This is a genomic window from Bradyrhizobium cajani (assembly GCF_009759665.1).
GTDB classification, from domain to species: Bacteria; Pseudomonadota; Alphaproteobacteria; order Rhizobiales; family Xanthobacteraceae; genus Bradyrhizobium; species Bradyrhizobium cajani.
Map to the genome: position 1 here is coordinate 1 of NZ_WQNE01000039.1, position 54,446 is coordinate 54,446.

A 54,446-nucleotide genomic window follows, 5' to 3' on the forward strand; every position below is an offset into this window, starting at 1 on the left:
CCCCCGAGCAGATCCGCACCGCAAAACGATTCCTGGCGTCGCAGACCGCCGAGCAGGCGGCCAAGATCACCTCGCTTGAATGGCAGGGCACGCAGAAGAAGGCGGAGCGTTCCACCACCGAAGCCACGATCGGCAAGATCAGCGCACTGATCCCCATCATGCAGCAGCGGGTCGACGTGCGAAAATATCTCGTCGACCGCGAGTTCGGCTCGAAATTGCAGTACCTGACGGAAACGCAGGATCTGGTTGCGCAACAACAGGAATTGCTGGTCCAGAAGAGCCACTTTGCCGAGGCCGATGCCGCCGTCGGAGGCATTGAGGAAACGATGCGGCGCACCGAGGCCGAATACAATCGCGGCCTGTTCGACGAGCTCGCAAAGGCCGAGCAGAAGGCGGCGGGCCTGCGCCAGGACATCGTCAAGGCCGAGCAGCGCACCAGCCTCTTGCGCCTCACTGCGCAGGAGGACGGCATCGTCCAGCAGCTCGCGGTGCATTCGGTCGGCGGCGTCGTGACCCCGGCGCAGACGCTGATGGTGGTGGTGCCGACCAGTGGCGGCCTCGAGATCGAGGCAATGATCTCCAACCGCGACATCGGCTTCGTCACCCCCGGCGAGGAAGCCGCGATCAAGGTCGACACCTTCAGCTTCACCCGCTACGGCCTGCGCCAGGGCAAGGTGCTCAGCGTCTCCCAGGACGCCATCGTCCGCCAGAAGCCGCCGGAAAAGCCCGGCGACACGCCCGCCGGCACCGACACATCATCCAGCGAGCCCAAGGGCCAGGAGCTGGTCTACTCCGCCCGCGTCTCGCTCGACCGCGCCCAGATGGACATCGACGGCCGTACCGTCAACCTCGCCCCCGGCATGGCCGTGACGGTGGAGATCAAGACCGGGACGAGGAAGATCATCAGCTATCTGGTGTCGCCGCTGATCCGGTATGGGCAGGAGAGTTTAAGAGAGAGGTGAGCGGGACAGACCGGCTCGTCGGGCAGAACGCTCGCACAATTGGAGGGAATCGAACCCTCGTATTCAGCTTGGAAGGCTGGATTTTATTGAGCCGGCTCAATTGCTTGGCTGTAAAACCGCCAGAATTGGCCGCCCCAAGCCCCATCAATGACTTAGCGACACGCTGTAAAACCTAATCGAGCCTCGAATTCAGCTCGCGCCGGATCTTGCGCGCCTGCTCCTCGGTCAGCCTCCACCGCTGGAACGTGCCGTCAGCCTCCCCCAGCGTGATATAGCGTTCGCCTGGTGTGTCGCCGGTGATGACGACGACGGCCGCGACGCGATCAGTGCCCGGAGCCACGGAGCGTCACAACGATCGCGCCGATGATGCCGGACACCACAATGCCGATCGCAGTCAACAGGCTCTGCCGCTGCACCGTCTCGACGCTCTTCCGCCATTTGCGGACCTGCTGGAAATCGGCCTGCATCTCCTGCACGGCCTCGGGCTTGCTGACGTCGACGCCCATCAGGAGCAGCGTTTCCATCACGGCCGCCTTGGCCGCCTTGACTGCAACTTCCTTGATCTCTGCCTCCGTCACTTCCAGCACTGCTTTTTGCGACCCACCGCGTTGTGAACGCGGATTTGCCAGATGGTCTCGAACGTGTCGTTTTCGCCATCGTAGGTGATCTTCCGCAGACCGCCGCGGCGGGCCGGGTCGCTTCGAAACAACCGGCGGTCGGTAGTGACAGCGCCAATATCGCGCTCAGCGTCATCGCGGGCCTTTTCGCCCTGGTCACCAGCTCGAGCCAACGCGGCATCCCATTGCGCACGCGTGAAGGCGCCGAGTACGGCCGCAAGGCCTTTGAAGACGCCCACCGCAAGCGAAATTCGGATGGTCCAAAGCCGGTGAAATTCAGACTTCCAATCGTCGATGAGCTTCATGGCCCGAATGGTCGGGCCGTTTCCTTGGGAAAAGGTGCCGGGCCGACTGTTTCAGCACATTGCCCGGTTATTTCTGTGTATTGCGCTATTTGCGGTTGTGGGGCATTGTCCTGGGATGCTGGCGCGTATCCTCCGATTGCTCCCCACATCAACCATCGAGGGTTACGAACATCCCGAGCTTGTCTCGGAGATTTTCGCAAAGACTGTTGCGGCGGAGCCGGCCGGCGAGTGGCCGGAGATTCGCGACACCGCAACCGTCCTGGACTTTGGCGGCGCTTGCGGCATCCACTACAAATTGGCGCGTCGCGAAGCTCCTTTCATCCGCTGGGCGGTGGTCGAAACGCCCGCAATGGTGCGCCAGGCCGCACAGCTCGAGACCGATCATCTCCGCTTCTTTGAGAGCATCGAGGCGGCGGCTACGTGGCTCGGCACGATCGACCTGATGCACTCAAACGGCGCGGTGCAGTACACCCCTAGCCCGATCGAAATGGTGCGGCGACTCGCTGACCTCGGCGCCGAGCGCATGCAATGGAAGCGGCTCTTCTTCTCGGAAGAGCCTATCGCCGAGCGCCAGCGGTCGATGCTGATTGAGAACGGTCCACAATCTGAGCGACGGTTTCGCCTCTCAACGAAGGCCGTCGCCTACGAGCGCAAAAGCTTGTCGCGGTCTGAATTCGAGGCCGCTCACGGCGCCTACCGTGTGGAATCAAGCGGCCCCGATTGGTTCACTTTCGTCAGATGATCCGCATCAGCTTGTTCGCGATGATCGTTGGCGGCACGATCGCGTGAGCACTCCCGCCCGTGTTGTTTGACATGCTGGCGATGCCGGTTGCGGTGCCGTTGAGCACTGTAATGTTCTGCACGCTCTGAATACCATTATAGGCGATGCCCTGTTCAGACGAAGCGCCGGTTTTGATGCCAATCGTGTGCCCCCCCGACAATAGCCGGCAAAGACCCGCTCCCAATTGACACGCTCGCGCTACCGGAGCCGGCTGAAGTAATGCCAGTCGGGATCTCAGCGAGCGTCAGCGTATGATTCTGCGATCCGCCAGCGGCACCGAGCGCCGCCCACCAACGGATTCGGGACGTCCTTCGATGACGCCAAGATAGCGGCCAAGATGAAGGGCGCCGATCTGCATTTTCACGACCTCCGCGCGGCACCGCGGCCACGAAATTCTCCATCGCCGGCATCCCGATTCGGTGGATCGCCGAAATCATGGCATGGGACGAAGAGAGCGTTGAGAAGATCATCCGCCGTTACGTCAACCGGGCCGCGCTGACCAAGGCGCTCATCGAGCAGCTGAACGGGGCGGCCGCCAAGCCAGCCAAGGCGGCAGAGCCCCCGACGATGCACGCCATCGGCGGCGTCTACTTCATTGCCAGCGGCGAATTCGTCAAAATTGGGTGGTCCCTCAGCGTTCCGGAACGCATGAAGGCCCTGCAAACGTCGTCGTCTCGAAAGCTCACTCTGCTGCGCGTCATCCCGGGCGTGAAGGAGGACGAAGCGAAATTTCACCAGGAGTTCGCCGAGCACCGCGCAGAGGGAGAGTGGTTCCGGATTGAAGGCACGTTGGCCCGCCTTCCTTGGAACAGACCGGGAGCAAAAAGTGTAAAACACGCTGTAAAACTCTACGGCCGAGCTAGAAAAAACAGCCATTAAGCAGTTGAATTTGGTTGGAGCGGGTGAAGGGAATCGAACCCTCGTATTCAGCTTGGAAGGGTTTCGATCTTGCAATGACTTCAAGGGTCATTCGGACAAATTGCCCCTGCCAGCCGCATTGAACGCAAATAGTTTTGTCGGCTTGTCCGAACGCCAAAGCCCGAATTGTTACCAGCGGCGACTGCTGTCGTAATCAATGAAAGTGGGCGAACAACTGAAATCATCGAAAATGTGCTGCCCCGGTGGATCGTTTCGTGTCGCGTGAATGTGCTGCCCCGGTGGGTCGTTCCTTGTCGCGAAAACGTGCTGTCCCGGTGGGTCGTTTCGTGTCGGGTGAATATGCTGCCCCGGAGGGCCGTTCCGCGTCGCGGAGATGTGCCGTCCCGGTGGGTCGTTTGTGGTCGGGGTGACTGCCACGCAAGTGTAACGCTGCGGTCGCGTCTCAATGTGTATGGATGAAAACCCTTGTGCGACGGCGGTTTCTATCGCGCCGATACATAGCACGAGCAAAAAAACCGACCGAGCCAGCATTGTCCCGCGCACCAGTCTCTCTATAGCCAAAAAATACCTCGAACCGTGACTTATCCCCAATCTCAAAGGGCAATACCGGACGCAAGCCCTCAGCGGTACTCTCTTGAAGTCGTCACGGAGTTGCCGTCGCCCTTGTTCTGGGTCTCGGAAATAATCGTTGAGAATGGTACCGGTGGAACATCCGGGTCTGCGCGACCGCAGCCAAAGGTGGTGCAGTAATAGCCGGTAAAATCGGCAGATCGCTTTCCGTCAGGGCCACGACCGCCATAAATCTTCACGTAGCCCTCCGTCTGTTCAACTTTAATATTCGAGCGGTGGATGATCTTTCCATCAGGTGCATAGGCCGTCATTAGGGTTCGGCCCGGGGCCATCCCCTTGATGGTGAGGGTGCGATCAGTCTCCGGAGTGACTTGCGCAACGCCATCAGTTGAGAGCGTAACTTTGTTCACTGGCTGGTCGAAAGAAAAGGTGCGCGCCTGTTGAGCCCGAAGCTCAATCGTGTCAGTCGCAATGACTTCTTGCGGTGGCTGCGCGTTTGCCACGCCGGTCAGGAGAGCCAACGCGGCAAACACACGGCAATGCCAAAATCCTGAAAACGACATGAGAAATCCCTCCCTGAAATCAATATAAGCTATCACTCCGTTACTTATCTGCAACCACAACCGGCAGTACGCTGGGCAGTAAAACGCTCGTCAGGTAGGTTATTATTCCTAGGAATAATGCGCCTTTTGTCGCGCGTCGGCGTAACAATAGTAGCGCGCGACAACGCTCAATTGCTCTCTAGCCTAGATACGGCAGCGACACCGAATGTCATCGCATTCCTCCACAGCGAAAAGGTGCTTCGCAAGCATGCATGCGCGCGGCCATCGCTTCGCTGAATGCCGAAATTTCGCAGATCATGGGCACGGCGGCACCGACTATTGCCGTCGTGCGGTCCTCGAAGGGCTATTGACACGAATGAGGGCGACGCGGCCCGTCCAATAACGGAAAGCCGACCTCCCATTTCGTTCCTTCGCGGGACAAGGTCGGCAAGGCCGCAGACACAACGAGCTAGACGGCGTGATGCTATGATCTACGACGCTTTCCGAGGCTACAAGTTTCCAGATCGCGAGCCGTGCGAGACCGAGACGTTTCCGCCGAAGCGGAAGCGTACTCGCGAGCGTCGTATGACGTTGGCGCGTGCCATGACGCAGGCCGTTGAAGCTGGCGTCACGGTCGGCAGCGCGACCATGAACGCGGACGGCAGCATTACACTGACGTTCGGCAAGCCTGTGCAGTCGGTCGAAACTTCCGAAGACGTGAGGAGGCTCCTGTGAATCCGCCCCGCTCCGCCTTGCCCCTGCCCCGCTACGTCGAGCGTAAGCCGCTCAAGGGCGGCGGCTGGGGCTATTTTTTCCATGTGCCGTCATGGGCTCGTAAAGCTGGCTGCACTATTGAGAATGCGCCGCTCGGCAATGATTACGGAGCCGCAGTGGCGCGCGCCGAAACCATTCTGCTTCCCGCATTTGACGCGTGGCGGACTGGCGGTATTGCGCCATCCTCTCCGGCTGCTGTTGCGTTCGGGACGCTCGATTGGATGTTCGCGGAATACCGCGCGGATCGCCGTTATACCAAGCTGGACCCCAAGTCGAAGCGCAACCATGAGAATGGCTTCAAAATGGTCGGCAGCTATGTCTTGAAGGACGGCAAGCGGCTGGGCGAGAAGCGCTTGTCTGTCATCGACACCGCGCTGGCTGATGACCTTTATGAGAAGTTGCTGATCCTGAAAATTACCGACCCCAAGGGCAACATTGTCGAGCGAGAACGCCGCACGACCGTCAATCACGCGATGAAATCGTGCCGCCGTGCTTGGAACGTCGTTGCCCGCCGTCATCCCGGCAAGTTGCCCCTTGTCAATCCATTCGCGCAGATGGGGCTTCGCTCATCTAATCGCGAGACCCCGACCGCAACGTATGAGGAGCTTTTAGCGTTCCGAGCAAAGGCGGTCGAGCTTGGCTTGTCGTCGCTTGCGACCGCCGCCCTGATTGGCTGGGAGTGGTTGCAGCGTGAGACTGATATTTTTGCAACGTTCGATGTGTCGCACTATCGTCCGAAGGAGCGGCCGAACATGGTTCGCGTGGTGGACGAAAAGACGAAGCAGGAAGGCTGGATACCTCTGCTTGACGATGCAGGCGTGCCGATTTACCCGGAGCTGATGGCCGAGCTTGACGCCATCAAGCGCGACCGCATTGGCGGCCTGATGCTGTGCCGCGACTGGGGCAATCGCGGACCTTGGCCTACGTGGCCTAAGCCCGATCAACCCGACTTCACTCATCTCAGTCGAAAGGTGAAGGAAGTCATTCGCGCAGCCGAATTGCGCGACAGCCTGTCGTTCACGTCATTCCGGCACGGCGGCTTTACTGAGGGCGGCGACGCGGAATTGACTGACCGCGAGATGCTGGCGCAGGGCCGGCTACAACCGTCAAGGTGCTGCCGAAGTACACCAAGCGCACCACTCGACAAATCGTTAACGGCGCGAAGAAGCGCCGCGCCGCGCGAACGAAAGACGGCCATTTGTCCGAATGAGATCAGCCCGCTTGTCCGAATGGAAGGCTGATCGCGCCTCAAGTGCCTGAAATCATTGGAGCGGGTGAAGGGAATCGAACCCTCGTATTCAGCTTGGAAGGCTGCTGCTCTACCATTGAGCTACACCCGCACAAAGGGCTCCCTAACACGGCCGGGCGGCGGTCTCAACTGCCCCAAGGGCAGCTTTCGGCGGCTTTCCGCCTCTTGCGCACAGGGCGGGTTCCGTCCGCTCCCGCTTCCCCTTAACAGCGGCAGGCTCGCCGCCTATATTAAAATCTCCCGAAACCAACGAAAGGAGGTGATCCAGTGTCTTATCTCAAGCGCTGTCACCTCGCTGGGATCGCCCGCTAAGCTCTCGCAAGGGCTTGGCATCGGGGCGCTCTCAGCCCTGGACCAGCGAGCAAGAAATCGGGCGCGACGGAGCTCTCTCCGCCGCGCCTTTTCTTTTGGATGTGCGCTGACCGGGGACCGAGTTACCGGCTCAGGTCGCGCGGAGCCGCTCGCGGACTGCAACGGCGGCGATCAGCAGGCCGACGCACCAGGCCATGGCGGCGCGATGCGGCTCATCACCAAGGAGCACGGTGAAGATACTCGCGAGCAGGCATGGGACGATCGCCTTGCGGGTCCGGCTCGCGAGCGAGAGCAGGAACGGCATCGCGGCGATCGATATCTGAAGGACGTTCATTGGCCCGCTTCAGCTCGCTGCCAGGCTTTAGAAGCCGCAGACGTTGAGCGCGCGCGGCTGCTTGCCGCGGCGGCTTTCGACGATTCGCTCGCCGCCATTTTCGGCCGAGCTGCCGTAATATCGGTGGTGGCCGCTCTGGTCGTGCAGATCCGCCGGCTCGGATTTCCCCGCCCGACGCGCGTCGCAGATGATCTTGATGGTCGACATGGCCGCCTCCGAAGTGTTCTTGGTGGCCATCAGTCGCGCAGATTTCGGGCGGCGTTCACCCGCTCGCCCGGCAATCGGGTTTCGGGACGGTTTCGTCGCAGGGGACGCGACACAATATTTTCCGCCTCGCTATTGTCGGCGACAGCGGTGGTGATACGTCCTTTGGACGCGCGCAGCAAAAATCAACGAGGTGACGATGCTTTACGCCATCCTGGCCTATCACGTGGAAGACGAGGTTTTGTCCTGGACGCCGGAGGAGGACGCCGCGGTCGTGTCCAAAGTCATCGAGGTTCAGGCGCCCCTGAGGGCAAGCGGACAGTTTGGGCCGGCCGCCCGTCTGGACGAGACCCGAAAGGCCCGCACCTTGCGTGGCCCCGGCGCGGGCATGGTGCTGGACGGCCCCTTTGCCGAGACCAAGGAGCAGCTTCTGGGCTTCCACCTCATGCAATGCGCCAACGATGATGAGGCGATCGCGGCGGCGCGGAAGCTGCGCGCGGTCAATCCGACTGCGGTCTACGAAATCCGCCCGGTCAAGCTTTACGTGCCGGCCGACGGGTTCGGAGCGACATCCGGGTAAGCCGCCGCCTTACGCGCCCGGCTCGGTCCGCGCGATATAGAAACGCTGGATCACGAGGCCGCCGAAGGCGATGAACCACACGAAGGGTGCGATATGCGGCGCGAAGGCCGCAACGATCGTGCCCGGGATGAACACCAGCAGCGGAAACATCGAGGCCATGATCTCGTGGCGCCAGCCGCCCAGGATGGTCCACCACAGCCAGGCATTGAGGCCCGCGATCGCCGTCAGGTGCAGGCCGTAGAGCACCGCGACCGCGCTGCTCATGCTGTAATTGGTGTAGAGGCCGTTGGTCACCGGCAGCAGCACGATCGAGAGCAGGAAGAACAAATTGAGGATCACGCCGCCGCGGCTGCCCACGGGCTGCCGCGCCAGCCGCCGGTGATGGCTGATCCAGAACACGCCGGCGATGATGAAGCTCAGCGTAAAGCCGGCGAGCTTGCCGGAATAGACATGGGCGAGATCGCTCCAGCCGGGGGCGCTGGTGAACACCGCGGCCTTGGGCAGGTCATAGGCCAGCAGCGTCATGGCAACACCGAAAATGGTGTTGCTGAGCGACTCCAGCCGCCGCATCTCGAACTGGTCGGGCTTGAGCTCGGTCATGTCGGGCATGCGTTGCTGGAACTTTGGGCCATCTTCCCCCTAAATCCTATTTCCGGTTCCGTCCAGCCGCATTGCGATTCGCATCGGGATCGCCGACTCTCACCCTTTCACCGGGGCGATTCGTGGCGACATATCTGGACACGCTCAATGCGGAGCAGCGCCGCGCCGTGGAGCATGGCGTGGCCGACGGTGCGACCGTGGGCGCCCCCCTGCTCGTCATTGCCGGCGCGGGCTCCGGCAAGACCAACACGCTGGCCCACCGCGTCGCGCATCTGATCGTCGCCGGCGCCGATCCCCGCCGCATCCTGTTGATGACGTTCTCGCGCCGCGCCGCGGCCGAGATGGCTGGCCGCGTGGAACGGATCGCCCGAAAGGTGCTCGGCGAGAACGATGCCGCGATCATGCGCGACGCGCTCACCTGGGCCGGCACCTTCCACGGCATCGGCGCGCGCCTCTTGCGCGAATATGCCGAGCGCATCGGCGTCGATCCCGCCTTCACCATCCACGACCGCGAGGATTCCGCGGACCTGATGAATCTGGTCCGGCACGAGCGCGGCCTGTCGAAGACAGAGAGCCGCTTTCCGGCCAAGGGCACCTGCCTGTCGATCTACTCGCGCTGCGTCAACGCCGAGATGGAGATCGAGAAGGTGCTCGGGGTGCACTATCCCTGGTGCGCCGGCTGGGCCGCCGAGCTGAAGGGCCTGTTCGCGGCCTATGTCGAGGCCAAGCAGGCCCAGCACGTGCTCGATTACGACGACCTCCTGCTCTACTGGTCGCAGATGATGAGCGATGCGCTGATCGCCGAGGAGATCGGCGGCCGCTTCGATCACGTGCTGGTCGACGAATACCAAGACACCAACCGCCTGCAATGCTCGATCCTGCTCGCGCTGAAGCCCGACGGCCGCGGCCTCACGGTGGTCGGCGACGACGCGCAGTCGATCTATTCGTTCCGCGCCGCCACTGTGCGCAACATCCTGGACTTTCCGCAGAGCTTCTCGCCCCGCGCCGAGATGATCACGCTCGACCGCAACTACCGCTCGACGCAAGCCGTGCTGGCGGCGGCGAACGGCGTCATCGGCCTCGCCCGCGAGCGCTTCACAAAAAATCTCTGGACCGACCGCACCTCCTCGCAGAAGCCGCAGCTCGTCACCGTGCACAACGAGGCCGACCAGGCGCGCTACATCGTCGAGGAGGTGCTGGCGAACCGTGAGCAGGGCGCGCTGCTCAAGCACCAGGCGGTGCTGTTCCGCACCTCCTCGCATTCCGGCCCGCTGGAGATCGAGCTGACCCGCCGCAACATTCCGTTCGTCAAGTTCGGCGGGCTGAAATTCCTCGACGCCGCGCATGTCAAGGACGTGCTGGCGCTGCTGCGCTTTGCCGAGAACCCGCGCGACCGCGTCGCCGGTTTCCGCATCCTGCATCTGTTGCCGGGCATCGGGCCTGCGACCGCGCAGCGCGTGCTCGACCAGATGGCGGAGAGCGGCGACCCGCTCGCCGCGCTCGGCCAGCTTCCGGTGCCGGCGCGCACCGGCGCGGACTGGACCGATTTCGTCCGCACAACCCAGAATTTGCGCTATTCGGAATGGCCGGCCGATCTCGAACGCGTTCGGCTCTGGTACGAGCCGCATCTCGATCGCATCCACGAGGATTCCGAGACGCGCCGCGCCGATCTGATGCAACTCGAGCAGATCGCGAGCGGGTATGCCTCGCGCGAGAAATTCCTGACCGAGCTCACGCTCGATCCGCCCGATGCGACCAGCGACAAATCCGGGCCGCCCTTGCGCGACGAGGACTATCTGATCCTCTCCACCATCCACTCGGCCAAGGGCCAGGAGTGGAAGTCGGTATTCGTGCTCAACGTCGTCGACGGCTGCATGCCCTCCGATCTCGGTGCCGGGACCAGCGCCGAGCTCGAGGAGGAGCGCCGCCTGCTCTATGTCGCGATGACCCGCGCCAAGGACGACCTCCACCTCGTCGTGCCGCAACGCTTCTTCGTGCACGGCCAGGCCGCCAAGGGCGACCGCCACGTCTACGCCTCACGCACCCGCTTCATCCCGGAATCCCTGGTCTATCTGTTCGAGCGCACCGCGTGGCCGAAGGCCGCGGCAGGTGCGGCGCGCACCGCGGCACAGGGGCCCAAGATCGACATCGGGGCAAGAATGCGCGGGATGTGGCGGTAGGTTGAACAAACGGAAACCGAGCATTTCCGAATGCCGCCTTGTGGCGGGGCGCGTGTCCATTAAGTCTCAGCGATCTTCCCACAGAGACCTGATCGATGACCGCACCGCTTCAATTCGGACTGGACACCTTTGGCGACGTCACCAGGGATGCCTCCGGCGCCATGCTTCCGCACGCGCAGGTGATCCGCAACGTCGTCGACGAGGCCGTGCTGGCCGACGAACTCGGCCTCGACTTCATCGGGCTCGGCGAGCATCACCGCGCCGATTTCGCGATCTCCTCGCCCGAGACCGTGCTTGCGGCGATAGCAGCGCGCACCAGCCGCATCCATCTCGGCTCGGCCGTGACGGTGCTGAGCTCGGACGATCCCATCCGCGTCTTCCAGCGCTTTGCGACGCTCGACGCGCTTTCGCACGGCCGCGCCGAGGTGATCCTCGGCCGCGGCTCCTTCACCGAGTCCTTTCCGCTGTTCGGCTTCGACCTGCGCAAATACGAAGAGCTGTTCGAGGAGAAGCTCGACCTGTTCGCCGCGCTGCTGTCACAGCAGCCGGTGACGTGGGAAGGCAAATTGCGTCCGCCGCTGAAGAACCAGCTGGTCTATCCACCGGTCGAGAACGGCACGCTGAAGACCTGGATCGGCGTCGGCGGCAGCCCGCAATCGGTGGTGCGCGCGGCGCATTACGATCTGCCCCTGATGCTCGCGATCATCGGCGGCGACCCGAAGCGCTTTGCGCCTTATGTCGATCTCTATCACCGCGCCTTCAAGGAGTTCGGCCGCCCGGCACAGCCGATTGGCGTGCATTCGCCCGGCTATGTCGCGGAGACCGACGAGCAGGCGCGCGAAGAGCTGTGGCCCGGCTACAAGGCGATGCGCGACCACATCGGCAAGGAGCGCGGCTGGCCGCCGATGCGCCGCGACGAGTTCGTGAGCGAGGCCGAGCACGGCTCGCTCTATGTCGGCTCGCCGGAGACGGTCGCGCGCAAGATTGCCGCGACCGCCAAGGCGCTCGGCATCTCGCGCTTCCAGCTGAAATATTCTGCGGGACCCTTGCCGCACGAGAAGCTGATGAAGAGCATCGAGCTCTATGGGCGGAAGGTGGCGCCGATGGTGCGGGATTTACTTGCCTGAACCGTCCGCCCCCTGCCGTTTGCTCCACGTCAAGCTGCATAGCCGGGATTCCCGGCCAGATGCGGTTTTACGTGCATCTCAGAGCAGGCAGCAGGCCCATGGCACCCGGCGTTGCACACGGAGATGGCGGCGCTCGACAGAGTGCTCGACGGAAAATTCGCTAGATGAAAAAATCCGACGCCGCGCCGTGCGCCTGCGGGATCAAGGATCCAGGTGCGAGTTGAAGCGTCATCACGTGGTGATCCGCATCGGTCAGCGTCAGAATATTGGTCTGATAGTTGAAGGCCTCGTCCACCTTGGTGTCGAAGCCATCCAGCACCAACGTCGTGCCCGGCGTATAATTTGAGATGACACCGGATGTTTGTTTGGCATCGGGTCCGAAGACAAATGAGTTCGTCCCCGTCAGAACGACATTGCTGCCCAGATTGCCGGTGACCGCTAATGTCCCGTTATTGACGCTGACGGTTCCAGTCCCGCTCAAATTATCGACCTTGAGCACGCCACTATCCAGGACGGTACCGTTGTTGACGAGGTTGCCTAAGACATCCACCTCACTGCCGGCGTGCACATTGACGAAGCCGCCATTGGTCAAGCCATTCTTGAAGTCGATCGTGCCGCCCTGATCGGCGATGATCTTTCCCAATGCATTGAACACGGCGTCGTCGAAATTGAGCGACGCCTGCAAGGCTTCGATAAGGCCGTTGCTGGTGACGGCGTTGCCGGTGTTCACTTCAAGCAGCTGGGACCCGATCGCATCGAGCGCGCCGGAGAAGCCGATATGCAAAGTGAGGCTGTGATCTCCGTTTCCAATCTTGCCGGCACCGTCGATCGTGCCGCCTTCAAGGTCGAGCGTGTGATGCGCACCGCTGTTCAGGATCGAGGCGCCCGGATCGAGTTTGATCTCGCCATTGCCGATAACGGTGGTGTCGCCGATCAAGACAGCTTTCGCGGCATTGAAGAACTCGATCTTGCCGTCGTTGTTCAGCGTGCCGCTGATATCCAGAACGCTTCCCGCACTGTCGTTAAACACGGCGCCAGCCTTGAGTGTCACGTCGTTGAAGGTGTTGGTGCTGCCTGCAACGGATTCGATGAGTCCGCCGGATGTCGCGCAAAGCGACATCCCGTCCAGATGTACATGGTCGAAGGTGATGGAGCCACCATTGGCGACGATCGCACCGAGGGAGCCGCCGGTGATGATATCGTTCGCGAGTACGAGCATCGCCTGGGTTTCGTTCAGTGAACCGAGGTCGTTGATCGTGCTGTTGCTGATGACGCCGGCCCTGTCGATCTCATGCAAATTACCGGTCACGCCGATATTGATCGTTGCCCGATCAATCGACGTGAAGCCGGTGGAGCCGGTGACAGTCAGAACACCGCCGCCGGCGGTGTCATTCACGTCAGTGACCGTGATCGCGACGTTCTTTGTGGTGATTTTTGTCCCGTCGTTCACCGCGACGGTGACGTCGTAGACGTTATCGCGGTTGGCGTCTTTCGGCGCTTCGAAGTCGGGCGCAGACTTGAACGTCACATCCCCTGTAACTGACACGTTGAACAGAGCCGCATCGGCGCCGGACAGCGAATAGGTTAGCGTCGGGCTGTCTACGTCGCTCGCTGCGATGTGGTAGGCGACGCCCGTGCCATTCTCCGCGAAGCTTGCCGTCGTGCCCGAGCCGATTACGGGGGCATCATCGATTCCCGTCAGCGTCACGGTGATGGTCTGCGTCGCAGTTCCGCCGTGGCCGTCGTTGAGGGTCAGGGTGAAGGTGTCGGTGTGGGTCTGCCCGGCCGCAAGCGGAGCGATATTGGCGTGGGAAACGTCATAGCTCCACGTCACCTTGCCATCGTCGATGGTGGCCGTGAGTGTACCGAGGTCGCCGCTTTGCGACGTCACTGATACCGTGTGCGTATCGGCCGTATCGGCGTCGGTAAAAAACACCGCGCCCGATGTCGAAACCTTGGCACTGCCATTGTCCGTCAGATTCGCTTTGGTGACAGACGGCAGACCAATATCCTTGACGAAGATATCCTCATAGCCGTTGGTGTCGCCCGGCACCAGATTGCTGCCTGACGACACGAATACCAACTTGGTGCCATCTGGCGAGAACACAGGAGCCTCGCTGTAGCCGCCCGCCCGCGTCCCGCTTGCGTTGGTCGAGACAACCGTGACGGCGCCGGTGGTCAGGTCCTTCACATAGACCTCAAAGCCATTGACACCAGGCACGAGATTGTCGGCAAAGGAATAGAACGCAACCTTGGTGCCATCAGGCGAGAACACGGGCTTCTGGGCTTCGCCGTTGTTCTGTGGGGCTCCGTCGGCATTGGCCGATACCAGCGTGACCACGCCGGTGGTCAGGTCCTTTATTGCAATGTTGCCGATTCCGATATTGGAACTACCCGGCACGAGATTATCGGCAAAGGTATAGAACGCCACCTTGGTGCCATCAGGCGAGAACACCGGGTCGTAGCTGCCGCCATTGCCATGAACGCCGCTGGCGCTGCCCGAGACCAGTGTGGTGGCCCCGGTGGCGAGGTCCTTGATGTAGATGTCGCTGCCGGCGCCTCCCCCCGTCGTTGACCCGAACACGACTTTGGTGCCATCCGGTGAGAACGAGGGTGCGTAGGTGCTGCCGTTCTGGTCGCCGCCGGTGCCGGCTCCCCCGTTGTAAGGGCTGGCCGCCACGAGCGTGATCGCGCCGGTGGTCAAGTCCTTCACGAAGACGTCGCGCATATTGTCGGTATCGCCCGGCACCAGCTTGTCGGCGTCGGAATAGAACGCAATCTTGGTGCCGTCAGGCGAGAATACCGGGTTGGTGGTCTGGAAGCCGTCCGCCTGCGCCCCGCTGGCACTGGTCGACACACGCGTGATGGCGCCGGTGGTCAGGTCCTTCACGAAGATGTCGTATGTCTGATTGGTGTCGCCCGGCACCAGATTGTCGGAAGCAGATGCGAACGCCACCTTGGTGCCATCAGGCGAAAAGACCGGCTGGTAGCTGAAGCTATCCCCCTGCACCCCGCCGGCACTGGTCGACACGCGCGTAATCGCACCAGAGGTCAGGTCCTTCACGAAGATGTCGTAAGTCTGATTGGTGTCGCCCGGCACCAGATTGTCAGCACCGGAATAGAACGCCACCCTCGTGCCGTCGGGCGAGAACACGGGCGCGAAACTTGCGCCATTCGCCTGCGCGCCGGTTGCGCTGGTCGACACGCGCGTGACGGAACCATCGCTGCCACCACCAGCGGTGAAAACAGGTGCTGAATTTGTCATCACCGCCTCCGTTTGCCTGGCAGAGGCAGGACCACGATGTTCTGCGCAATCATCAGAAACAAAAATGCGGCATCAATTCGGATGCGTCTCCGCCAACCGAAGCAAGCTTAGTGTCGCTCGATGACAAACGTCTGATGTCGCTCAATTCGTCATCGCGACACGACAAAGGCGCTCGGCATCTCACGCTTGCAATTGAAATATTCGGCGGGGCCCGTGCCGCACGAGCAGCCGATGACGAGCATCGAGCTTTACGGGCGGAAGGTTGTGCCGATGGTGCGGAAGCTGATGGGGTACCGGCTCGCCGCCTACTTCATCAGCCCGAGCCGGCTTGCGCCGACATAGAGCGAGAGTACGGCCGCGTTGGAGACGTTGAGGCTCTTGATCTCGCCGGGCATATCGAGCCGCGCCACGACGCTGCAGGTCTCGCGGGTCAATTGCCTGAGGCCCTTGCCTTCGGCCCCGAGCACCAGCGCCAGCGGCGCGCGCAGCGCGACGTCCGAGAGGTCCTCGCTGCCCTCGCTGTCGAGGCCGACGGTCTGGAAGCCCCGCTCGTTCAGCGCTGTGAGCGCACGGGCGAGATTTTGTACCGTGATCATCGGCACGAGCTCGAGCGCCCCGGAGGCGGCTTTCGCGAGCACGCCGGTGGCTTCCGGGCTGTGGCGCGCGGTGGTGACAATCGCCTTCACCGCGAAGGCCGCGGCCGAGCGCAGAATTGCGCCCACATTGTGCGGATCGGTGATCTGGTCGAGCACCAGCACCATGCCTTCCTGCTTCAGGGTTTCGATGTCAGGCGATGGCAGCGGATCGGCTTCCGCGAGCAACCCCTGATGCACGGCGTCGGGCGACAGCAGACGATCAATCTCCTGGGGCCGGACGATCTCGGGCGCAACACGGGTTTCGATGTTTTCGTCCGCCAGCCGCCTTGCGGCGTTCTCGGTCAGCGTCAGCTTGCGGATCCGCCGTTCCGGATTGGCCAGAGCCATGGTGACGGTGTGCCAGCCGTACAGGATGACGGGCCCGTCGGCGTGCGAATCGCGGTCGCGCCAGGCCGGACGGCCGGCTGATTTTCCGGGCCTCTTGAAGGGCTTAGCCCCGCCGCGAGGACCTTTTGGTCCGAATTTTCGATCCTTCATGGGCTCGCTTGTGTCACGGGCGCCGGAATATGGCAATTTGGGTGCCTAAGAGGGCCATTTTAGCTGTTTGCCTCGGTTGACTTTGCCCCTCCGCTTCGCCCATAAACGCGCCCGGTCGCGCCCCGATCCGGGCTGTCGCGGCCTTCACGTTCCATGGCCGTCTTCGGTCCGCCGGCAAGGTCCGGCCCGATTGTGCTGCCGTCGAGCGGGGGAGTGTCCCGAGTGGCAAAGGGAGCTGACTGTAAATCAGCCGCCTCATGGCTTCGCAGGTTCGAGTCCTGCCTCCCCCACCATCCTTTCACCAAGTCGCCGTAAGCTTCCCCCTGTCTCTCCGTGACCACCTCTGTGCGGTCGCAGCTACAGCGCTCACACCAAAAAACAGAACGCCCGCCCGCATCAGCGGACGGGCGTCTCGTCGGCTCAACCGATCAGAGATCAGTAATAGCGGCGCAACACGCGATGGCCGCCGTAATACGGCGCGCGGTGGGCGTAGCCGTAGCGCGGACCGTAGCCGTAGTGCGTGCGCGGCAGATAGCCATAGCGCGGGCCGTAGCCGTAGCGGTACGGACGGTAGTACGGGCGCTGATAGGGATAGGCGGCGCGATAACCGTAGCCAAAATTGGCGGGGGCAACGACCGCGTCCTCACGATAGGTCGGATACGGCGCGAAGGCGCCCGGGCCGGTATAGGTCGGTCCCTGGTTGACGTAATAGTACTGCGTAGCCGGCTCGGCGAGGTGCTCAAAACCCCAACCGCCATAACCCGGGCCATAACCCCAGCTACCGCAACCCGTGTTGCAGCCGCTATAGACCGGCGCAACCGGCGCGCAGCCGGTGAAGCCGCAAGCCGCCGCGGGCCCGGTGGCGACGAACATCACGGCAGCCGCCGCAACCAGTCCCGAAATCATTTGACGCATTACTCTCTCCTGTTGATTTTTGATTTCCGTATTTGACGTTTCTCAACCCGGCGGCCTGCCGGGTCCTTCAGCGTTCGGCCGCGGCCGACGATGCCGCGGCGTATCGTTGATCTCAGGCGCAAGGATCACCGGCGGCGGATCGACGGGCACGTCCATCTGCGGCGGCAGCGGCGCGGATTGCGCGCCCCAACTCTGGTGATAGCTCTCGGCTGGTTTCGGCAGCTTGCGGTTCGCAGGCGGCTCGACCTCGAGCCGGCCATAGCCGGGCCGCAAGCCCAGCGTCGGATAATAATGGCCGACGTCGGCGGGCTGCCGCTCGGCGATATAGCGTCCGCCATAGATCGTGGGTTGCACCTGCTGGTTCTTGCCAAGGCCCCAGACACCCTCGACCACGGCATAGGACGCATCGATGTTGTTAATGATGATGGGCACGCCGGGTCGGCCGGGAACGACAATATCGAAACCGCCGCCGGCAAACGCCGTCGCAGGCAGTCCGATCAGAAAGGCAGCAAGCGCCATAGCGCGCATGGGGGCATCCCGGTTATCCGGCGGCAACCTATCCGATCGCGACGCAGAGAGGGTTAAGGCCCTCTCACCAATTTCCGGTAAGCCTAATGTGTAAGGATTGCGCGCTGCTCAAATGCCGCAAAGCGAACTAGCGAAGCGTTAACAGCTTGCGGCTCGCGCCAGGAACCTGGTTCATCCGCTCACATCCGTTTGGGCTTGCGGAAAATCAGCCTGTTTCGTCGGAACGTGCGCCGCCTTGCGCATTTAGCCCTCGTTCAATCAGAACGGGAGCCAGCAACCATGACCATCAAACTCCTCGGCACAGCCGCGATTGCGGCAACGATTTTGGCCGGCCCTGCGATGGCACAGGCAGTGGTCAATAATCCCGCCCGCTGCTCGGCCCAATTCCCCAACGCCAATTGCCAGAACGTCGGACCGGGAAATCCGTACACTGACAATGGCTATCGCCATCGCCGCGTCAGCTACCGCCAGGCTGACCGCGACCGCAATAGCGACTGGAACAGGACGCACACCGGCTTCTGGCCCACCGACGTCGCGGGCGATGTTGCCGGCGCCGCAATCGGCACCGCTGGCGCCATCGCGACGGCTCCGTTCCGCGCCTGGGACAACTCTTACGCCTACGACAATTCATGGAATAATCGCAGCTGGGATACCCGCAGCTACGCCGAGCGCAACGGCTTCGTCTGCACGCCCGGCACTTACTTCAAGGGCAGCGACGGCCGCCGGCATCTTTGCCAGTAGCCCGTCCAGGTTGAGCGATGCGGAACAGGCGGCCGCGGGCCGCCTGTTTCAAGTGCGCAGCACCCCTTCGCGGGTTCTGGCGCTTTTGAGCCAAGTCTGATATTGCGACGCGCGGGCGGGCAGCCCGGCGCATGCCGGCCTCTGTCCCCCTCTCCAGCGTCGCCGGCTTAGCTCAGCGGTAGAGCAGCGGTTTTGTAAACCGAAGGTCGGGGGTTCAATCCCCTCAGCCGGCACCAGCTCTTGACGCGCCGCTCTCATTCCGAATTCTTCGGCGCACTGCTTTGCTGGAAGTGCACGGCACCCGCGATCTCCACCCAGGCATGTTTCGACTGCTCGAAAACCGATCTGACGGGCGCCGGATAGTTTGGGTCCGCGATCGCACCGACGGCAACGGCGATCATCGCGGGCAGATTTTCGGCCTTCCAATAGACCGTCGAACCGCAGTCTCGACAAAAATAGAAGCGGACCCTGCTGCCGCTCGCGGCCGCTCGAACATATTCCTTCGGCGTTCCCGAGACCGTGACGACCTCGACCGGATAGAAGGCACCGACGCCGAACGGCGCGCCGGTTCGGCGCTGGCACTCAAGACAGTGACAGGCGGCCACGAGGCTGGATGGCCCCGGAAGCGACAGCGCAACCGCGCCGCAACTGCATCTGGCATCGATCATGGACCCTCACTCTCACTCCTTCCCCACCTCGAACGCCAGCAGCACGTTGCCGGCCACGCCGCTCCATTGGCCGTAGCCGGAATTGGTGTAGAGCATGCCGCCGGCGATGACCGGCCCAGGGCCGTCGATCGCGCCGCCATGGGCTGGGACCCCGTTCACCGCCTTGAAGTCCCGCGCGGTGTCGAACTCCCACAAGAGCTTGCCGTCGGCGGTGGCGTAGGCGCGCAGGAAGCCGCTGACGCCGCCGGAGAACACGACGCCGGGGATCAGGCTCACTGCCGCCGAGAGCGCGGGGCTGCATTGGCGGCGATCGCCGCAGGGGACCGGGGGCACTTCCATTGCAATCTTTCCGTTGACGAGGTCGAGCCCAAACAGACCGCCGCCTTGGGTGGAATCGAGCTGCCGCGTGCCGTCGCGCGAAAAGCGCACGTCGGAGTTCGCGACATAGATGTGGTCCCCATTCGCGGCAGAGCCCCACTCGCTGCCACCGAGCGGACCGCCCTTCCCGATCCTGGTCTGCCACAGGATCTTGCCGTCATCATCGGGATCGAGCGCGTGCACGACGCCGGATTTCTGCGCGATGGCGAGCACGCGCTTGCCGTCGCGCAGGGTCACGAGGATCGGCGACTGGCCGAAATCGTGATCGGGTCCGTGATCGTCAGGACAATTGGTCTTGTCCGCGGTGAAGCACGCCACGACAAAAGCGTCCTTCGGAGTGGCCTGCTGCTTCCAGAGCAGCTTTCCCGTCGCGAGATCGAAGGCGAGGATCGCGTCGCTGGTCGCGGACGGAGGGTTCGAATACGAATTGCTGGTTGCGACGTAGATCGCGCTGCGCTTCACGTCGATCGTCGGCGCCGACCAGATGGCGGCGCCGGACGGACCAAAGAGCTGCGTACCCCGCGCATTCTTGCCGGTCGGATGCGGTACCTCCGGGATGGTATAGGCCTGCCAGACCACCTTGCCGGTCGCAGCCTCCAGCGCCACCACGCTGCCGCGGAAGGTGCAGCATTCGTAAGTGACTTGCGAGCCGACGGCTTCCTCAATCGAGGACACCGGCGCGTAGAGCACGCCGGAATGCAACACCGGCGCACCGGTGATGCGCGCGGCCGCATGCTCATCGACCTTTGTCTTCCAGATCAGTGTTCCAGTCAGCGCGTTCACGGCATACGCATTGGCGCGCAGATCGCCGAAAAAGATCGCGAACTGATCGGAGCCTGGAAGCTGCGCAAAGCTGATCGCGGCGCGCACCGCCGCATCGGTTGCGAACGTCCACAGCGTGCAGCCGCTTCGCGCGTCGAGCGCGTGCACCTTGCGGTCGGTACCGCCGATGAACAACAGGCCGCCCACGATGGTCGGCGGCGCAAAGGATACCGAGGCCCCGGGAAAGGCATAGGCCCATTTCAGCCGCAGTTGCGGCACCTGCTCGGCGGTCAGCCCCGCCATGTCGGCCGGCTGGAAGCGGCTGTTGGTGACGTCGACGCCCCATCCGTTCCAGCGCGGACCGTCGAGCGATTGCGGAAAGCCGCTGGCCTGCTGCGTGCAGCGGCCCTGCGCATCGGCTGCAACACCGCCAGTTGCGGCCTTGCCGGTGACGAATGCGGCAATCGCCCGGCGTTCGTCCTCGCTGCGGTCCTTCGCCATCGCTGCCATGCTGCCGGAGATCAAGGCTCCCAACACATGGTCGAACGACATCGCTTGCAGGGCGCTGCGGCTCGGCACGCGGTTCTGGACATCGCCGTCGTGGCATTGCGCGCAATGTGTTGCGTAGAGCGCGGCGCCGTCCTGCTGTGCCAGTGCCGGCGCGCAGCACGACATCACCAGGGTGGCCAGGACGGCACTTGCTCGCATGGTGTGCTCCGGCATGATCGCAGCGACCCAGGATCGCGTCACACAACCCAGAGTGTAGCGCTGGAGCGATCAAGGAAGCAATGGACGTTCCGTCTGCGCCTATCACACATCCACGGCAATCCGGACACGATCAGGCAGCTCCTCCAGCCGCCACAGTCCGAGGCTCTTGTCGCGCCAGCCGCCGGCGCCCTCCTCGCAGCGCTCGTTGATCAGCTCGCGCGGCGGAGGCCAGTCGAATGGCGCCTTCTCCATGTTCAGCGCGCGCCAGTCGCCGTCTTCGCAATCGCGATTTGCATCCCATTCCGGAAACGTCGTGACCAGCAGGAAGCGCGCGCCGCTATCGCGAAAGCGCGCGACGGCGCGGGCGATGTTGTCGAAACTCAAATGAACCAGGCAGTCCCGGCAGAGAATGACATCCGCGCGCGGCAACGCATCGCGCGTGATGTCGCCGACGAGGAACCGGACGGACAGTTCGCCGTCGGCCACACGGCGGCGATTGGCTTCGATCAGCGACGACACGATGTCGATTCCGGTGTAGTCGGCGTCGATCTTGATGCGTCCGATCCAGCCGGCATCGCCACAGGGCGCATCGAGCAGCGAGCGCGCGCCGAGCCGTTGCAGCAATGGAGGCAGCGCCTCCCGGATCGCGGCGGTCGCCGCCTCCTCCGAGCCGAGGCCGGAGACAGAGCGCGCGGCGCCCCACAGGTTCGTCCGCTCGATCCGCTCGAACCGCGCGGCGAGATCGAGGCCCGCAAAGTTCTCGCGGTCGGCAACGAAGCGTTCGTGAGCGAGCACGGGTGGACGGCTGGCGATCATCGGACGGGCTGCGAGTCGGAATTCAGACGCAAACGGACAATACAGGGAATTCTGTACGAAATCGTCCGCAAGCGAATCCGCTCACGTTATTCGTCCCGTCGAGCTGCCATGCGCCCCACCACCAGGGAGAGAGCTAGGATCGTCGCCGGGGCGGCCACGGCCGTCATCATGACGGCCATGCTGTTCGTCATTGCGATCGCATTTCTGCTCCCGCAATAGGCGCTACAGTGCAGCGGACGGATGCCGCCGCGCAAACTCACCCGGCGCACACGGTTCGCAGGAATTTTCAGACTTCATCGTTCAGCCAGTCGCTGCGATCGTCGGCTTCGGGCGGAGGACCGGAACCAACTGCCTGTGTCGCTCGTTCTCGAGCCATGCGGATCAGAGAAGACAATCGAAACATGTTTCTCTTGGTGACGGTGACGCTGTGCTGCGTCGCCGTGGCTGCGACGCTTGCACTGTTCGAGCCTGTATTTGGGCAAGGTCCGGAGCGGCGGATCGCCGACAGCAGGCCGGTCGATGCCTCGGCTCACGCGCCCGTCCGGGTGGTCGGCGCGCCCTTCATCCCCAACACCAACCCGCGCCAGCGATAGCGCTCAGGTCGGGGATGCCTCCCTGCCCTCCTCGGGCCGGCCGTGGGCGCGTGCCAAATTCTCGGCGAACGCGATCACCTCTGCCCGCTTGTCGGGCGGCAGCGACAGAAAGGCGCGCACGAGCCGCAGGCCCTGCGCTTCGTCCGACTCTTCCTTACCGTCATCCATCCGCTTACTCTCGGTCGACCGGGAAAAATATGCAATCCCCATTGCGGATGAGCTTGATTTGGGGCAGCCGCTTTGATGGAATGAGCTACCGCTGAGGTGGACCATGAAGTGGATCCGGGAACGCGACGCACTGATCGCGCAGACACTGGCCTTCGTCCAATCGGTCACGGGCAGGAAGGACGACGTCCTTCAGCCTGGCGTGCCATCGGATTCGCCGGCGGCAACCGTCGAGATCGTCGCGATTGAGACCGTGACCGTCGAGGTCGGGCCGCCCCAGCCCCCTTCGCGGGCTCAGCCCGTCCAGCCCGCGCCGGCACGGGCAGGCAGCGATTTCCGCAGCGAGATGCAGGCCCGGATCGCCAATTTCCGCAAGCATCAGGAGCGGTTCGAGCGCGAACGCGAGGAATATTGCGCGGCCACCCTGACCAAATTGCGCGCCGCCATCCGCGACGGCTCTCCCCGTCCACCGGCCGAAAACTAGGGCCGGTGCTCCAGTCTGGAGCCTACAGCCAGGACCACACCAGCCAGAGATTGGCCGCGCAGGCGCCGAACAGCGCCAGCGTCAGGGGCAGCAGCATGTGCCCGCAGGAGGTTTTCAGGTCGCTCGTCATGGCCGAAAACATCCGCTGATTCCGGCCGGAGAGTCCCAGGGATTCTTTTTTTGGGGATTCAGGACTCGTTTACGACTCAGGGCCCGGGCGCACCGTTCACGGCGCCGTGATCGAACTGCCGGCCTGGAACGCCTCGCCGGATGAAGTCGTTAACGGGCTTTCCTGGAGCGGAAAGAATGCCCTACGCCCTGTTCTGCAACGACGCCCAGATCAGCAAGGCCTATCCTGATGAGTCCGATGTCTGGAAGCTCGCCCAGCGGAGTGGCCTCGTCGTGGATGTCAGCTCCGACGACGAGCGTCCCGGGCCACGCCGGGTGCTCGACAACGACTACGAGATCAAGCCCTGCCGGGTCGCCCAGGGCGAGGACCCCGCCAAGAACAAGGCGGAGGCCGAGCAGCAATCGAGGATGGAGCTCGAGCTGAATACTTGAGGTCCGGCTCCAAACCGGGTCGGCGTCTCAGGGGGTCGCGGTCGCAAGCGATGCCTGCTCGCCTGCCAGCGCCACACAGGCCTTCCGGCGATGCAGCCCGCGGATTGCGCCGGTGACCTTCATCACTTTACCCGACGGACAGGAAGCGTCCTTGACGAAGGCCACCTCATAAGGTGCCAGCATCAGAGGTTCGGATTTGAGGATTGTCTGTGCAGAGCACGGCAGGCAGATCACGCAGGAAAACACCACTGCCGACACAAAGATACGCATGTCCGTCGTCCCACCAGCCCGGTAATTCTCTATAACGCGTTCCGGAGCGCGAGTTCCGTAAACCGCAAAAATTATTTTTGCTTTACCCGGCCCCTATGACGCGCGTGAGAAGGCGCGCGCAAGACTGTTTGCTTGCAAACGACGCGCCAGATGGTTGACGGTAAGCAAATTCGGGCTGGCAAACACAAGACTGTAAACGAAAGGCCGGCGGGGGCCGGCCTTTGTCAGGTACTGATGCGGAGGGTGCGTCAGTAGCGCGAGGCCGGCGGCCCGCCCCAGCCGAAGCGGTAGTTCACGCCTACCTTGACGGTATGCTCGTCCTCCCGGCCGCGGACGCCGACGACGTCGGCCGGGCCGGAGGTAAAGGTGGTGCTGCCGAAATTATAATACTGGTATTCGGCTTTGGCCGACCAGCTCGGTGCAAACATGTATTCGAGGCCGGCGCCGACGGTGTAACCGTCCTTGCTGTTGCCGGTGGTGGTAAAGGCCTGCGGCACGCCGGCGATGTTGACGCCGAGGCCGTTATTGCGCCAGGCATAACCGCCCTTGGCGTAGAGCAGTGTCGGACCCCAGGTGTAGCCGATGCGGCCGGTGACCGACCCGAGCTGGTCGGTATTGGACGTCACCTGCGTACCGAGCGGGAACGTGACACCGTTGCTGTTGGTCGGCAGCCAGGAATACTGGGCCTCGATACCCACCACCCAGTTGGGCGCGAACTGGTAGTCGAAACCGCCCTGCACGCCGCCCAGGAAGCGGGCGTCGCTCGACTGGAAGCTGTTGTCGCCGGCAAAGGCGCCGCCGACATGGCCGCCGATGTAGAAACCGGTCCAGTTGTAGATCACTTGAGGCGGAGTATAGACCGGAGCCTTGGTGTAGGTGCGCGGCTGCATGTCGGCTGCTGCGGCTGGCGCTGCCAGCGCAAGCAGAGCCGCTGCGCCCAGCAATATCGTTCGCATGATTATCCCCGTTCTCTCAAATTCGACCCTCAGCAAACAACGTGGCGTGAATTTGGTTGCTTGGCGGCGATGCCGGAACGGTGATCGTTCGTGACTGTGACGGGCTGGCAACAACGCGATTTGGTTCCGTCACGTCTGCTTGCCCCGAAAAAACTGGCCGTCGGCGCAAGACGTCCCGTAACAATTTGTCGCAAGGTGAAACCACCCCGTTCAAAGCTCGCCGAAATGTGATCCAGCGGCTCCGGCGACTTTCGTCCTACCACCGGGCGGATGAAGACCAGCTTTGCGTTACCGCGTCATCTTTTCCAGTTGCGGAAAGGGGGCGTAAACCGCACCGGCGCAGAGCTCGTTGGCCCGGTCAATGACGCGGTCGGCCCGCCCATTGACGAAGACGACGGCGCGCTCGCGCACGCCCTTGTAGCTGCCATCGGTCTCGCGCGGGGTGAAGTGCAGGCAGCTCACATAGAACTGGCGCCCGCCAACCTCGCGCAGCACCGGATCGGCCATGCCGGCATCGCGCACTCCGACCGGATTGTTCAGATAGCTGCGCATCAAGGCCAGCGTGTCGCTACGGAAATTGTCGGGAAAGGGCTGCGGCCCTCCGGCCTGGGTCCCGTCGATCAGGGACGCACGGTCACCATCGCTGCCGAAGCACGCCGCGAGCGCCAGCGGCAATACCAGGACCATCGCACGTTTCGCCAATCGCCCCACAGCTCACGCTCTCCGCTATTCCGACCCGGAGACGTTCTAGCCTCAAGGTTGCGTCAGGGGAATTTGTAAGAGAATTCGCTTGCGACTTCCACACAGACACAAACGCGCACCGGCCCGCCGCCACCCCCTCACGCTTTCGCATGAGGCATGACGGACAGGCCGGGCCTGAATTCCGCACGCGGCGGCTGGGCAATGCAGGATGCCGCCGCGGAGGATCAGGTTAGCTGCGCTTGTCGGTGGCCGCCGGCTTGGTGACGTCCGGCTTGGCGACGTCCGGCTGCGCCTTCAGCGACTTCTTGGTCGACACCTGCTTGTGGTGATGGCGATGCGTGCGCACGGTCTTTTGCTCGTCGGACGTGACCGCGGCATTGGCGTTCATTGGCTTCGACTTGGTGTCCACCTTGACGTCGGCGGCCTTGGCATCGGGGGTCTTGGCATCGGAAGTCTTGGCATCAGCCTTGACACCTGCGTCGGGTTTCGCGGCGGTGGCCGACGCCTTGGTCTGGCTCTGGTCCGCCTTGATCACCGGTGCGGTCGTGGTGGTCTTGCCGGCCTCGGCGGCGAAGGCCGGGGCTGCGATCACGGAAGCTGCGAGCAAGGCTGCAGAAATGGTCTTCAACATGGTGGTCTCCTCTTGGAAGGATCTTGAGGCGGCGCCCTCTCACCAGCCCTTCGATCGTAGGTGAGAGCCTAGGGGCAGCGCACTGAACCCGTTCTGAAGGTCCTTGCAGGCTTCCGTTCATCTCGATGACAAGTTTGTCATCTGCGGCAGGACGAATGATCGTGCGAAGCGGGAATGTTTTTGCCCCATGGGTGTTCCGGTCTTCGGGCAATCGTGTAGGATCGCCACGTTCCATACGGGAGAACATCAATGCGCAGACTCTCAATGCTTCTGGTGCCGGGACTTGTCTCGATGGCGCTGGCGGCCGGGCCAATGCTGACCAGTGCCTATGCCGCTGGTAGCGACGAGCCTTCCTCGCCACCGAAGTCGGACACCTCGACCAAAAAGGGGAAGAAGAAGAGCTCCTCCGTCAGCGATCCCAAATTCCTAGCGGCCTATCGCACCGCTTACACCACGATCTACGACCGCCACGACTACACGGGCGCGATCGATCAGCTGAAGTCGCTGAAGCGCGATGACGTCGCCGATGTCGCCAATTTGATCGGATACTCCTACCGCAAGCTGGGCGACTACCAGTCGTCGAAGGTCTATTACGAGCTGGCACTGAAGGACGATCCGAACCACGTTCGCACCTGGCAGTATTACGGCCTCTGGCAGCTCGAGCAGGGCAACCGCGAGCAGGCGCAGTATCACCTGAACAAGATCGCCTCGCTCGCCGGCACCGACAGCTCCGAATATCGCTCGCTTGCCGCGGCGCTCGACAAGCCGACCGGCGCGACGCTCGTCTACTGAAGACCCGCATTTTTGCAATCGAGCGAACGGGCACAACCTTTGGGTTGTGCCCGTTCTGCTTTCTCGGGTAGCCTTGCGCACCTTTCCCCCTCGCAAATTGGTGCGCAATGGACCCGTGGCTGCGATCCGCGATCGACTACATCGGCTCCTGGATCGAATACCAACTGATGACAATCCAGCAGCCAGGCGTCATCGTCGCATTCGCCCATCGCGGCGAGGTCGTCGCCGAACATGCGTTCGGCTTCGCCAATCTCGACACCGGCGAGAAGCTCACCCCGCGCCATCGCTTCCGCATTGCCTCGCATTCGAAGAGCTTTACCTCGGCCGGCATCATGAAACTGCGCGAGCAGCGCAAGATCCGGCTCGACGATCCCATCGGCCAATATGTCGGCGGCCTGCATCCGCGCGTTGCCGAGACGACGATTGCGCAGGTGCTCTCGCACAGCGCGGGCCTGACGCGTGACGGCGCCGATTCCGGCCAGTTCATCGACAGCCGCCCCTATCTCGACGCCACGGAGCTGCTCGCGGAGTTGAAGCTGCCGACCGCGATCGAGCCCGGCACGCGTTTCAAGTATTCCAATCACGGCTTTGGTCTGATCGGCCTCGTGATCGAAGCCGTGACGAAGGAGCCCTACCCGGTCTGGATCAAACGCGAGATCATCGCGCCGGCCGGCTTGCGCGAGACCGAACCGAACGTGCCGCTTCCCAAGGGCGCGCCGTTCGCGCGCGGTCACACGCGAAAGCTGCCGTTTGGCGAGCGCTGTGTGGTCCCCGGCGACAATCCCGCGCAGGCGATGGCGTCCGCCGCAGGTTTCGTCGCGACCGCCGGCGATACGGCCCGCTTCTTCGCGCAGCTCGCGCCCAATGCGAAAAAGAGCGTGCTGTCGGTCGCGAGCCGTCGCGAAATGACGCGCCATCATTGGCGCATCCCGCAGAGCTTCGAGGGCTATTACGGCTTGGGCGTCAATGCCGGCAAGACCGACGGCTGGGACTGGTTCGGCCATGGCGGCGGTTTCCAGGGCTACATCTCCCGGACCTGCTCCATTCCCGCTTGCGAGCTTGCGATCAGCATCCTCAGCAACTCCATCGACGGCGCGGCGCCGTTCTGGATGGATGGCGCAATGCAGATCCTGCGCGTCTTTCAGACCCGCGGCGCACCGAACCGGGGCGTGCGCGACTGGACCGGCCGCTGGTGGACGATCTGGGGCGCGAGCGATCTCGTGCCGATCGGCAACCGCGTGCTCGTCGCCAATCCGCAGTTCAACAACCCGTTCATGGATGCCGCCGAGATCGAGGTCACCGGCCGCGACACCGGCAAGCTCACCTGGGCCGCCGGCTACGCAAGCCATGGCGAGCCGGTCCGCCGCGTCCGCGACAAGCGCGGGAGGATCAGCGACATCTGGATCGCCGGTGCCAACATCAAGCCGGAGCGCGTGGTGGCGCGCGAGATCGCGCGCCGGTATCCGCCACGCAAGCGGCGGCCTACTCCCGGATGAGAGCCTCGACCTCGCTCCGCAACGCCTGCCTCGAGCCGTCGCGGGAATAGAACATGTGGCCGCCGGGATAGACGACGAACTTCACGCGCTGTGTCGCAAAGGCCGGCAGCTGGTCGAGCACCCGCTTCGATCCGAAATAGGGCGTCGCGAGATCGAACAGGCCGTGCGCGACCACAACGTTCAGCTTCGCGTCGGTGGCGAGGATCTGGCGCAGCTCGGATACCGATTGCGGCGGGTTGATGCCGCGGCCGAAATCCCAGTGGCCCTCGACGGCGCCGTTCAGGACTTCATAGGAGCCGTCCGGCCGCCAGTTGAGCTTGCGCGTCAGGACATCGACTGCGGCACTCGTGAGCGGCGCCTGAAGCGCATCGCCCGAGGGATCGCCGAAGCGTGAGCTGCTGGAATCCGGATAGGGATCGAAGCCGCGCACGGAGGCATCGTAGCGCCCCGTCACCTTGCCGTTCTTGCGATCGAGCTCGCGGCGGAATTCGCCGACGTCGAACCGGCCGGCGAGCCTGCGGCTTACCGCCTGGTCGATACCGGTGAGCTCGGCGACCTTGTCGGCGAGACGGGTCGTGGCCTCCTTGTCCGCCGCCCCTTTGACGAGATCAGCCAGGAATTCGCCGCGCGCATAAGCCTCGACGTCGGCGAGATCGGCGCGCTTGACCGGTCCCTTGGCTTCGCGCGCCACCGCCACATAGCTCGGAAGCGTCGCGACATATTGCAGGAGGCTCGTGCCGGTGAACTCGCGGAAGTCGAACAGCGGCGACACCAGGATCAATCCCCTGACGCCGACCCCATGCTGGAGCTGCAACTGGCGCACCACCTTCGGCCCGCGGATGCCGCCATAGCTCTCCCCCGCAACGTATTTCGGGGAAACCAGCCGGTCATGCTTCTCCAGCCAGCGGCGGATCACGAGTGCGATCGAATTGACGTCGCCGTCGACGGAGTAGAAGGACTTGCGCGCATCCTCGCCACTGGCAACGAAGCGGCTGTAGCCGGTGCTGACGGGATCGATGAAGACGAGATCGGTGAAGTCGAGCCAGGTCTCGGCGTTCGGCTTCACCTCGGGCGAGGCCGACGGCGAGAGAGCTTCGCCATCGAGCGGCAGTCGCCACGGGCCGGCAGCGCCGAACTGGAGCCATGCCGAAGAGGCACCGGGCCCGCCGTTGAACAGGAACGTCACGGGGCGCGTCGCGCGGTCGGCGCCGTCGAGTTCGTAGGACGTGTAGGCGATGTCGGCCAGCGGCTCGCCCTTGCCGTCGAACACACGGATCGAACCGGCGGTCGCGGCGAAGTTGAGGGTGCGGCCGGGCAGATCGAGCGTCTGCTTCGTGGTCGAATCGGCAGGCAGGCGATGCGGCTCGGCGGCCGGCGACGACGCCTGCGATGCGGTCTGCGCGCCACCGCGCCCGCCCTTCTGTCCGGTTGGCGCCGCCGTCTCGGAACGCGGCTGCGGCGGATCATCGGCGTGCGCAAATCCTGCGAGCGCAAAGGCCGACACTGCAAGCACCAGGGTCGCGCGACGGAGCGCCGGCAAACTCGTAACCATGATCGTTCTCCCTGTCCGGCTCTGAGAGCCGGTACACACCGGCAAGCTAGCGAGGAATTGCGACGGTTTGGGGGATCACCGGTCAAGCGGCGCCAGAACAGGCCGATCAGGTCCCCGTTTTGCCCCTAAAATGGGATAGCCGGCCGCCGGCTCGCCCCGCGAGGCGGTCGTCCTCGACAATGGAGCCCCAGGTCGTATAGACGAGCCCGGCGGAACTTACTCGAGCCAGCGGCACCTGCCTGGGAAGCCATGACCAAGTCCTCGCGATACGACCGGATCGCCTTCGTTGCCAGCCCGAGCAGCGAGGCGCAGAGCGCCTTCAGCCAGCTCACCCGGGACTACGGCAATTGTGACCCCAGGGAAGCCGACGTCGTCGTCGCGCTCGGCGGTGACGGCTTGATGCTCCAGACGCTGCACCAGAACATGCACACGGGAAAGCCGATCTACGGCATGCACCGCGGCACGGTCGGCTTCCTGATGAACGAATACTCGACGCACGATCTGCGCGCGCGGCTCGAGGCGGCGCATGAATCCGAGATCAATCCGCTCCTGATGCGCGCGACCGACGTCAACGACCGCGTCCATCTGCACCACGCCATCAACGAGGTCGCCCTGTTCCGGCAGACCTACCAGGCCGCGCGCTTGAGGATCCTGATCGACGAGCGCGAGCGCATGTCCGAGCTGATCGCCGACGGCATCATGGTGGCGACGCCGGCGGGGTCGACCGCCTACAATCTGTCCGCCCAGGGGCCGATCCTGCCAATCAACGCCGCGCTGCTGGCGCTGACGCCGATCAGCGCCTTCCGCCCGCGCCGCTGGCGCGGCGCGCTGCTGCCGAACACGGCCTATGTCGTCATCGAGGTGCTGGAGGGTGACAAGCGGCCTGTGGCGGCCGTCGCCGACCATGACGAGGTGCGCGACGTCCGCCGCGTCGAGGTCCTGTCCGACAAGACCATCTCGATGCGCATGCTGTTCGACCCCGGCCACAGCCTGGAAGAGCGCATCCTGCGCGAGCAGTTCGGCTATTAACTCGCCTGCCCCCGCACGCCCGCGGGGCCCGGTCGCAACCCTTCGTTAACCCCCGGCACGATATGGTTAACGAAGGTTGACCGCTTTGGCCCGGGCGTCATGTTCCGTATCGACTTCAACAAGCTGCGCTTCCTCGTCTGCGACGACAATCCGCACATGCGCCGCATCCTGCGGACGCTGCTGCACTCGTTCGGCGCGCGCGAGGTCTATGAGGCCGAGGACGGCGCCACGGCGCTGGAAATGTACAGCCATTACGTGCCCGACATCGTCATCACCGACTGGGCGATGCCGATCTTCGACGGGCTCGAACTCGCGCAGATGATCCGGCAGCCGGAATCCAAGGGCAACCCTTACGCGCCGATCATCATGCTGACCGGCCATTCCGAGAAACGCCGCGTCACGGTCGCGCGCGATGCCGGCGTCACGGAATTCCTGGCCAAGCCGATCTCGGCCAAGGGGCTCTACCAGCGCATCCTCAACGTGGTCGCCAATCCCCGGCCCTTCATCAAGACCAAAACCTATTTCGGCCCGGACCGGCGCCGCAACACCAACTCCGCCTATATGGGCCCGGAGCGCCGCGTCGGCGAAAAGCACGAGGTGCTCCAGCAGCCATCGCTGCTCGACAAGGCGAAGTCCTCCATCTAGCGCAACCTCCAGCGGTCGGGGCAGGCATCATGGCGAAGAACAGCGCAAAGGACATCGAGGTCAAGGCCTTCGCCACGCATCACGTGATCACCCAGCCCAATCCGCTGCGGAAGGTTCTGCGCCGGGTCAAGACCCCGGACATGGACGATCCGGTGGCGCGCGCCGAGCAGGCGCTGGCGGCTCTGTCCGGCGAGTTCAAGGACTGGATGGCAATCGAGGTCGACAGGCTGTCCGCCGCCTGGACGGCCGCGCAGAATGAAGGCTTCAACGACAAGCGGCGCGAGGAGCTGTTCCACGCCGCACACGATATCAAGGGTGATGCCGCGACATTCGGCTATCCCTCGGCCGCCAGCATCGCCGAAAGCCTTTGCCGGGTGATCGAGCATGCGCCCAATCTAGCGAAGGTGCCGGCCGAGCTGTTCACGCATCACGTCAATGCCATCGTCGCGATCGTGCACGAGAACACCAGGCTCGACAGCACCAGCGTCTCGGTCGAGCTCAGCCGCCGCCTGCGCAAGGTTGCCGACGACTATCTCGCCGACGTCAACCGCGATCGCCCCGAGCATCTCGAGGCGATCCTGGCGCCGAGCATCGTGCCGGCAGAGTAACGGGCCAACTCTCGCTCCTCGTCATTGCGAGCGCAGCGAAGCAATCCAGAATCTTTCCGCGGTGACAGTCTGGATTGCTTCGCTGCGCTCGCACTGACGGAGCGTTGGGTTACGCCCCTGCTCTATCGCCACGATCAGAATCGTAGGGTGGGCAAAGCGAAGCGTGCCCACCAATTGACCCAAACCGTGCGGATAGATCGTGGGCTCGGCGCTGCGCGCCTTTACCCACCTTCTGTTACGCCGCGATCAGATCATCATAGACCGGCGCGATCGCCTCGTCCGCAACGAGCTCGTCGCAGAACAGCCGCGCTTCCTCGCGGGCGGATTCGGTGGCGAAGCGGCGGAGCAGGACCATCAGCGGCTCGGCGGCGCCGCGGTCGGTCTCGCAATGGGTGAGCACGCGCTCGACCATGCGCCGGCGCAGCCGCGCCGCGCCGTCGTCGCTGTCGACAAAACCTTGCTCGTGGCAGGCATCGAGCGCGACCTGGAACGCCGCGAACGTCGCCTCGGGCAGCCCGGCGCGGCGCAGCAGCGCGTGCAGGCTGTTGCCACCGCGGTCGTGCAGCAGCGCCGAGACGCGCGCCAGCGGCAGATCGGCGAGTTCAGCGAGTGCCGCATCGAACAGATCGAGATTGCTCGACAGCAGCGCGCGCAAGATGAGACCCGCGGTGAGCTGGCCGGTGACGCGGAGGTGATGCACCAGGCCCCGCATGTCGTCGCCGCGCGAGCGCGCCGCGATGTTGATGGTGGAACGGTCGCGCGCCTCGATCGTCACGCGCTCGGCGCGGTCGGCGCTCAGCCAGTTCCGCGCCACGACGAACTGCGCGAGCGTCTCGGAGAGTTTTGCCACCAGCGCCGCGCGCGTTGCGGCAGGCAGATCGTCCAGCACCAGCATCGCCTCGCGGATTGCGGCGAGATGGCCGTGGCGCTCGACGATGCGATTCCACGAGAACGGCGCGAGCTCGGCATGCGGATTTTCGATCAGCTCGAGCGCCGAGGCCGCGCAGCCGACTTCGGCGATCGCCGCGCAGACCGAGACCGGCAGCGCGATGCGGCGGGCGACCGCGCACTGCACTTCGTCATTGCCGGTCGCGACGATGTCGACGAGATCGGCATCGATCAGCAGCGGAGAATGTTCGAGCACGGGCAGCGCCACCGACGGCTGGTCCGCCGACAGCGCGCGCACGATCGCCGCCGGCGCTTCGATGCTGCGCGCGAAGGCTTCCGCCATCGCCTGCCGCACCAGCGGCGAGGGATCGTCGAGCAGCATCAGAAGCGCGCCTTCGGCGGCGACGCGGTCGTCATGGGAAAGGTCTGAGATCAGCCAGGCGCGAGCCAATGCCCGCGTCGCCTCGGCCCGCTCGCCGGCGGGCGCCGTCCTGATCCAGTTGATGAACTGCCGAACGATCATGGTGCTTCCGGCTTACGCAACGAAGACGAAGCGGTGACGGCTTGTCACCTGCAACACAAAATAAACCACGACGCTTAACAAAGCGTTCACCATAACTGGCTGGTTTTATTGACGTTTTGTTAAGGGAACCAAGCCGCCTCGGTACGCGTACCCCGCATCGCTCGCGCGCTGCGCCTTGTCCGGGACACGAGAGAAGTTAGCTCGAGAACGTCCCGCTGCGATCGCTGAAGAGATCGAGCGGCTGCGGCGGACGCACGTCAGGCGCCGCCGAGGCAACGGAGGTCAGCGAGGCATTGTTGCCCCAGAGTTTCTGCACCGTCGTCGAGACCGGCTGCGTGGCGTCGCCGGGCTGGTAGATCGAACGAAACACCGGCGTTGTCGACGCATTGTCCGCCACGGTCGTCGCCGACGTCGCGCTCACCGGCGTCACCGCACGCGTATCAGGAAAAGTCTGGAGATAGGCGGCGTTGTCGATCACCGGCACGGCCGGCTGCACGCCGTTGGCGCTCGCAACCTGCGTGGTCGACGGCGTGCCGCCATACATCGCCATCGCGCTGCGGGTCGTCTTCGAATTTGCCGCGCTGGCGTAGCGCGCATCCAGCACCGAATAGACCTCGGAGACGCTGCGGGCGCGGCCGTCCCTGGCGTAGAAGATCGAGCGGTTGGCGGCGGCCGCGTTGGGAAACAGCCGAGCGCCGACCGCTTGCGGATTGTCCTCGGCGTTGGCGATCAGCTTGGCCGCGCCGCCGACGCCCATGAAATGCGCCATGTAGAGCTCGCTGTCGGACGGCCTGCGGCCGAGCAGGCCGGTGAGCTTGAAGCTGTTCGACTGCGTCAGCGCCGCCGCCATGCTGGATGCGGCCTCCGGATCATCGCGCAGCTTCATGATCGACCGCTTCATCACGGGATCGTCGACGCTGTAGGTGCCGGACGACGTCCTGGTGATGGCGTCGGCGTAGCTGCCGTAGCCGAGCTGGGCGCCCGCCTCCTTCACCGTGCCAAGCCAGGTCTGGTCGATGAACTGGTAGAGGCCGTGCGCGGACGACGTCGTGGCCCCCGCCGTCGGATCGAAATCGGATTCCATCTTGGCGGTGGTCAGCATGTACTGGAAGCTGACGCCGGTCAGGTTGGACGCCTGCTTGATCGCACCGGCGACGCGCGCCCGCGACGGATCGAGACCCGCCGTCTGAGAGGCACTAAAATTGTCGACCGACATGATGGAGCACCCGCCCCGCGCGGCGTTGAGCGGCGCCGGCAATTCGGCGCCCTGTCGTCTCACCGTGGGACAGTTATGGTTAATGCGGGGTTAATTTGGCGACCCCCGTCATTCCGGGGCATCGCGCAGCGATGAACTCTGGTGCGCAATTGCGCACCTGAGAATCTCGAGATTCCGGGTTCGGCTCTTCGAGCCGCCCCGGAATGACGGCTTGCTATTTCTTGTAAACCGCGTCCGGATCGAACAGGCGCTCTGCGTCGACGAAGACGAGCTTCGCGCCCTCACCCTCGCCCTCGACCTTGCGATAGAAGCACGACCGGCGGCCGGTGTGGCAGGCCGCGCCGATCTGCTCGACGCGGATCCAGACGGCATCCTGGTCGCAATCGGTGCGCATCTCGACCACACGCTGGGTTTGACCTGAGGTCTCACCTTTTCGCCACAAGGCATTGCGCGAGCGGCTGAAATACCAGGCTTCGCCGGTCGCGATGGTCTTGCGCAGCGCCTCCTCGTTCATGTGCGCGACCATGAGCACGTCGCCGCTGGCGACGTCGGTCGCAACGACCGTCACGAGGCCGGCGCTATCGAACTTTGGCAGGAAGCCGAGGCCTTCCTCGATCTCATGGGAGTGGGCGGACACAGGACCCTCGCGAGCTAACTTGCGAGGTCAGCGCTGCAGGCCTCGCACCATTGACAGGAAACGGGCCTGCTCCGCCGGATTGTCGCGGAACATGCCGGTGAAGCGGCTGGTGAAGGTCGAAGCGCCATGCTTGGCGACGCCGCGCACCGACATGCAGGTATGCTCGGCTTCGATCAGCACCGCAACGCCGCGCGGCTTGAGGATCTCGTCGATGGCCGCGGCAATCTGCGCCGTCAGGTGCTCCTGGGTCTGGAGCCGGCGGGCGAAGATGTCGGTCAGGCGGGCGAGCTTGGACAGGCCGACGACGCGTTCCACGGGCGTATAGGCGATGTGCGCCTTGCCGTAGAACGGCATCATGTGATGCTCGCACTGCGAGGTGAATTCGATGTCGCGCACCAGCACGAAATCGTCATAGCCGGCGGTCTCGCCGAAGGTGCGGTCGAGCACCTCGGCCGGGCACTGGTGGTAGCCCTGATAGAGCTCGTCGAAAGCCTCGACGACGCGGCGCGGCGTATCGAGCAGGCCCTCGCGCTCGGTATTCTCGCCGATATAGGCGAGCAGCGTCTTTACTGCCTGCTCGGCCTCGGCGCGCGCGGGGCGCGGCTGGTCGGCGCGGACGGCGGCCGCGAGGAATTCGGCGGGATCAAGCTCGGCGGGGCGGCTCTCGGGCTGCCGGTCGGAAGGCTTGTTGAGGCGGATTGATTTAATTGCAGCGTCCATATCGACTCCGTTCGACGGCCTTGCGGCCGGAGTGTCACCGGCAGACGGGGCGGCAAGCCGCCGGACGCCTGAACAGAACATCTTGGCGAAAACGTCCCCCGGTCATCACGCCGGCCGCGCGAGTCTCAATCACCGCTGGACTGTTTTTCCGCCAGTTCCGACCCTATATAGGGCCGTGGACGACGCCCGCCAAGGCCGATCGGTAAGGAAGTGCTGGACTCCATCACATGCTGAACGACATCTATAACAAGCGGATCATCGAGCTGGCCGGGAATATTCCGCGCCTCGGACGACTTTCGGACCCCGATGCCACCGCCACCGCCCATTCGAAATTGTGCGGCTCGACCGTGAAGGTCGATCTCAAGATGAACGGGGATACCGTCACCGACTTCGCCCACGACGTGAAGGCCTGCGCGCTGGGACAGGCCTCTTCATCCATCATGGCAAGTCACGTCGTCGGCTCGACTGCGAGCGAACTCCGTGAGTTACGCGAAACCGTTCGCAAGATGCTGAAGGAGGACGGCGCGCCTCCTGAAGGCAAATGGGAAGAGATCAAGTTCCTCGAGCCGGTCCGCGACTACAAGGCGCGCCATGCCTCGACCCTTCTCACCTTCGATGCCGTGGTCGATGCCATCGGTCAGATCGAGGCGAAGGCAAAGCAGCCGGCCGCAGCGCAGGGCTAATCCCATCATTGTCATTCCGGGGCGCGCGCCAGCGCGAACCCGGAATCTCGTGCCGCAATCTCCAGATTCCGGGTTCGTCGTTTCACGACGCCCCGGAATGACGGCATAGGAAGCTTACTTCTGCACCGCTGCGCTCGGAGCCGCGCCGGTGGGCACCGACACCTCCGCCGTCTTGGTCGACTTGGCGGACTGCTCCGGTTCCGTGCCGAACCTGGCCTGCGTCTTCGGTGCGAGCTCTGCCATTGCCGGCGCGGAGATGTCCACATGCGGCAGCACGTCAGCAACCAGATCGGTCGTCACGAGATTGGTGAGCTTCAGCTCGCCGGCGTCCAGCTCGTGCAGATTCTCCCATGGCGGGACGCTGAGCGAGAGCGACAGCAAGTCGCCGGCACCGCCCATATCGAACGTGTATTTGGCCAGCCGGCCGATATCGCGCTCCACGATCATCAGGTCCTGGGCGCTGTAGCTCGCCGCCTTGGCGTCGTCAGCGCGATCGCCCATCCAGATCTGGTGGACCCGGACATGCGCGGCCTCCGGCACGTAGCGTTTCTTGCCGGCCAGCAGCAGGAACACGCACATGGATTCGCAATAGGCCTCCGGCGCGACCGCCGGACGGGCGGACTGCCCGCCGCGGTTCTGAACGCTGATGCCGACCGTGGTCGAAAGTCCGAGATTGCGGAAGCGCCGGCCGAGCGTGATCGCGTCGTTGACGGAACCACCGCTGGAGTCGAGCACCACAGTGGCTCCGCCCAGCTGGCGTCCGCGAGAAAACTCTTCGAAATCCTTGGGCGTGTCAGCGGTGATGATGCCGACCGCGCTGATCCAGCCGCGACAGTTCGGTTCGCAGGCAACCCAGCTGAACTTCATCGGCAGCTTGCGCTCTTCCAGCGCTGCGCCGGCGCGGGCGGACGAGCCCAGGGTGGCGACGGCGCCAGCCAGCACGACTCCACAAGCGGCGGTTCCCACCAACAACCAGCCGTGAAGGTTGAGCGACTTCAGAAGTTTCAAACTGGTTCCTTCCCCAAGCCCATTGGCGCGATTATCCCCGCTTCGCGCTCGATGAGTCCATCATACAGTCGTATGTTTTCACGGGTGTCATAAAAATGGTATCCGGGCGAATACAGCTCGTCCATACCGACTTGCTGCACTGCTCCCAAAAAGCACGTAAAATATGGCGCGAAAACAACAGCTTGCTGTTCCCTGCGTCGGAACCGTGCAATACTTCGCCTACGATTGCAGCACAGCGCACATGAAGCATTCAGCCTGCGAGCATTGTTCCAGTTCCATCATGAGTGCGCTTCGGCTCCCGCGCAGATTCGGCCGCGCGCTGATCTGGCTCTACCGCCATACGCTGTCGCCGCTGGTCGGCTACAATTGTCGGCACTTGCCGACCTGCTCCGTCTATGGCGACGAGGCGATCGAGCGGTTCGGACTCTGGGCCGGCGGCTGGATGACACTCGCGCGCCTGCTCCGCTGCAATCCCTTCGGCACCTCGGGCATCGACAACGTTCCGCTCTCGGCGCCGCAAGGCGCGCGCTGGTATCTGCCTTGGCGCTATGGCCGATGGCGCGGCGTCAATGCGCCCTAGCGAGTGTTGCAGTCTGCCTTGAGCGGAACCGGGACTTTCTCCTCGCGTTGTTGTGATGCTCCCACGGGAGGAAACAACAATGCGCTGGAAAATCAGCCCCAATTTTCGCTTCAGGCCTGGGCCAAATCTCGGTTCCAAGGGGCACCACGACCCCAGAACAATGGATCTCCTCGCCACCATCGCCTTGCTCGCGCTCGCCGTCGGTGCCGGCTGGTATCTGGCAACGAGCTTTGTGACTCCGCCCAGCAACACGGCCTTGATCGTGCCGAGCCAGAACGTGCACTGGTAATCAGCGGAACCAGAAGAAGCGTCCTTGTGACGGCGGGATTGACTCGGGCGGACGCAGCCGCTTCGGGCGCGGTGGTTTGGGCGGCGGCTCGGCGGACGACGTCGTCTCCGCGGCCGGCGCAGTCTCACTCCCCGCAACCTTCACCGACAGCAGCAAATTCGACTCGTGCATGCGCCAGCGATAGCCGACGCCGAAATCGATCGGCTGGGCGCGCGTGAACAATTCGGCGTAGCGCTCCTGGTAGCGGCCGGGGAATTCGTCGATCGGTCCGAGGTAGCGGCCGAATGGAAAGAACCGCCATTGCCGCGCATTGTAGTTGGCGAGCGGAATGCCGGAATCGTCCTGGATGATGGTCGCACTGTTGGCGAGCAGCCAGTCGCGCGCAACGGTGAAATTGCCGGAATGCAGGAGATAGGACGCGCTCTTGAGCAGGCTGTTGCCGGGACCGAACGTCTCGCAGAACTTCAGGAACCCGGCTGAGCGCGCGCCGGGATTGGAAAGGTCGGTCGAGAAATAATACAGCGTGCGCACTTCGCCATCGCTGCCGGCAAAGGTGATGCGGACGCCGCGCGTTGCATTCGGTCCCGGATTGTCACCGGCGGCATGCATCCCGCCCTTGTTGTCGAGCGCGATCATCTCGACATTGCGGATCGTCTTGCCGGAGCGGGCGAGGAAGACATAGAGGATCGGCAAGGTGCCGTTGACCTGATTGGAATGCAGGTCGACCTTCATCTGCTTGGTGATGAAGAAAGAGAAGCTCAGGATCGAGCCGAGCGAGCGCTCGACATTGTAGAGCGCGGCGCCGACCGAACCGCGCGGCAGCCGCGTCAGGTCGGGCACGGCGCCAACCGGCTCGAGCGCGCCGAGCACATAGGTGCTCGCCCTGGAATAGAAGGCATTGGCGTAAAGGAAGTCAGGCCCGCTGAACAGGTAGAACATGGTCGGCCTGGGCGCAGCCAGGTTGACGTCGGCCCAGGCGCGGATCTTCGAGAGCTGCCGCTGCTCGAGCTGGGCGAAGGCCCCGTCGAGGAATTTTGCATGCCGCTGCCAGCCCGGGTCCTTGGTGAGCGGCACCAGCGGCGAGTCCGCCGAAGGCTGCATGCCCGCAAGGAAGCGCGCGGTGTCGTCGAAGGTGACCTCGGCGGCATGCGCGGACGACACGGCCGCGGCCAGCAGAGCGAGGGTGACGGCCGCAATTCTCAGGGGTCGAAACATGTTTATTCGCGATGTGCTGACGTGGCAGCGGCAACCGGCCGCCTGCGGAAAACGGCATAAATCAACAAGCCAGAGAGCATGACGAGCATCCCCGAGAGCGACTGCATCGGACGCTCGGTCAGAAGGTAGAACATCATGAATGCGGTCACGAGCAGGAAAACGAGCGGCGTGAACGGGTATCCCCAGGCGCGGTAGGGCCGCGGCAGATCGGGATCGGTGATGCGCAGCTTGATCACGCCGGTGACGGTGAAGAAGGAGCAGAACAGCAGCGCGAACTGGATGAAGTCGAGCACCGCCTCGAAGCTGCGCGTGAACAGCAGCAGGTTTGCGACCGCGAGCTGAAACAGGATGGCATAGGCCGGCGCGCCGCTCCTCGATCTCTGCGAGAACACGCGCAGGGCCGGAATGTCCTCGCCCATCGTCATCATCACACGCGGTCCGATCCACATCATCGCGCTGATCGACGAGATCAGGCCGACGCAGATCATCGCACCGACGATCCTGCCGCCCAGGCTGCCGAAGATGGCGCTGCCGGCGACGCTTGCGACATCGATCTGGCCAGCCAGCGCGCCGACCGGCGTGGAATAGAGGAACACCGCGTTCAGCGCGACGTACAGGACGAGCACGATCAGCGTGCCCGCGAGCAGCGCGCGCGGCAGGTCCCGCTGCGGCATGTTCATTTCGCCGATGATGTAGGTCGCGGCATTCCAGCCCGAGAACGAGTACATCACGAAGACGAGGCCGATCGCGAAGGGCGCGCTGACGATGTGCGCGAGGTCGCCGGCCTGCGGCGTGAAGGCGATCGGCTGCGGCACACCGATGATGAAGCCGGCAACCAGGAAGGCCACGATCAGCACGACCTTCAAGATGGTCGCGATCAACTGGAAAGTCGAGGAGTGCCTGACTCCGGTCAGTTGCACGAGCGAGACCAGCCACACCACCCCGATGGCGAGCGGGATCGGCGGCAGATCGGGGACGACCGATTTGGCGTATTCGCCGAACGCCATTGCGGCGAGCGCAACGGGCGCCGCGAAGCCAACCGTTGCCGAGACCCAGCCGGCGAGAAAGCCGAAGGCGGGATGATAGGCGCGGCCGAGGAAATTGTACTCACCGCTCGAGCGCGGAAACATCGCACCCAGTTCGCTATAGGAGAACACCCCGCACAGCGCGACGATGCCGCCGACCGTCCACAGCAACAGGATCGAAAAGCCCGACGGGATGTCCTTGACCTGGAAGCCGAGGCTGGTGAAGACGCCAACCCCGATCATGTCGGCAACGACGATGGCGGTTGCGACCAAAACAGAAACCCCGGACCCGCTCCCGATCAACCGGCTAATCCAGGGCGCAGTACCCGCATCTGATGCCGTCATCTGGGTCCTTAACCTCAGGCGTCGCGCCTCATGGGAAGCATCGTGCAGATTAATCAGTCAATTCAAGTAGGGTTAACAAGGGTTAAATGAGGCAGGCGCACTAGGTATCTTAGCACCACTTATGCACTCCCCTGGGCAATAAGGCTACGCAAACACCGGAGAACCCCGCTCCCCTCTCCCACAATCAGGACACGATTGCATGGTCCTCTTGAGCGTTCCGGATGTGGGGAAGTTTCTCCGGACGCTTAACGTCACCTAAACGCCAGTCGGCTCAATTAGCTCAAATATCGCCGCTGGGCTTGTGGACATGACTTGGGTCATGGGTGGATGGTCGGGGCCGTTCCGAAAGTGAAAGCAGACCCGCGCGCTGACCGGATAACGGCCGACGCGCATGGTCGTGCGCTCCGGGTCGGTCTGATCTCAGCGTTGGTGCCGTTGTCGCTGACGCTGGTTCAATGCGGCAGGGCACCCGATCCGGCAACGCTCGCGGCAAACTCGCAGGCCAATGTGCAGGTCGTCGCCAAGACCCGCACCCAAGTCGCGAGCGGCGACACGTTCGAGGATCGCTTCCCTGCCCCGCAATTCAAGGAGCGCTTCCCTTCGGCGAGCGAGAGTTTCCTGCAACGGCAGATGTCGGACTTCTCGCCCAAGCGCGCCGTGCAGCAGCCACAGCCGGAGCAGGCGTCCTACAAGGTGGCCTCGCTCGAACCGCAGGTCCCCTACAAGCGTCCGTCCCGTGAGGACCTGACCACCCTTGTCAGCATGAAGTCCTCGGCCTTCCCCTATTTCGGCAACAACCCCGCCTCCGATGCACCCTTCCTCAACATCTCCAAGGGCGACCGCCGCGGCCACCGCAGCTATTCGGGGCGCGTCTACTGGCAGGACGAAACCTACAGCGACAGCCGCGTGCTGGTGCACGTCCCCGAGCATTTCGACGTCCGCAAGCCGGGCGTGATCGTGGTCTTCTTCCACGGCAACGGCGCCACGCTCGAGCGCGACGTGCGCGACCGGCAGCTGGTGCCGAAACAGATCACCGATTCCGGCGCCAATGCCGTCCTGCTTGCGCCGCAGATGGCGGTGGATGCCGCCGATTCCAGTGCCGGCAAGTTCTGGCAGGCGGGCGGCCTCAAGCGCTTCATGGAGGAGTCGGCCAATCACCTCGCCCGCCTGACCGGCGATCCCAACAGTGCCCGCGCCTTCGCCAACATGCCGATCGTCATCGTCGGCTATAGCGGCGGCTTCCTGCCGACGGCATGGAGCCTGGAAGTCGGCGGCATCAGCGACCGCGTTCGCGGCGTCGTGCTGCTCGACGCGGTCTATGGCGAAATGGACAAGTTCGCCTCCTGGATCGAGAACCACCGCTCCGGCTTCTTCGTCAGCTCCTACACCCGCTATACCGCGCGACGCGACCGCGAGCTGATGAGCATGCTGCGGCAGAAGGGCATCAGCGTCGCCGAGGACATGGACGGGCCACTGCATCCCGGCAGCGTGGTGTTCGTGGAGACCGGCGACGGCATCACACATCGTGATTATGTGACCCGCGCCTGGACACGGGATCCCCTGAAGGACGTCCTGGTGAAGATGTCGGCAACGCCATCGCTCGCGCTCACGCGCGTGGCTTCCACCAATCCATCCGCATCGAGCCGCTAGAACATGATCCGGACCCGAGGGGGCGCGCTAAAGCATGATCCGGAAAAGTGCGCAGCGGTTTTCCGAAAAGATCATGCTCAAACAACGACCTAAAGCGCGATGACGGTTCATCCTAATCTCATCGCGCTTTAGCGCAAAGTGTGAAGCGATTTTCCCTCGCGACAAACGCGGAACGCGTTTGCGCGGAGATCATGCTCAAACAATAAACCTAAAGCGCGATGACGATTCATCCCAAGCACATCGCGCTTTAGGCTGCGCGTATAGCACCAGCCGGTATCTGGCTCCGCTGCCTGAAATTGTCTCAGGCCTTGATCAAAATGTGATGTTGATGGCCGAGATCCCCGCAAGCGACCGGATTGCTTCCGCTCGCAACGATCATAACTTGCCGGCCGAGTTGAATTGGAATTCTGCGGGGACAGGCAGTGCGTCAGGGACTGTATAAGGTCGACTTCCACACGGTTCACGGGACCGGCTGCGGCGTCGTTTACGTGACCGATGGCAAGATGCGCGGCGGCAATTCCGCGTTCGCCTTCATCGGCACCTATACGGGCGATGGCGACAGCATCAAGGTCAAGATTTCGACCGAGCGCTACAACGACGATCCAGCCTTCAGGCCGCTGTTCGGAAACGACAGGATCACGCTGACGCTCAGCGGCCGCGAGGACGGCGACACGGCGGAATTCGAAGGCACCGCGCTGCAAGCGCCGGGCGTTGCCTTCAGGGCCGTGCTGGGCCGGATCAGCGACTGAGCATCAGCGGGTCAACGTCAACTGGCCAACATCAGGTCTTGGGCAGCTTCGGAATGCTCTCGGCGAAGCCGTTGAAGCAGGCGAGCCGTTCGTCCTCTTCCTTGAAGAACCGGCAATCCGCGTAGCCCTTGGCTTTCGCCGGCTTCGGCTTCGGCGCCGGCGGGATCACGGCATCGTAGCAGTTGAGACGGTCCTTGGTGCCGTCATCGATGTCGAGGCACGCCTGAAGCCGCGCTGCGATCGATTGCGGCTTGCCCTTCGGCGCCGCAGCAGGCTTGGCCGCGGCCTCCTTGGTTCCCTCCTTGGCTCCCTTGGGCTTGACCTGCACCAGCGGCTTGTCCCCCACCATCGGTGGCTTGTCGGCTTGCGCAAACGCGGAGGCTGAATAGAGCACAGCGGCAACCGCCAGAATCATCCTCATCTCAATCAACTCTCTTTGGTCCCCATGTCCGGCCTTCTAGCGCCCTCACGCACGGTTTGCCAGCACCTTGCGCACAGGAAACGCGGGCTTCAGGCCATGGCGGCAGCCGTCGGCCGGGGCCGGGTCAGGACCACCAGGATCAGCGCCAGCACGACGAAACCGACCGCCACGAAGCCGAGCGTATGCAGATGCTCGCGAGCGAACAACAGTCCGCCGATGGCGGAGCCGACCGCCTGGCCGATATAGAGGACCGAGGTGTTGAGCGCGACGGTCGCCGATGCGAGCGGCGGCGCGGCCGCGACGAGCCGCACCTGCTGCATCGAATTGGTCGAGGCAAAGCCAAGGCCCCAGATCGCGACCGCGATCGCCATCAGCACAAATGTGCCGGCGCCAAATGCCCAGCCCGTGATGCCCGCAAGCAGCAGGCAGGTGAAGAGCAGCGAGGTGCGATAGGCTCCCCGGGTGTCGACGATGCGTGTGGCGGTGGCAACGCCGAGGAAGCCGCAGACGCCGTAGAGAGCGAACACCATGCCGATCGCATCGGGGCCGGCATCGGTGAGCTTCTTGAGCAGCGGCCCCATGAAGGTGAAGATCACGAACTGCCCCGACATTTGCAGCATGGTGATCGCAAGCAGGAGCAGGACCGTCCTGCTGCGGCCGACCTCCGCCCAGGTCTTGAGATCCACCGGCACGCCCTTCAGGCCCGCCGGCAGACGCAACAGCAGCAACAGGAAGCTGACACAGCCGAGCGCGCCGATCTCGCCATAGGCCGCGCGCCAGCCGTAGCGGCTGGCGATGAACGTGATCAGCGGAAGGCCGACGGCGGCAGCGAGCGACCAGCCGAGGAAGATATAGGCAATCGTGCTGCCGCGCCGCCCGGCCGGCACGATCAGCGCCGCCGTTCCGGCGGCCTGCGGCGTGTACAGCGCGCCGACCGCGAGCATCACCAGACGGATGACGAGGAGGCTGGCGTAATCGGGCGCGAAGGCCGAGGCGAGATTGCCGAGGGCAAGCACGGCCAGCGTCGTCGCAAGCAGCAGCCGCCGTTCGATGCGGCTCGTGAGCCACGCCGTCAGCGGCGAGCCGATGCAAAGCGTGACCGCGCCGAAGGTGATCAAGAGCCCCGCCGCATGGATACTGACGCCGAGCCCAGCCGACAATTCCGGCAGCATGCCCGCCGGCGCCAGCACCGAGCAGCCGGTGACGATATTGCCGAGCATCAGGGCGGTTGGCGCAAAACGGGGGGCGCGTGCGTTTTCCATGCACCTGCATGTAGAAGAGAGGTCCAGCCAATGAAAGGGCCTTTGCGAAATAGTTCGTACGTGCGGCCGCTTTCTGCGCCGATTTTCTTGGAATTGCCGGATTGCGCAGGCCGAATCGCCTGATATATCGCTCGTTCCCGCTTACCTGCGCTCGTTCGCAGGAGTGAGCCTCAGGAGAAAGCAATGTCCGACCAGCCCAAATCCGAGTCCGGCTTCCAATACTCCCTCAGCAATCTGAAACCCGTGACCCCCGCCGCCAAGGTCACCCTCACCTTCCCCGACGGCGCCCAGCGCCAATATGACAAGAGCATCACCGGCCTCGAGATCGCCAAGGGCATCTCGCCGTCGCTGGCCAAGCGCACGGTGGCGATGGCACTCGACGGCGTCGTCGCCGACCTCGACGATCCCATCGAAGCCGACGCCAGGATCGAGCTCATCAACCGCGACGATCCGCGCGCGCTCGAATTGATCCGCCACGACTGCGCGCATGTGCTTGCCGAAGCCGTGCAGACGCTGTGGCCGGGCACCCAGGTCACCATCGGCCCGGTGATCGAGAACGGCTTCTACTACGACTTCTTCCGCAACGAGCCGTTCACCCCGGAAGACTTCGCCGCGATCGAGAAGAAGATGCGCGAGATCATCGCGCGCGACAAACCCTTCACCAAGGAAGTCTGGGACCGCGAGAAGACCAAGCAGGTGTTCCGCGACAAGGGCGAGGCCTTCAAGGTCGAGCTGGTCGACGCCATTCCCGGCAACGAGCCGATCAAGATCTACTACCAGGGCGACTGGTTCGATCTCTGCCGCGGCCCGCACATGACCTCGACCGGCAAGGTCGGCAACGCCTTCAAGCTGATGAAGGTGGCCGGGGCCTATTGGCGCGGCGATTCCAACAACCCGATGCTGACCCGCATCTACGGCACCGCCTTCGCCAAGCAGGAGGACCTCGACGCCTACCTCAAGCAGATCGAGGAAGCCGAGAAGCGCGACCACCGCAAGCTCGGGCGCGAACTCGACCTCTTCCATTTCCAGGAGGAAGGCCCGGGCGTCGTGTTCTGGCACCCCAAGGGCTGGACCATCTTCCAGCAGCTCATCGCCTATATGCGGCGTCGCCTGACCGGCGACTACAGCGAGGTCAACGCGCCGCAGATCCTCGACAAGGTGCTGTGGGAGACTTCGGGCCATTGGGGCTGGTACCGCGAGAACATGTTCGCGGCGCAGTCGGCCGGCGACGAGGCCGAGGACAAGCGATGGTTCGCGCTGAAGCCGATGAACTGTCCGGGTCACGTGCAGATCTTCAAACATGGCCTGAAGAGCTACCGCGATCTTCCCTTGCGTCTCGCCGAGTTCGGCGTGGTGCATCGCTATGAGCCGTCCGGCGCCATGCACGGGCTGATGCGCGTCCGCGGCTTCACCCAGGACGATGCGCACATCTTCTGCACCGAGGATCAGCTCGCGGATGAGTGCCTGAAGATCAACGACCTGATCCTGTCGACCTACGCCGACTTCGGCTTCACCGGCGATCTCACCGTGAAGCTCTCGACCCGGCCGGAGAAACGCGTCGGCACCGACGAGATGTGGGATCACGCCGAGCGCGTGATGGCGACCGTGCTGCGCGAGATCCAGACGCAGAACAACCACATCAAGACCGAGATCAATCCCGGCGAAGGCGCCTTCTACGGGCCGAAGTTCGAATATGTACTGCGCGACGCCATCGGCCGCGACTGGCAGTGCGGCACCACGCAGGTCGACTTCAACCTGCCGGAGCGGTTCGGCGCGTTCTACATCGATCATGACGGCGGCAAGAAGCCGCCGGTGATGGTGCATCGTGCGATCTGCGGCTCGATGGAGCGCTACATCGGCATCCTGATCGAGCACTATGCCGGCAACTTCCCGCTCTGGCTCTCGCCGGTGCAGGCTGTGGTCACCACCATCACCTCGGAAGGCGACGAATACGCCAAGGTGGTCATGGAGCAGGCGCGGCGCGCGGGCTTGCGGGTCGAGATCGACCTGCGCAACGAGAAGATCAACTACAAGGTCCGCGAGCACTCGCTGGCCAAGATCCCGGCGCTGCTCGTGGTCGGCAAGAAGGAGGCCGAGACGCATTCGGTCTCGGTTCGCCGCCTCGGCAGCGACGGCCAGAAGGTGATGACGACCGCGGAGGCTATTGCCGCGCTGGTCGATGAAGCGACCCCGCCCGATGTGAAGCGGATGCGCGGGGCTGCCTAGCGTTCATGTCACCGCCAGTGCCGAGTGCGCGCCGCCTTGTGTGCACTCGGCCTTCTCCGCGCCTTCTGCAAAAGTGGAGGAACAACTTCGCAGCGGCGAGGTGCGGATGGTTGCGTAGCGTGGCCGGATCGAGCAACCGACTCAAATTTCTGCAGTTACCTCGTCGGCTTCCGGAAATATGCCCCATGAATTGGGGGTGCAGAGGTGGCGCTGAACGCGTCATCATTGTCCATGCTTCCCGAAACCGATACGCCTCGAAGCGGCCTACGTGCACTGTTGGGCAGCCTCGTGATCGCCTTGGTCGCGATCACGAGCCCTGTCCATGCCCAATATGTCTGCGGAGCCCACTCGTCGGAGTCCGCGACCGGCTCAGAATCGCTTGCCTGCGGCTACTTTTCCCACGCCAATGCAGGAGCGTCCATTGACGCAGCGACGGCGATCGGCTCATACAGCTTTGCAACGAAAGGCGGCGCCACGGCCGTAGGTAACTGGGCCCGTGCCGAGGGCGACCAGGCATCGGCTTTCGGCATCAGGGCCTACGCAGGCGGTGATCAGGCGAGCGCTGTGGGCTCACAGGCCGCTGCGACCAGCGACTTTGCCACCGCATTCGGGTACTTGAGCTACGCCACCGGCAGTAGTTCCGTCGCACTCGGCGCTTATGCGAACGCATCGGCTTCGGATTCGGTAGCCTTGGGCACCGGCTCTATTGCCAACATTGAAAACACAGTCTCGATCGGCAAGGTCGGCGCCGAGCGCAAGCTCGTCAACCTCGCCAATGGCACCATCGCCTCCGGCTCGACGGACGCGGTCAATGGTGGCCAGCTCTACACCGCCAACCAGCGCGTCGCCGCCGCGTTCGGCACCACGCTCGATGCCAGCGGCCAGCTCGTCGCGCCGAGCTACACCATCCAGGGCACGGCCTACGACAACGCCGCGAGTGCGTTCTCCGCCGTGAACGCCGCGCTCACCAGCGGGCTGTCTTCCGCAAGCCAGTACGTGAAGGTCAACAGCACGGCTACGGCCGCGACTGCATCCGGGACGGATGCGGTCGCCATCGGCGGCAACGCGCAGGCGACCGCAACCGGATCCATCGCCATCGGCCTGAACTCGGCCTCGACCGGCACCAATGCGATCGCGATCGGCGCGGGTGCGGTGGCGGCCGGCTCCGTCGCGGTCGGCGCTGCGGCCACCGCCAGCAATGGCGGCGCGGCGTTCGGCGACGGCGCGGTCGCGACAGGCACGAACTCGGCCGCGCTCGGCACCAATGCTTCGGCGACCGCAGCAAATTCGGTTGCGATCGGCTCGGGTTCGACCAACACCGTCGCCAACACCGTATCGTTCGGCTCGGCCGGCAATGAGCGCCGGCTCACCAATGTCGCGGCCGGGATCAATGCGACCGACGCCGTCAATGTCGGGCAGTTGCAGTCGACCGTGGCCGGCTTCCAGTCGCAGATCGGCAGCCTGCAAACCCAAATCACCGCCAACCAGCAGGAGGCGCGGCGGGGTATCGTCGCAGCAGTATCGGCGGCCCCGACGCTGATGCCATCGGCACCGGGCAAGACCACGGTCGCCGTCAATACCGGCTACTATCGCGGCCAGTCGGGCGTCGGGATCGGCATCTCGCATCGCCTCAACTGGGGTCTGCCGACGGTGGTGTTCGGCGGCTATTCCAACGGCGGCGGCAGCGAGCATGTCGGCCGCGCCGGCATGGCCGTCGAGTTCTGACGTTGAAATGCGGCAGATGAAGCTTCATTTCCCGGCCGTCATGCTCGCTGCAGTCGTGCTCGGCCCCCATCCCGTCGTCGCGCAACAGCCACAACAACCGCCACAGCCCGCGCCTACGCCGCAGCAACAATTCCAGCCATCGGGCGAATGGGCCAGACTCCCGCGCATGCAATTGGAACGGCAGTTCGCCGGCCCGCTCCAGGATACGGTGGTCCAGCGCTTGCGCGATCCGGTCGACGGCACCATCTGCTATCTGTATCTGCCGATCTCGGTGCCGCATTCGCCGACGACGGCAACGGGTTTCGTGCAATACGGCCCGAACGGAATAGGCAGCATCAACTGCATGCCGGGCGCGCCAGCGGTCGCTGCGCCCGCGAAGCGCAAATAGGCAGCGATCACAATCGGTCTAAACGAGCCCGTTCAGGCTCGTGGCCGGCAGGATCGCATGCTATGCGGTGCTCCATTGGTTCCATGAGAGAGACGCCAGTGCCCGACGCCATCGAACTCCTGAAGACCCGCCGCTCGGTCAAGCCGCGCGAGATGACTGGCCCCGGTCCCTCCCCCGCCGAGCTCGAGACCATCCTCACCATCGGCGCACGCGTGCCGGACCACGGCAAGCTGACGCCCTGGCGCTTCATCATCTTCGAGGGCGACGCCCGTCAGCGCGCCGGCGAGGTGATCGCGAAGGTCTTCGCCCGCAAGAATCCCGGCGCGCCCGCGGCCGACGTCGAGACCGAACGTAAGCGTCTCACCGATGCGCCGCTGGTGATCGGCGTCGTCAGCTTCACCAGGCCCCATCCGAAGGTGCCGGCCTTCGAACAGGAATTGTCGGCGGGCGCCAGCGCCATGAACATCGTCACCGCCGCCACCGCACTCGGTTACGGCGCCTGCTGGCTGACCGGCTGGTTCGCCTTCGATCGCGACGTGCTGGACGGGCTCGGCCTCAAGCCGGACGAGAAGCTCGCCGGCTTCGTCCACATCGGCACGCCGACCAAACCGAGCGAAGACCGTCCGCGACCGTTCCTTTCGGAAATCGTGACGCGATTTTAATCGATGTCGTGTTGACGCCCTGAATATCTTGCGGCTTTGATCCCTGCGAGGGAGGAAGCCCGGATGAGACGGCGTGAATTTCTGCTCGGAGCCGCGATGCTCGCCGGCACCATGGCGCGGGGCCGCGCCGCCCCCGACATTCCTGCCCCGTCGTCAGAGGGGCTCGATCGCATCACGGCGTATTTCGACAACGAGGTGTCGAGCGGCCGGCTGCCGGGCGCCGTGATCCTGGTCCAGCGGCACGGCAAGCCGGTCTATCTGAAGACCTTCGGCGTACGCGACGTCAGGACCGGCCTCGCCATGACGCCCGACACCATCTTCGCCATCCATTCGATGACCAAGCCGATCACCTGTCTGGGCGCGATGATGCTGATCGACGAGGGCAAGCTCGCGCTCGCCGATCCCGTGTCGAAATACGTCCCGCTCTTTGCCGACACCAAGGTGGGTCTCGAGATCACCAACCCGGACGGCAAGCTGGAGCTTGAGCTCGTGCCGCCGGTCCGTCCCGTCAACATCGAGGATCTGCTGCGCCACACCTCGGGCATCAGCTACGATTATATCGGCGGCAAATGGGTCGAGCAGGCCTACAAGGCCGCCAACATTTTCGAAGGTGCCTTCAACAACAGGGAATTTGCCGATCGCATCGCCAAGCTGCCGCTGGCGCGGCAGCCGGGAACGTTGTGGCGATATGGCCATTCGACCGATGTCCTCGGCGCCGTCATCGAGATCATCTCGGGCCAGACGCTGTATGAATTCCTGAAAGCGCGCATCTTCGATCCGCTCGGCATGAGCAGCACCAAATTCGTGCTGGCGACGGAGGACGAGCTGGCGCGGATGGCGCGGCCGTTACCGAACGATTTCATCCTGCTCGCCGCCGAGCGCGAGCGCCTTGACCATCCCGAATGGCAGTCGGGCGGCGGCGGGCTGCTCTCGACCATCACCGACTATCAGCGCTTCTCGCAGATGCTGCTCAACGGCGGCGAGTTCGACGGCAAGCGCTATCTGAGCCCTGCTGCGTACAAGGCCATGACGACCGATCACATCGGGCCAGGCTCCGGCGTCGGACGCGACTATTTCTACTTCCCGGGCGACGGCTTCGGCTATGGCTATGGCCTTGCGGTGCGCACCGATCCCGGCAACGCGAAGCCGCCGCCGCCGGGCTCGCTCGGCGAGTTGAAATGGGACAGTGGCAGCGGCACCTATTTCGGCGTCGATCCCAAGCTCGACATGGTCTACCTCATGATGCAGCAGACCCAGAACGAGCGCAGCCGCATCACGCCCGCGTTCAAGGCGCTGGTCTACGATTGCTATCCGGAGGGGCTACGCCGCCCGTGAGGCGCGCTGGCCGAAATCGGCGAGCAGCTTTGCAATCTCGGCGGCGGGCCGCGCCGCGCTGAACAGGAAGCCCTGCACCTCGTTGCAGCCCTCGGCACGCAGCCAGTCGAGCTGATCCTCGGTCTCGACCCCTTCCGCCGTCGTGGTGATGTTGAGGCTGCGGCCGAGCCCGGAGATCGCGCGCACGATCGCGCCGCAGTCGGGCCGCTGCGCCAGGTCCTTGACGAAGGAGCGGTCGATCTTGATCTTGTCGAAGGGGAAGCTGCGGAGATAGCTGAGGCTCGAATAGCCCGTGCCGAAATCGTCCATGGAGATGCCGACGCCGAGTTCGCGCAACTGATGCAGCGTGGCGAGATTGGCATCGGTCTCGGCGAGGAAGATCGACTCGGTGATCTCGAGCTCGAGCCGTTTCGGCGACAGGCCGGACTGCGCCAGAGCGGAAATCACGACCTGAACCAGATTGCGGCTGCGGAACTGCGCCGGCGACAGATTCACCGCGACCTTGATGTCGCCCGGCCATTTCACCGCTTCGGCGCAGGCCTCGCGCAGCACCCATTCGCCGAGCTGAGAGATCAGCCCGATGTCTTCCGCGACCGGAATGAACTCCGCCGGCGAGATCATGCCCTTGTCGGGATGACGCCAGCGCAGCAGCGACTCGAAGCCGGAGATGCGGTCCGAGGCGATCGACACCAGCGGCTGGTAGTGCAGCTCGAACTCGCCATTGGCGAACGCATGGCGCAGATCGAGCTCCATGTCGCGACGCTTCTGCGCCTGGAGGTCCATCTCGCGCTCGAAGAAATGGTGCACGCCGCCGCCGTCGGACTTCGCCCGGTACAGCGCCATGTCGGCATTGCGCATCAACTCCTCCGACGTCAGGCCGTCGCCGGGCGACAGCGCGATGCCGATGCTGGCGCCGATCACCATTTCCTGGCCATCGAGCTGATACGGCGCCTTCAGCATGTCGATCAGCAGGGTTGCGCAGGCGCTGGCCTCGTTCGGCGAGACGTCGGCCGCCAGGATCACGGCGAACTCGTCGCCGCCCAGCCGGGCCGCGAGATTGGCGCCGCGGACCGCCGTGGTCAGACGCTCGGCAACCTGCTTCAACAAGCGGTCGCCGGCCGGATGCCCGAAGGAATCGTTGATGTTCTTGAACAGGTCGAGGTCGATGTAGAGCACGCCGACCCGCTTGCCGCCGGCCTGGTCGAGCGCCTGCTTCAGACGCTCCTGGAAATATTCGCGGTTCGGCAGGTCGGTGAGCCCGTCATGATGGGCCATGTGGGCGATCCGCGCCTCGGCCTTGCGCCGCTCGGTGATGTCGACCACGGCGACCAGATAGCCATCGCGATCATCGAAGGCGACGCGGCGGCCGAAGGTCAGCACCTCGATCTCGCTGCCGTCGGCGCGCAGATGCCGCCAGTTGCGCGAGGAATGATAGGTGTCGCCGAGGCGTTCGAGCGCCTCGGCGTGGCTGTCCCATTCGTCCTGCGGCCAGATCTCGTGCAGCTTCATGCGCAGGAAGGTGACGCGGCTGTAACCGTAATGCTGGACCGCAGAGTCGTTGACGCTGAGAAACTGCTTGGTCTCGGCGTCGAACACCCACATCGGCATCGGGTTGTTGTCGAACAGCAGGCGGAACGAGGCGTCGCGCCGCTTCAACGCGGTGACATCGGAGATCGTCAGCGAGACCACGTCGGCGAAGGCGGTGGCGCTCAGCCGGAGGTTTCGTCCGTCGCTCTCGATCTCGAGCTGCTCGCCGCGGCCGCCGGAGACGGCCTTGAGGAGGAATTCCATGATCTCGGGTGCGGCCAGCAGGGTATTCCCCTCGCGGATCCGCCGCCATTGGAGGGCCTCGTTCGCGACCTTCAGCAGCGCGCCCGCGCTCTTGTTGTGGTGCACGACCTGAAGATCGAACGGCTTGCCGCCGGCGTCGCGCAGCGTCGCCAGCGAGACCACCGCATCATCGGTCGACGAGAAGATCGCGTCGAGCAGATTGTATTGTACGCCACGCTCGTTGACATAGGCGCCGATCAAGGTGGCCCCCCAACGCGAAGCAGTCGGCAGCGCCAGCACGTCGTAGGTCCTGACCATGCCGTCGCGCACGCAGTGCGCACTCGCCTGGTGCGGGCGTCCGTTCGCAAGCGCGCTCGCTGCCGCTTCCGACAGCGCCGTGGCGCAGTCGGGCGACAGCTCCGAGACGGGAATGTCCCAGCGCTCCTCGCCCAGCCATTTCTGCACGTAACGTCCGCTGCGCGACAGTTCGAGCGCGCCGTCACCCCGGAGCAGCGCGATGTGGTCGGCGAGCCGGCCGAGGCTGCCGAGCATCACGTCCTCGTAGCGCGGCAGCCGTTCACCCGGCTTCAACGCGGCACGCCATTTGCGCTGAAGCACCGGGATATCGTCAAACATTTCGGTGGCCGGTTTTCCCGACACTTTCTTCGCGGCAGTCATGGCAGTCCCCAACGCACTATCCCGCGCCATCCAATGC

At 63.9% G+C, this 54,446-nt stretch carries 58 protein-coding genes, 4 tRNA genes and 1 pseudogene; 30 read left to right on the top strand and 33 right to left on the bottom strand.

The window, feature by feature from the left end; genetic code table 11:
- Positions 1-962, top strand: a 962-nt coding sequence (locus tag GPL20_RS32660) for an HlyD family type I secretion periplasmic adaptor subunit (protein WP_157335689.1), incomplete at its 5' end; no start/stop codon positions are given.
- Between the two features lie 34 nt (positions 963-996).
- Here the strand turns inward: GPL20_RS32660 and GPL20_RS32665 are convergent.
- From GPL20_RS32665 to GPL20_RS32680, 4 genes are all read right to left on the bottom strand, one after another.
- Positions 997-1,066: transfer RNA gene (locus tag GPL20_RS32665), tRNA-OTHER, on the bottom strand.
- Positions 1,067-1,134: 68 nt separating this feature from the next.
- Positions 1,135-1,302, bottom strand: coding sequence for a hypothetical protein (locus GPL20_RS32670; protein WP_157335691.1), 168 nt, complete (start codon positions 1,300-1,302; stop codon positions 1,135-1,137).
- On the bottom strand, positions 1,286-1,549 hold the full coding sequence (locus GPL20_RS32675) for a hypothetical protein (protein WP_254125090.1): 264 nt from the start codon (positions 1,547-1,549) through the stop codon (positions 1,286-1,288). Before GPL20_RS32675 ends, GPL20_RS32670 begins: the two co-directional genes overlap by 17 nt.
- The gene (locus tag GPL20_RS32680; RefSeq protein WP_157335693.1) at positions 1,537-1,884 is read right to left on the bottom strand and encodes a hypothetical protein; all 348 of its coding nucleotides are present in this window, start codon (positions 1,882-1,884) and stop codon (positions 1,537-1,539) included. Before GPL20_RS32680 ends, GPL20_RS32675 begins: the two co-directional genes overlap by 13 nt.
- On the opposite strand from GPL20_RS32680, the gene GPL20_RS32685 reads away from it, so the two are divergent.
- Positions 1,883-2,626: a class I SAM-dependent methyltransferase gene (locus GPL20_RS32685; protein WP_157335695.1), complete on the top strand. Its 744-nt coding sequence runs from the start codon at positions 1,883-1,885 to the stop codon at positions 2,624-2,626. The genes GPL20_RS32680 and GPL20_RS32685 overlap by 2 nt on opposite strands.
- Here GPL20_RS32685 and GPL20_RS32690 read toward each other — a convergent pair.
- Positions 2,619-2,849 (bottom strand): hypothetical protein, encoded by a 231-nt coding sequence (locus tag GPL20_RS32690; RefSeq protein WP_157335697.1) that lies wholly within the window; start codon positions 2,847-2,849, stop codon positions 2,619-2,621. The two genes, GPL20_RS32685 and GPL20_RS32690, sit on opposite strands and share 8 nt — an antisense overlap.
- Positions 2,850-3,100: 251 nt before the next feature.
- Between GPL20_RS32690 and GPL20_RS32695 the strand changes: the two genes are divergently transcribed.
- Positions 3,101-3,544, top strand: a complete 444-nt coding sequence (locus GPL20_RS32695) for a GIY-YIG nuclease family protein (protein WP_157335699.1) — start codon at positions 3,101-3,103, stop codon at positions 3,542-3,544.
- Between the two features lie 620 nt (positions 3,545-4,164).
- Here GPL20_RS32695 and GPL20_RS32700 read toward each other — a convergent pair.
- Positions 4,165-4,713, bottom strand: a complete 549-nt coding sequence (locus GPL20_RS32700) for a pilus assembly protein N-terminal domain-containing protein (protein ID WP_157335701.1) — start codon at positions 4,711-4,713, stop codon at positions 4,165-4,167.
- A 429-nt stretch (positions 4,714-5,142) separates the two neighbouring features.
- Here GPL20_RS32700 and GPL20_RS32705 point away from each other — a divergent pair, with 429 nt between their 5' ends.
- Together GPL20_RS32705 and GPL20_RS32710 are read left to right on the top strand one after the other, a co-directional pair.
- The gene (locus tag GPL20_RS32705) at positions 5,143-5,391 is read left to right on the top strand and encodes a hypothetical protein (protein WP_157335703.1); all 249 of its coding nucleotides are present in this window, start codon (positions 5,143-5,145) and stop codon (positions 5,389-5,391) included.
- A complete protein-coding gene (locus GPL20_RS32710) occupies positions 5,388-6,671 on the top strand; it encodes a hypothetical protein (RefSeq protein ID WP_157335705.1) in 1,284 nt (427 codons plus the stop codon). The genes GPL20_RS32705 and GPL20_RS32710 overlap by 4 nt, the downstream gene beginning before the upstream one ends.
- 25 nt (positions 6,672-6,696) lie before the next feature.
- On the opposite strand, the gene GPL20_RS32715 is transcribed toward GPL20_RS32710, so the two are convergent.
- From GPL20_RS32715 to GPL20_RS32725, 3 genes are all read right to left on the bottom strand, one after another.
- Positions 6,697-6,770 (bottom strand) — tRNA-Gly (locus tag GPL20_RS32715).
- Positions 6,771-7,121: 351 nt separating this feature from the next.
- Complete coding sequence (locus GPL20_RS32720) at positions 7,122-7,325, bottom strand: hypothetical protein (RefSeq protein WP_157335707.1); 204 nt, start codon at positions 7,323-7,325, stop codon at positions 7,122-7,124.
- Positions 7,326-7,352: 27 nt separating this feature from the next.
- Positions 7,353-7,532 (bottom strand): hypothetical protein, encoded by a 180-nt coding sequence (locus GPL20_RS32725; RefSeq protein ID WP_157335709.1) that lies wholly within the window; start codon positions 7,530-7,532, stop codon positions 7,353-7,355.
- Positions 7,533-7,728: 196 nt separating this feature from the next.
- Here GPL20_RS32725 and GPL20_RS32730 point away from each other — a divergent pair, with 196 nt between their 5' ends.
- A complete protein-coding gene (locus GPL20_RS32730; RefSeq protein ID WP_157335711.1) occupies positions 7,729-8,109 on the top strand; it encodes a YciI family protein in 381 nt (126 codons plus the stop codon).
- 9 nt (positions 8,110-8,118) lie between these two features.
- Here the strand turns inward: GPL20_RS32730 and GPL20_RS32735 are convergent, their stop codons facing one another.
- On the bottom strand, positions 8,119-8,709 hold the full coding sequence (locus tag GPL20_RS32735) for a TMEM175 family protein (RefSeq protein ID WP_157335803.1): 591 nt from the start codon (positions 8,707-8,709) through the stop codon (positions 8,119-8,121).
- Between the two features lie 122 nt (positions 8,710-8,831).
- Here GPL20_RS32735 and GPL20_RS32740 point away from each other — a divergent pair, with 122 nt between their 5' ends.
- Positions 8,832-10,889 (top strand): ATP-dependent helicase, encoded by a 2,058-nt coding sequence (locus GPL20_RS32740; RefSeq protein WP_254125088.1) that lies wholly within the window; start codon positions 8,832-8,834, stop codon positions 10,887-10,889.
- Between the two features lie 95 nt (positions 10,890-10,984).
- Entirely contained in the window at positions 10,985-12,016 is a 1,032-nt protein-coding gene (locus GPL20_RS32745) for an LLM class flavin-dependent oxidoreductase (RefSeq protein WP_157335715.1), read from the top strand.
- A gap of 160 nt (positions 12,017-12,176) precedes the next feature.
- Here the strand turns inward: GPL20_RS32745 and GPL20_RS32750 are convergent, their stop codons facing one another.
- Entirely contained in the window at positions 12,177-15,281 is a 3,105-nt protein-coding gene (locus GPL20_RS32750) for a VCBS domain-containing protein (RefSeq protein WP_157335717.1), read from the bottom strand.
- Positions 15,282-15,440: 159 nt separating this feature from the next.
- Between GPL20_RS32750 and GPL20_RS39720 the strand changes: the two are divergent.
- Positions 15,441-15,623 (top strand): annotated as a pseudogene (locus GPL20_RS39720) (hypothetical protein); the annotation flags it as partial.
- Here the strand turns inward: GPL20_RS39720 and rlmB are convergent.
- Positions 15,587-16,414 carry a 23S rRNA (guanosine(2251)-2'-O)-methyltransferase RlmB gene (gene rlmB, locus GPL20_RS32760; protein ID WP_167533316.1) on the bottom strand — a complete coding sequence of 276 codons (828 nt, stop codon included), beginning with the start codon at positions 16,412-16,414 and terminating at the stop codon, positions 15,587-15,589. The pseudogene GPL20_RS39720 and the gene rlmB sit on opposite strands and share 37 nt — an antisense overlap.
- A gap of 207 nt (positions 16,415-16,621) precedes the next feature.
- On the opposite strand from rlmB, the gene GPL20_RS32765 reads away from it, so the two are divergent.
- A tRNA-Tyr gene (locus GPL20_RS32765) sits at positions 16,622-16,707 on the top strand.
- 142 nt (positions 16,708-16,849) lie between these two features.
- On the opposite strand, the gene GPL20_RS32770 is transcribed toward GPL20_RS32765, so the two are convergent.
- Positions 16,850-17,329, bottom strand: a complete 480-nt coding sequence (locus GPL20_RS32770) for a hypothetical protein (RefSeq protein ID WP_157335721.1) — start codon at positions 17,327-17,329, stop codon at positions 16,850-16,852.
- A 42-nt stretch (positions 17,330-17,371) separates the two neighbouring features.
- Positions 17,372-17,857 carry a hypothetical protein gene (locus GPL20_RS32775; protein WP_157335723.1) on the bottom strand — a complete coding sequence of 162 codons (486 nt, stop codon included), beginning with the start codon at positions 17,855-17,857 and terminating at the stop codon, positions 17,372-17,374.
- 279 nt (positions 17,858-18,136) lie between these two features.
- Here GPL20_RS32775 and GPL20_RS32780 point away from each other — a divergent pair, with 279 nt between their 5' ends.
- Positions 18,137-18,598, top strand: coding sequence for a hypothetical protein (locus GPL20_RS32780; RefSeq protein WP_157335725.1), 462 nt, complete (start codon positions 18,137-18,139; stop codon positions 18,596-18,598).
- Positions 18,599-18,759: 161 nt separating this feature from the next.
- Positions 18,760-18,834, top strand: a tRNA-Thr gene (locus tag GPL20_RS32785).
- Positions 18,835-18,852: 18 nt separating this feature from the next.
- On the opposite strand, the gene GPL20_RS32790 is transcribed toward GPL20_RS32785, so the two are convergent.
- The 3 genes from GPL20_RS32790 to GPL20_RS32800 all read right to left on the bottom strand — a co-directional run bounded on the left by GPL20_RS32790 (position 18,853) and on the right by GPL20_RS32800 (position 21,930).
- Positions 18,853-19,266, bottom strand: coding sequence for a GFA family protein (locus GPL20_RS32790; protein ID WP_157335727.1), 414 nt, complete (start codon positions 19,264-19,266; stop codon positions 18,853-18,855).
- A gap of 12 nt (positions 19,267-19,278) precedes the next feature.
- Positions 19,279-21,114, bottom strand: a complete 1,836-nt coding sequence (locus GPL20_RS32795; RefSeq protein WP_167533317.1) for an outer membrane protein assembly factor BamB family protein — start codon at positions 21,112-21,114, stop codon at positions 19,279-19,281.
- Between the two features lie 102 nt (positions 21,115-21,216).
- On the bottom strand, positions 21,217-21,930 hold the full coding sequence (locus tag GPL20_RS32800; RefSeq protein ID WP_157335731.1) for a class I SAM-dependent methyltransferase: 714 nt from the start codon (positions 21,928-21,930) through the stop codon (positions 21,217-21,219).
- A gap of 401 nt (positions 21,931-22,331) precedes the next feature.
- Between GPL20_RS32800 and GPL20_RS32805 the strand changes: the two genes are divergently transcribed.
- Positions 22,332-22,523, top strand: a complete 192-nt coding sequence (locus GPL20_RS32805; RefSeq protein ID WP_205751219.1) for a hypothetical protein — start codon at positions 22,332-22,334, stop codon at positions 22,521-22,523.
- A 3-nt stretch (positions 22,524-22,526) separates the two neighbouring features.
- Here GPL20_RS32805 and GPL20_RS39085 read toward each other — a convergent pair whose 3' ends face one another.
- Entirely contained in the window at positions 22,527-22,691 is a 165-nt protein-coding gene (locus tag GPL20_RS39085; protein ID WP_167533318.1) for a hypothetical protein, read from the bottom strand.
- Between the two features lie 103 nt (positions 22,692-22,794).
- Here GPL20_RS39085 and GPL20_RS32810 point away from each other — a divergent pair, with 103 nt between their 5' ends.
- Both GPL20_RS32810 and GPL20_RS32815 read left to right on the top strand, forming a co-directional pair.
- Positions 22,795-23,172 carry a hypothetical protein gene (locus tag GPL20_RS32810; RefSeq protein WP_157335735.1) on the top strand — a complete coding sequence of 126 codons (378 nt, stop codon included), beginning with the start codon at positions 22,795-22,797 and terminating at the stop codon, positions 23,170-23,172.
- A gap of 306 nt (positions 23,173-23,478) precedes the next feature.
- On the top strand, positions 23,479-23,733 hold the full coding sequence (locus GPL20_RS32815; RefSeq protein ID WP_157335737.1) for a hypothetical protein: 255 nt from the start codon (positions 23,479-23,481) through the stop codon (positions 23,731-23,733).
- Between the two features lie 27 nt (positions 23,734-23,760).
- On the opposite strand, the gene GPL20_RS32820 is transcribed toward GPL20_RS32815, so the two are convergent.
- The 4 genes from GPL20_RS32820 to GPL20_RS32835 all read right to left on the bottom strand — a co-directional run bounded on the left by GPL20_RS32820 (position 23,761) and on the right by GPL20_RS32835 (position 26,292).
- Positions 23,761-24,003 carry a DUF6719 family protein gene (locus GPL20_RS32820; RefSeq protein ID WP_157335739.1) on the bottom strand — a complete coding sequence of 81 codons (243 nt, stop codon included), beginning with the start codon at positions 24,001-24,003 and terminating at the stop codon, positions 23,761-23,763.
- A gap of 248 nt (positions 24,004-24,251) precedes the next feature.
- Entirely contained in the window at positions 24,252-24,959 is a 708-nt protein-coding gene (locus GPL20_RS32825) for an outer membrane protein (protein WP_157335741.1), read from the bottom strand.
- Between the two features lie 288 nt (positions 24,960-25,247).
- Positions 25,248-25,646 carry a hypothetical protein gene (locus GPL20_RS32830; protein ID WP_157335743.1) on the bottom strand — a complete coding sequence of 133 codons (399 nt, stop codon included), beginning with the start codon at positions 25,644-25,646 and terminating at the stop codon, positions 25,248-25,250.
- Between the two features lie 244 nt (positions 25,647-25,890).
- Positions 25,891-26,292: a His-rich protein BRANT gene (locus GPL20_RS32835; protein ID WP_157335745.1), complete on the bottom strand. Its 402-nt coding sequence runs from the start codon at positions 26,290-26,292 to the stop codon at positions 25,891-25,893.
- A gap of 249 nt (positions 26,293-26,541) precedes the next feature.
- Here GPL20_RS32835 and GPL20_RS32840 point away from each other — a divergent pair, with 249 nt between their 5' ends.
- Both GPL20_RS32840 and GPL20_RS32845 read left to right on the top strand, forming a co-directional pair.
- Positions 26,542-27,084 (top strand): tetratricopeptide repeat protein, encoded by a 543-nt coding sequence (locus GPL20_RS32840; RefSeq protein ID WP_157335747.1) that lies wholly within the window; start codon positions 26,542-26,544, stop codon positions 27,082-27,084.
- Positions 27,085-27,191: 107 nt separating this feature from the next.
- Entirely contained in the window at positions 27,192-28,580 is a 1,389-nt protein-coding gene (locus GPL20_RS32845; protein ID WP_157335749.1) for a serine hydrolase domain-containing protein, read from the top strand.
- On the opposite strand, the gene GPL20_RS32850 is transcribed toward GPL20_RS32845, so the two are convergent.
- The gene (locus GPL20_RS32850) at positions 28,567-30,132 is read right to left on the bottom strand and encodes a S10 family peptidase (RefSeq protein WP_157335751.1); all 1,566 of its coding nucleotides are present in this window, start codon (positions 30,130-30,132) and stop codon (positions 28,567-28,569) included. The genes GPL20_RS32845 and GPL20_RS32850 overlap by 14 nt on opposite strands.
- Positions 30,133-30,381: 249 nt before the next feature.
- On the opposite strand from GPL20_RS32850, the gene GPL20_RS32855 reads away from it, so the two are divergent.
- From GPL20_RS32855 to GPL20_RS32865, 3 genes are all read left to right on the top strand, one after another.
- On the top strand, positions 30,382-31,161 hold the full coding sequence (locus GPL20_RS32855) for an NAD kinase (RefSeq protein ID WP_157335753.1): 780 nt from the start codon (positions 30,382-30,384) through the stop codon (positions 31,159-31,161).
- Between the two features lie 99 nt (positions 31,162-31,260).
- On the top strand, positions 31,261-31,806 hold the full coding sequence (locus tag GPL20_RS32860) for a response regulator (RefSeq protein WP_157335755.1): 546 nt from the start codon (positions 31,261-31,263) through the stop codon (positions 31,804-31,806).
- A gap of 29 nt (positions 31,807-31,835) precedes the next feature.
- The gene (locus GPL20_RS32865; protein WP_157335757.1) at positions 31,836-32,414 is read left to right on the top strand and encodes an Hpt domain-containing protein; all 579 of its coding nucleotides are present in this window, start codon (positions 31,836-31,838) and stop codon (positions 32,412-32,414) included.
- Between the two features lie 235 nt (positions 32,415-32,649).
- Here the strand turns inward: GPL20_RS32865 and GPL20_RS32870 are convergent, their stop codons facing one another.
- The 4 genes from GPL20_RS32870 to folE all read right to left on the bottom strand — a co-directional run bounded on the left by GPL20_RS32870 (position 32,650) and on the right by folE (position 36,398).
- Positions 32,650-33,825, bottom strand: coding sequence for a DUF2336 domain-containing protein (locus tag GPL20_RS32870; protein ID WP_157335759.1), 1,176 nt, complete (start codon positions 33,823-33,825; stop codon positions 32,650-32,652).
- Positions 33,826-34,021: 196 nt separating this feature from the next.
- Entirely contained in the window at positions 34,022-35,083 is a 1,062-nt protein-coding gene (locus GPL20_RS32875; RefSeq protein ID WP_157335805.1) for a lytic transglycosylase domain-containing protein, read from the bottom strand.
- A 172-nt stretch (positions 35,084-35,255) separates the two neighbouring features.
- A complete protein-coding gene (gene hisI, locus GPL20_RS32885) occupies positions 35,256-35,678 on the bottom strand; it encodes a phosphoribosyl-AMP cyclohydrolase (protein WP_254125086.1) in 423 nt (140 codons plus the stop codon).
- Between the two features lie 27 nt (positions 35,679-35,705).
- Positions 35,706-36,398: a GTP cyclohydrolase I FolE gene (gene folE / locus GPL20_RS32890; RefSeq protein WP_157335761.1), complete on the bottom strand. Its 693-nt coding sequence runs from the start codon at positions 36,396-36,398 to the stop codon at positions 35,706-35,708.
- A gap of 227 nt (positions 36,399-36,625) precedes the next feature.
- Between folE and GPL20_RS32895 the strand changes: the two genes are divergently transcribed.
- Positions 36,626-37,081 carry an iron-sulfur cluster assembly scaffold protein gene (locus GPL20_RS32895; RefSeq protein ID WP_157335763.1) on the top strand — a complete coding sequence of 152 codons (456 nt, stop codon included), beginning with the start codon at positions 36,626-36,628 and terminating at the stop codon, positions 37,079-37,081.
- Positions 37,082-37,195: 114 nt separating this feature from the next.
- Here the strand turns inward: GPL20_RS32895 and GPL20_RS32900 are convergent, their stop codons facing one another.
- The gene (locus GPL20_RS32900; protein ID WP_167533319.1) at positions 37,196-38,089 is read right to left on the bottom strand and encodes a COG3904 family protein; all 894 of its coding nucleotides are present in this window, start codon (positions 38,087-38,089) and stop codon (positions 37,196-37,198) included.
- Positions 38,090-38,330: 241 nt separating this feature from the next.
- Here GPL20_RS32900 and yidD point away from each other — a divergent pair, with 241 nt between their 5' ends.
- Together yidD and GPL20_RS32910 are read left to right on the top strand one after the other, a co-directional pair.
- A complete protein-coding gene (gene yidD / locus GPL20_RS32905; protein ID WP_157335765.1) occupies positions 38,331-38,669 on the top strand; it encodes a membrane protein insertion efficiency factor YidD in 339 nt (112 codons plus the stop codon).
- A 79-nt stretch (positions 38,670-38,748) separates the two neighbouring features.
- On the top strand, positions 38,749-38,958 hold the full coding sequence (locus tag GPL20_RS32910; RefSeq protein ID WP_157335767.1) for a hypothetical protein: 210 nt from the start codon (positions 38,749-38,751) through the stop codon (positions 38,956-38,958).
- Here GPL20_RS32910 and GPL20_RS32915 read toward each other — a convergent pair whose 3' ends face one another.
- Complete coding sequence (locus tag GPL20_RS32915; RefSeq protein ID WP_157335769.1) at positions 38,959-40,173, bottom strand: hypothetical protein; 1,215 nt, start codon at positions 40,171-40,173, stop codon at positions 38,959-38,961.
- Between the two features lie 2 nt (positions 40,174-40,175).
- A complete protein-coding gene (locus GPL20_RS32920) occupies positions 40,176-41,543 on the bottom strand; it encodes an APC family permease (RefSeq protein WP_157335771.1) in 1,368 nt (455 codons plus the stop codon).
- Positions 41,544-41,870: 327 nt separating this feature from the next.
- Here GPL20_RS32920 and GPL20_RS32925 point away from each other — a divergent pair, with 327 nt between their 5' ends.
- Complete coding sequence (locus GPL20_RS32925) at positions 41,871-43,193, top strand: alpha/beta hydrolase (protein ID WP_157335773.1); 1,323 nt, start codon at positions 41,871-41,873, stop codon at positions 43,191-43,193.
- Between the two features lie 422 nt (positions 43,194-43,615).
- Positions 43,616-43,942 (top strand): GrlR family regulatory protein, encoded by a 327-nt coding sequence (locus tag GPL20_RS32930; protein WP_212435249.1) that lies wholly within the window; start codon positions 43,616-43,618, stop codon positions 43,940-43,942.
- 31 nt (positions 43,943-43,973) lie between these two features.
- Here GPL20_RS32930 and GPL20_RS32935 read toward each other — a convergent pair whose 3' ends face one another.
- Both GPL20_RS32935 and GPL20_RS32940 read right to left on the bottom strand, forming a co-directional pair.
- Positions 43,974-44,363 (bottom strand): hypothetical protein, encoded by a 390-nt coding sequence (locus GPL20_RS32935; protein WP_157335775.1) that lies wholly within the window; start codon positions 44,361-44,363, stop codon positions 43,974-43,976.
- Between the two features lie 89 nt (positions 44,364-44,452).
- Positions 44,453-45,625 (bottom strand): MFS transporter, encoded by a 1,173-nt coding sequence (locus GPL20_RS32940; protein ID WP_157335777.1) that lies wholly within the window; start codon positions 45,623-45,625, stop codon positions 44,453-44,455.
- A gap of 183 nt (positions 45,626-45,808) precedes the next feature.
- Here GPL20_RS32940 and thrS point away from each other — a divergent pair, with 183 nt between their 5' ends.
- The 5 genes from thrS (at position 45,809) to GPL20_RS32965 (ending at position 51,961) form a co-directional block, all read left to right on the top strand.
- Positions 45,809-47,851 carry a threonine--tRNA ligase gene (gene thrS, locus GPL20_RS32945; RefSeq protein WP_157335778.1) on the top strand — a complete coding sequence of 681 codons (2,043 nt, stop codon included), beginning with the start codon at positions 45,809-45,811 and terminating at the stop codon, positions 47,849-47,851.
- Positions 47,852-48,082: 231 nt separating this feature from the next.
- A complete protein-coding gene (locus GPL20_RS32950) occupies positions 48,083-49,576 on the top strand; it encodes a YadA family autotransporter adhesin (RefSeq protein WP_157335812.1) in 1,494 nt (497 codons plus the stop codon).
- Positions 49,542-49,964, top strand: a complete 423-nt coding sequence (locus GPL20_RS32955; protein ID WP_167533321.1) for a hypothetical protein — start codon at positions 49,542-49,544, stop codon at positions 49,962-49,964. Before GPL20_RS32950 ends, GPL20_RS32955 begins: the two co-directional genes overlap by 35 nt.
- 98 nt (positions 49,965-50,062) lie before the next feature.
- Positions 50,063-50,626, top strand: a complete 564-nt coding sequence (locus tag GPL20_RS32960) for a nitroreductase family protein (RefSeq protein ID WP_254125084.1) — start codon at positions 50,063-50,065, stop codon at positions 50,624-50,626.
- Between the two features lie 63 nt (positions 50,627-50,689).
- The gene (locus tag GPL20_RS32965) at positions 50,690-51,961 is read left to right on the top strand and encodes a serine hydrolase domain-containing protein (RefSeq protein ID WP_157335782.1); all 1,272 of its coding nucleotides are present in this window, start codon (positions 50,690-50,692) and stop codon (positions 51,959-51,961) included.
- Here GPL20_RS32965 and GPL20_RS32970 read toward each other — a convergent pair.
- Positions 51,947-54,409, bottom strand: coding sequence for a putative bifunctional diguanylate cyclase/phosphodiesterase (locus tag GPL20_RS32970; RefSeq protein ID WP_157335784.1), 2,463 nt, complete (start codon positions 54,407-54,409; stop codon positions 51,947-51,949). The genes GPL20_RS32965 and GPL20_RS32970 overlap by 15 nt on opposite strands.
- Positions 54,410-54,446: the final 37 nt, after the last annotated feature.

What these genes read in the sequence shown, in the direction of transcription:
- GPL20_RS32955 (WP_167533321.1), top strand. Translation starts at nt 49,542, where the DNA reads ATGTCGGCCGCGCCGGCATGGCCGTCGAGTTCTGACGTTGAAATGCGG.
- GPL20_RS32915 (WP_157335769.1), bottom strand. Translation starts at nt 40,173, where the DNA reads ATGTTTCGACCCCTGAGAATTGCGGCCGTCACCCTCGCTCTGCTGGCC.
- GPL20_RS32965 (WP_157335782.1), top strand. Translation starts at nt 50,690, where the DNA reads ATGAGACGGCGTGAATTTCTGCTCGGAGCCGCGATGCTCGCCGGCACC.
- GPL20_RS32795 (WP_167533317.1), bottom strand. Translation starts at nt 21,114, where the DNA reads ATGCGAGCAAGTGCCGTCCTGGCCACCCTGGTGATGTCGTGCTGCGCG.
- GPL20_RS32750 (WP_157335717.1), bottom strand. Translation starts at nt 15,281, where the DNA reads ATGACAAATTCAGCACCTGTTTTCACCGCTGGTGGTGGCAGCGATGGT.
- GPL20_RS32820 (WP_157335739.1), bottom strand. Translation starts at nt 24,003, where the DNA reads ATGCGTATCTTTGTGTCGGCAGTGGTGTTTTCCTGCGTGATCTGCCTG.
- GPL20_RS32910 (WP_157335767.1), top strand. Translation starts at nt 38,749, where the DNA reads ATGCGCTGGAAAATCAGCCCCAATTTTCGCTTCAGGCCTGGGCCAAAT.
- GPL20_RS32865 (WP_157335757.1), top strand. Translation starts at nt 31,836, where the DNA reads ATGGCGAAGAACAGCGCAAAGGACATCGAGGTCAAGGCCTTCGCCACG.
- GPL20_RS32860 (WP_157335755.1), top strand. Translation starts at nt 31,261, where the DNA reads ATGTTCCGTATCGACTTCAACAAGCTGCGCTTCCTCGTCTGCGACGAC.
- GPL20_RS32725 (WP_157335709.1), bottom strand. Translation starts at nt 7,532, where the DNA reads ATGTCGACCATCAAGATCATCTGCGACGCGCGTCGGGCGGGGAAATCC.
- GPL20_RS32925 (WP_157335773.1), top strand. Translation starts at nt 41,871, where the DNA reads ATGGTCGGGGCCGTTCCGAAAGTGAAAGCAGACCCGCGCGCTGACCGG.
- GPL20_RS32895 (WP_157335763.1), top strand. Translation starts at nt 36,626, where the DNA reads ATGCTGAACGACATCTATAACAAGCGGATCATCGAGCTGGCCGGGAAT.
- GPL20_RS32870 (WP_157335759.1), bottom strand. Translation starts at nt 33,825, where the DNA reads ATGATCGTTCGGCAGTTCATCAACTGGATCAGGACGGCGCCCGCCGGC.
- GPL20_RS32695 (WP_157335699.1), top strand. Translation starts at nt 3,101, where the DNA reads ATGGCATGGGACGAAGAGAGCGTTGAGAAGATCATCCGCCGTTACGTC.
- GPL20_RS32705 (WP_157335703.1), top strand. Translation starts at nt 5,143, where the DNA reads ATGATCTACGACGCTTTCCGAGGCTACAAGTTTCCAGATCGCGAGCCG.
- GPL20_RS32835 (WP_157335745.1), bottom strand. Translation starts at nt 26,292, where the DNA reads ATGTTGAAGACCATTTCTGCAGCCTTGCTCGCAGCTTCCGTGATCGCA.
- GPL20_RS32745 (WP_157335715.1), top strand. Translation starts at nt 10,985, where the DNA reads ATGACCGCACCGCTTCAATTCGGACTGGACACCTTTGGCGACGTCACC.
- GPL20_RS32970 (WP_157335784.1), bottom strand. Translation starts at nt 54,409, where the DNA reads ATGACTGCCGCGAAGAAAGTGTCGGGAAAACCGGCCACCGAAATGTTT.
- GPL20_RS32805 (WP_205751219.1), top strand. Translation starts at nt 22,332, where the DNA reads ATGTTTCTCTTGGTGACGGTGACGCTGTGCTGCGTCGCCGTGGCTGCG.
- GPL20_RS32840 (WP_157335747.1), top strand. Translation starts at nt 26,542, where the DNA reads ATGCGCAGACTCTCAATGCTTCTGGTGCCGGGACTTGTCTCGATGGCG.
- GPL20_RS32950 (WP_157335812.1), top strand. Translation starts at nt 48,083, where the DNA reads ATGCTTCCCGAAACCGATACGCCTCGAAGCGGCCTACGTGCACTGTTG.
- GPL20_RS32780 (WP_157335725.1), top strand. Translation starts at nt 18,137, where the DNA reads ATGACCATCAAACTCCTCGGCACAGCCGCGATTGCGGCAACGATTTTG.
- GPL20_RS32920 (WP_157335771.1), bottom strand. Translation starts at nt 41,543, where the DNA reads ATGACGGCATCAGATGCGGGTACTGCGCCCTGGATTAGCCGGTTGATC.
- GPL20_RS32825 (WP_157335741.1), bottom strand. Translation starts at nt 24,959, where the DNA reads ATGCGAACGATATTGCTGGGCGCAGCGGCTCTGCTTGCGCTGGCAGCG.
- GPL20_RS32845 (WP_157335749.1), top strand. Translation starts at nt 27,192, where the DNA reads ATGGACCCGTGGCTGCGATCCGCGATCGACTACATCGGCTCCTGGATC.
- GPL20_RS32720 (WP_157335707.1), bottom strand. Translation starts at nt 7,325, where the DNA reads ATGAACGTCCTTCAGATATCGATCGCCGCGATGCCGTTCCTGCTCTCG.
- GPL20_RS32815 (WP_157335737.1), top strand. Translation starts at nt 23,479, where the DNA reads ATGCCCTACGCCCTGTTCTGCAACGACGCCCAGATCAGCAAGGCCTAT.
- GPL20_RS32775 (WP_157335723.1), bottom strand. Translation starts at nt 17,857, where the DNA reads ATGCGCGCTATGGCGCTTGCTGCCTTTCTGATCGGACTGCCTGCGACG.
- GPL20_RS32735 (WP_157335803.1), bottom strand. Translation starts at nt 8,709, where the DNA reads ATGACCGAGCTCAAGCCCGACCAGTTCGAGATGCGGCGGCTGGAGTCG.
- GPL20_RS32940 (WP_157335777.1), bottom strand. Translation starts at nt 45,625, where the DNA reads ATGGAAAACGCACGCGCCCCCCGTTTTGCGCCAACCGCCCTGATGCTC.
- folE (WP_157335761.1), bottom strand. Translation starts at nt 36,398, where the DNA reads ATGGACGCTGCAATTAAATCAATCCGCCTCAACAAGCCTTCCGACCGG.
- GPL20_RS32810 (WP_157335735.1), top strand. Translation starts at nt 22,795, where the DNA reads ATGAAGTGGATCCGGGAACGCGACGCACTGATCGCGCAGACACTGGCC.
- GPL20_RS32680 (WP_157335693.1), bottom strand. Translation starts at nt 1,884, where the DNA reads ATGAAGCTCATCGACGATTGGAAGTCTGAATTTCACCGGCTTTGGACC.
- GPL20_RS39085 (WP_167533318.1), bottom strand. Translation starts at nt 22,691, where the DNA reads ATGGATGACGGTAAGGAAGAGTCGGACGAAGCGCAGGGCCTGCGGCTC.
- GPL20_RS32730 (WP_157335711.1), top strand. Translation starts at nt 7,729, where the DNA reads ATGCTTTACGCCATCCTGGCCTATCACGTGGAAGACGAGGTTTTGTCC.
- GPL20_RS32770 (WP_157335721.1), bottom strand. Translation starts at nt 17,329, where the DNA reads ATGCGTCAAATGATTTCGGGACTGGTTGCGGCGGCTGCCGTGATGTTC.
- GPL20_RS32850 (WP_157335751.1), bottom strand. Translation starts at nt 30,132, where the DNA reads ATGGTTACGAGTTTGCCGGCGCTCCGTCGCGCGACCCTGGTGCTTGCA.
- thrS (WP_157335778.1), top strand. Translation starts at nt 45,809, where the DNA reads ATGTCCGACCAGCCCAAATCCGAGTCCGGCTTCCAATACTCCCTCAGC.
- GPL20_RS32830 (WP_157335743.1), bottom strand. Translation starts at nt 25,646, where the DNA reads ATGGTCCTGGTATTGCCGCTGGCGCTCGCGGCGTGCTTCGGCAGCGAT.
- GPL20_RS32790 (WP_157335727.1), bottom strand. Translation starts at nt 19,266, where the DNA reads ATGATCGATGCCAGATGCAGTTGCGGCGCGGTTGCGCTGTCGCTTCCG.
- GPL20_RS32800 (WP_157335731.1), bottom strand. Translation starts at nt 21,930, where the DNA reads ATGATCGCCAGCCGTCCACCCGTGCTCGCTCACGAACGCTTCGTTGCC.
- GPL20_RS32685 (WP_157335695.1), top strand. Translation starts at nt 1,883, where the DNA reads ATGGCCCGAATGGTCGGGCCGTTTCCTTGGGAAAAGGTGCCGGGCCGA.
- GPL20_RS32935 (WP_157335775.1), bottom strand. Translation starts at nt 44,363, where the DNA reads ATGAGGATGATTCTGGCGGTTGCCGCTGTGCTCTATTCAGCCTCCGCG.
- rlmB (WP_167533316.1), bottom strand. Translation starts at nt 16,414, where the DNA reads ATGAAGGATCGAAAATTCGGACCAAAAGGTCCTCGCGGCGGGGCTAAG.
- GPL20_RS32855 (WP_157335753.1), top strand. Translation starts at nt 30,382, where the DNA reads ATGACCAAGTCCTCGCGATACGACCGGATCGCCTTCGTTGCCAGCCCG.
- yidD (WP_157335765.1), top strand. Translation starts at nt 38,331, where the DNA reads ATGAAGCATTCAGCCTGCGAGCATTGTTCCAGTTCCATCATGAGTGCG.